We start from the raw sequence: 54,906 nt of genomic DNA, 5'->3' as shown, positions 1-54,906 counted from the left end.
GACCTTTCGTCGCTATCGGCGCGCTGCCCTTTCGCCGGGCCTCGCCATGCCCTATGTGACCGCCGGTCAGGCGAGGGCATCATGGTCACACGGGAAGAAGTCGCACGTGCGCTGGAGAAGGTGCTCCTGCCGGCGAGCGGCCAGTCGCTGACGGCCTCGGGCCGGCTCTCGGACATCGTCGTGGCGGGCGACAAGGTCATGGTCGCCATCGCCATCGATCCCACGGAAGCCCCCGCCATGGAGCCGGTGCGCGCCGCCGCCCAATCCGCGATCGGCGGGATTCCCGGCGTCGCCCAGGCCCTTGTCTCGCTCACGGCCGACCGGCCCCCAGGTGCAGCTGCGACCGCCGCCCGCCCCGCACCGTCCACCCAGCCGCATGTGGCGCCCGGCCGCCCGACCAACGCGCCATCTCCGAAGGCTGCGACCATTCCCGGCGTGAAGCACGTCATCGCCGTGGCCTCCGGCAAGGGCGGCGTCGGCAAGTCCACCACCGCCTGCAACCTCGCCCTGGCGCTGGCCGCCAATGGCCGCAAGGTCGGCATCCTCGACGCCGACATCTACGGCCCGTCGCTGCCGAAGCTGTTCGGCCTGTCCGGCAAGCCGCGCGTCGTCTCCGGCCGCACCCTCGCCCCGCTCGAGAATTTCGGCGTGAAGGTCATGTCCATCGGCTTCATGGTCGAGGAAGAGACCCCGATGATCTGGCGCGGGCCGATGGTGATGAGCGCCATCACCCAGATGCTGCGCGAGGTCGCCTGGGGCGAGCTCGACGTGCTGGTGGTCGACATGCCGCCGGGCACGGGCGATGCGCAGCTCACCATGGCGCAGGCGACGCCGCTGGCCGGCGCGGTCATCGTCTCGACGCCGCAGGACCTCGCACTGATCGATGCGCGGCGCGGCGTCGCCATGTTCAAGAAGACCGAGGTGCCGATCCTCGGCATCGTCGAGAACATGAGCTATTTCATCGCTCCCGACACCGGCCGGCGCTACGACATCTTCGGCCACGGCGGTGCGCGGGCGGAGGCCGAGCGGCTCGGCGTTCCCTTCCTTGGCGAGGTGCCGCTGGACATGGACCTGCGCGCTCGCTCCGATTCCGGCCGGCCGCTGGTCGCGACCGTGCCCGACAGTCCCCACGCCCTCGTCTATCGCGACATCGCGCGGCAGGTCTGGGCGAGCCTCACCGGCACGGGCGACGTCACCATCAAGCCGCCGCCGCGCATCATCATCGAGTGACGGGCTGCGACGCAGCGACGCTTGATCGATTCCAGCCGCGTGCTAGATATCCTGCCGAAACAACAGTTTCGCCAAGTGCGAAGACAAGAACGGGGGACCACCATGAAGGCCATGATCCTTGCTTTCGTTGCCGCTGTGGCCATCGCTGCCGGCGCCGGCTTCGTCCTCAACTCGAACTACCAGATGACCGCCGACGCCCGCTTCGCCACGACCGGCGCGCAGCTGCGCGGCAACGAGGCTGGCTACAACCTCGTCGGCAAGACCTGGGACGGCATGGCCCGTCCGGATGGCGCCAAGCACTGATGTCCGCATCATGAGCGGGGACGGTTCCGGCGGCGCTCCGGACGGCGCGACGCTGGTGGACCTGAAGGGGCTGAAATGCCCCCTTCCCGCCCTCAGGACACGCCGGGCCCTCGCCCGCGCCGAGGTTGGCGATCGTCTGCACGTGGTCTGCACCGATCCGATGGCGGCCATCGACATCCCCCATCTCGTGAACGAGACGGGGCATGTGCTCGAGGCCCAGGCCAAGGTCGCGGAGACCCTGACCTTCACCATTCGCAAGACGGGTTGAACCGTCAGACGGCGCCCTGCAGCACGCCGCGGGCATTGAAGTGGCAGGTGAAGGCCCGCGATCCCAGAGCGCCATGCGCCGCAAGTCCGCGGATCTGGTAGCGTCCGGCCTCCGTCCGCAGCACCCGGTTCTCCAGCACGACGGCGCGACGGCTCACGCCCATCATCTGGGCGGCGTCGGCACGGCACCAGCCGGCCATGGTGTGGCCGCGGCGATGGGAGGCCTCGGCGGCGCCAGGCATGGCGAGGAATAGGGCGAGGCCTGCGGCGGTCACTGCGATGGCTTTCATGGGTTCGTTCCCTGATCGGATGGGCCTGCGGAGAAGGTCCGCGACGCCAACGCATGAGACACCGAAAAGGCTCCGCTGCCGAGCCCTCGTTCGGGCTCCGAGCCCACCAGGACTTTACGCACCGGGCGCCGCGCCCCATCTTGCGCGGGAAAGCGAGACGACCCGATGACCGCCATTGCCGCCGTGATCTACGGCCCCGACGAGGACTGCGACGTCCTGCTCACCGACTTCGCCCATGACCTGGCGCGGGCGGGCGTCGCCGTGGCAGGCCTCGTCCAGGTCAATGCGGGCGCGAGCTGCGCCGAGATCGACATGGAGCTGGAGCTGGTCGGCAGCGGCCGCCGCTTCAATATCTGCCAGGATTTAGGCTCGGGCAGCGTCAACGCCTGCCGGCTCGATCCTGCCGGCCTCGCGGCGGCTGCGGGGGCCCTGCGAGCAGCGCTGGAGCAGCCGGCGAGCCTCGCCATCGTCAACAAGTTCGGCCGGGCGGAAGCCGAGGGCGGTGGCCTCGTCGCCGAGATCGGCGCAGCCGTGGAACAGGGCCTGCCGCTGGTCGTCGGGGTGCCGAAGCGCTTCACCGAGGCCTGGGCGGCCTTCGCCGGCGGGCTCGATGATCGCCTCCCCTGCAGCCGCGCCGCACTCGATGCCTGGTGGGTACGACAGGTGCCGGCGGCGGCGGAGTAGCCTCAGTCTGGCAGGACCTTTCCGGGATTGAGGATGCCCTGCGGGTCGAGGGCGTTCTTGACGAGGTGCATGACGTCGACGGCCTCGCCGTATTCCATCCGCATGTACTTCCGCTTGCCCAAGCCCACGCCGTGCTCGCCGGTGCAGGTGCCGCCGACGCGCACCGCATGGGCGACCATCTTGTCATAGGCCTCCTCGGCCGCGCGGACTTCCTCGGGGCTGTCCGGGTCGATCTGGAAGCCGAAATGGAAATTGCCGTCGCCGACATGGCCGACGAGCGTGGTGTTGAAGGGCTGCTGCCGGGTGTCCTCGCGCACGCCGCGGATGACCTCGGCGAGCGACGAGATGGGCACGCAGACATCGGTGCCGAAGCCCTGCTTGCCGGGATTGGCGGCGCGGATGGCCCAGTGGATGTCGTGGCGCGCCTGCCAGAGGCGATTGCGCTCGTCGGCATCAGCCGACCAGCGCCAGTTGGTGGCGCCCTCGCCCTTGGCGATCTCCTCCACGATGGCCGCCTGTTCCTCGACACCGGCCTGGCTGCCAGCGAACTCGAAGAAGAGGGTCGGCGTCACCGGCAGGGAGAGCTTGGAATAGGCGTTGACGGCCGAGATGGCATTGTCGTCGAGCAGTTCGACGCGCGAGACGGGAATGCCCATCTGGATGGTCTGGATGACCGTGTCGACCGCCGCCTCGACGCTCGGGAAGGCGCAGATCGCCGCCGCCATCACCTCGGGGATGCCGTAGAGCCTGACCGTCACCTCGGTGATGATGCCGAGCGTGCCCTCCGAGCCCACGAAGAGGCCGGTGAGGTCGTAGCCCGCGGCGGATTTGCGCGCCCGCGAACGGGTGCGGATGATCCGCCCGTCCGCCAGCACGACGGTGAGGCTCAGCACGTTCTCGCGCATGGTGCCGTAGCGCACGGCATTGGTGCCGGAGGCGCGGGTCGCGGCCATGCCGCCGATCGAGGCATCGGCGCCGGGATCGATGGGGAAGAACAGCCCGGTGTCGCGCAGATGGGCGTTGAGCTGCTTGCGGGTGACGCCGGCCTGGACGGTGACATCGAGGTCCTGCGACCGGACCTCGAGGATGGCGTTCATCTCGTTCATGTCGATGGAGACGCCGCCTTTCACCGGGATGAGCGCGCCCTCCAGCGACGAGCCGACGCCGTAGGCGATGACCGGCGTGCCATGCGCGGCGCAGAGCTTCACGATGGCCGAGACCTCTTCCGTGCTGTGCGGGCGGCAGACGGCGTCCGGCAGGCGCGGAGCGTGGCGGGATTCGTCACGGCCGTGCTGGGCGCGGTCCGATTCGGAAAGCGACAGGCGGGAGCCAAGCAGGGCGCGCAGGGCCTCGACGAGAGCCGGGTCGATGGCGGGAGCCGCGAAGGGAGCGTTCATGGAAATCGGCCGATTGGGACGGGGCCGTCATCAAGACACCAAGCGGCGGCGCTGCCAATCGGAAAGCTGCAGGGCGCCCCTGCGCCTTGGTCAGACGGCGTGGCGTTCGATGCGCCAGCGAAGGGCCTCGTCCACCTGAACAAGCGAATAGCCGGCGGGGTCGTCGCCGTGATGCCCGGCGGAGGAGGCCGAGGGCGCGCCGGCGAGCGTGATGGCGAAGCCGTCGATGGTGGTGGTCGCCTCGCAGGCCCTGTGCAGGTGGCCGTGAAGCACGAGGGGGCAGCGATGGCGGGCAAGAAGCGCCATCAGCGCCTGCCCGTCGCGCAGGCGCTTCAGCGGCGATAGGCCCGGCGCATGGGGCGGATGATGGACGGCGATGACGGGAAGATGCGCGGTGCGGTCGATGGCCGACAGCATCGCGTCGAGCCGGGACAGCTGGGCAGCGCCAAGCTCCCCTTCGGCCGAGAAGAGCCAGGTCGGGAGCCCCGAGCAAAGGGTGACGAGGGCCACGCGGCCCGTCACCACCAGCCGTGGGAAATGCCCGCGGATATCGGCGTCATTCTGCGGCGCGGCCTCGGGCGCGAGCCAGCCACCGAGGCCATCGCGCAGCCGCGGCACGGCGCGGGCCGTGTAGACGTCGTGATTGCCGGGGGCCCAGGAGAGCCGGCAGGGCGGGCCGAAGGCGGCAAGCGCCTCGGCTGCGGCGCCATATTCGCTGGCAAGGCCGAGCTCGATGAGGTCGCCGGTCAGGGCCACATGGTCGGGGGATGCGGCCCGCACGGCCGCGGCGACCCGCAGGCCCAGGGCGGGATCATGGGCGCCAGGCTTGCGCCGCCAGTTGATCCAGCCCAGCGCCGGCTTCAGCCCCTCCCCGAACGGGAACGGCACCGGCGCGAGATGAAGGTCGGAGACATGGGCGATGCTGGTCACGCCGCTGCCTCGCATGTTCGCCGCCGCCTGTGAAGCGGCGGCGAGCCATGGCTCAGGCGTAGCGGGCCCGCAGCGCCTCGAAGCGCGGGACCTGATCGGCGATCAGCGCCCGCTCCTTGTCGCGGCGGACGAAGATCTTGAACATCGCCTCGCCGGCCTCGTTGAAGAACTGGATCGAGAGCGACCGGCGACCGTGGAACACCCGGTCGACGAAGCAGATCTCGCGGCAGTTCGACGCCTTGATGTGACCGCCGATGGGGCTGTCGCCATGGACGTTGAACCAGCCGTGGCCGGCTGTGCCGGGCACCAGCGCGCCATGGCATTCGAGCACGATGTCCGGCGTGTTGACGATGAAGAGGATCTCGCCCCAGCCCGTCACCTCGGTCCAGATCGCCTCGAAGGCCTCGGCCGGTGCGGCCACGGCCTCGCCGGCGGGGAGCATGGCGAGGACGTCGCGGGCGGCAACACCGTGCTCGCGCGCGACATTCTCGATGACGCCGTCCGGCTTGGCGGCGAGCGCTGCGCGCGCCGCCGACAGCCTGTCCTCGCGAGAGAGGACCTGATGGACCGTCATCGCCTTACTCCGCGGCGACGGACGGCGCGCCGTCGTTGCGCTCGACGATGATGGCCTCGAAGCCCTCGAACTCCGGATGGCCCAGCGAGGTCGGCTTGTTCTGCTGGCCGGCGCGGGCATGCGACTTGCGGAACTGCTCGGACTTGGTCCAGGCCTCGAAATTGGCCTTGGACTGCCAGACCGTGTGGGAGGAATAGAGCGTGTGATCCTCGCGCTCCGGGCCCTTGAGCAGGGCGAATTCCACGAAGCCTTCGAGTTCGCTCAGATAGGACTGACGCGTCCGCCAAATGGTCTCGAAATCGGCTTCGGCGCCCTTGATGACCTTGAAGCGGTTCATGGCGATGTACATGGCGGGTCCTCCTGGCTGGTCGCTTGGACTGGCTGACGTCAATAAAGAGAGTAGTTGATGCCCGTCGTAAAGCTGGCGGGACTTCCGGCCGGGTTCGGCGGGAAGGGCTGGGCACGACGCACCATGGCGAGCGTCGCCTGATCGAGAACGGCCGCCCCGGACGAGGTGGCGATGGACACGGACGACACCGCGCCATTGGCGGTCAGCGTGAAGGAAACGGCGGCGCGGCCGCGGATGCCGGCATCGCGCGCGTGGTCGGGATAGACCTTGAACCGCGCGAGATGGGCGAGGACGCGCTGGCGCCAGGCGGCGACGGCCGCCGTCGTCGCGGCCCCGGTCGTGCCGTTGGCGTCGGATTGCTGGCGGTTGCGCTGGCCGGCGCCATCACCCCGCTCGGCCTGGGCGGCGGCGGAGGCGGCCTGCCGGGCGGCGCGGGCCGGACGGTCCGGCTGCGGCGTTGCCGCGGCCTGGCGGGTCGGACGGGTCTGGTCGCGCGTCACCGGCGCCTCGCGGCGGGTCGGCGGCTGGCGCACGGCCTCGCGGCGGACGGCCGACGGCGGCGTCGCAGGGCGCAGGGCGGGCGCCGGCGGCGGCGGCAGGACCGGCTGCGGCGGCGCTGTCTGGAGTTCGGCAAGCTGGTTCGCCTCGGCGGGCGCCTCCGCCTGGGCGAGAGCGGCCGGCTGGGGCGGCGTCGCGGCCTGTTCCGGCACGGGCGGAGCCGGGGTCTCGACCGGCGGCGGTTCCACCGAGCGCTCGGCGGCCGCCAGGCTCTCCGGCAGGGGCGGCGGTGGCAGCTGGTCGACGAGGCGCTCGGCCATCGTCAGGGGATCGGGCTGCGCGACGGGCGGCTCGTCGGTGGGCACGGGCGACGGATCGAGAGCCGCCATCTCGGGCGGCGTCTCGGCGGGCGGTGCCTCGACCGCCTGGCGCACCTCGCTGGCGATGGCCGGATTGACCGCCTCTTGCCTGCCGCTCGCAGAATCCTGCTGCGATGCGGAGCCGGTATCGGCGGCCACCACCATCTCAACGGCGATGCCCTCCTCGCCGGCCGAGATCGGTGCCGGTGCCTTGAGGCCCAGCCAGACGAAAGCGGCGGCTGCAGCCCCATGCAGGGCGATCGAGGCGATGACCGACAGCGACAGGCGCCGCGCCGGCATGGGACAGGTCGAGACTGCCCGCTCCGGCGCGATGGCGACGGCCGCACCCGCGGCGTGATCGTCCATCGCGGCCGCAGAGATGATGACGGCCGGCGCCGGGACGGCGGCGGCCGGCTCCGGCAACGGGAGGATGACGGGAGGTGCGCCCTCCCCCCGCTGCGCGGCGGCACCCGGGGATGCCGAGCCGGACAGGCCCGTCCGGGTCTGCCCATCGCTACCGACGAGGACGGGCTCGACGCGCGCACGGCCGCGGGACCGGGACGCCATGGGACGCCCGCCCTCCATCCGCCGTGCCGTCGCCGCGCCCGCCATGTCGGCCTCAGAACTTCGCGGAGACGCTGAGCGAGACCGACCGGCCAGGAGCCCGGAAGAGCTCGAGGTTGGCATTGGTCTTGGTCAGGCCTGCCACGTCGATGGCGTTGAAGTAGCGCGCGTTGAAGACGTTGAAGACGCCGGCACGCACGGTGACATTGCGGCTGATCTCATAGGCGCCGAGCACGTCCATCGTGGCATAGGCGCCGGGCTGGAAGATGTTGGCGGCGCTCACCCGCGTCTTGGCGGCGGCGGCGCGGATGCGACCCTCCAGCATCCAGTTCTGCGGGCTGTTGTAGCGCAGGCCGGCGACGCCGGTGACCGGATCGATGCTGTCGATCGGCAGGCCCGTCGTCTGGTCGGTGCCGTTGGCGTAGGCGACCGAGCCATAGGCGGTCCATTCGGGGTTGATGCGGTACTCGCCCTTGGCCTCGAAGCCCCAGATCCGCACGGACTGGAGGTTCTGGTACTGGAACTGGGTCAGGCCCGCCGGCGAGATGCCAACCGTCACCGTGTTGATGAAGTCGTTGTAGAGATTATAGAAACCGCTGACCTGGAAGCTCGAGCCGTCGGCGAAGCGACCACGCAGGCCGGCCTCGAAGCTGTTCACGGTCTCCGGACGCAGGCCGAAATTCGGCAGGATCTCGTAGAACTGGGCGGCATTGGAGAACGCGAAGTTGGCGTTGTCATAGGGCGGCGCGCGGAAGCCGCGGGCATACTGGCCGAAGAGGCGGAAGTTCTCGGTCAGGTCGTAGGTGGCGCCGAGCTTCGGCGAGACGGCGAAGGCCGAGACATTGCCGATCGGGAAGCCGGGATTGGAGTTGTAGAAGGCGGCATCCGGCTTCGGCGACAGGTGGTAGTAGTCGAAGCGCACGGCCGGCGTGATCCGCAGCCGACCCCAGGAGATCGTGTCCTGGATGTAGAAGGCGCCCTGGATCGTCTCGGTGTCGGGGAAGTTCTTGTTCGGGTAGGTCTCACCGCCGATCGGGCCGGTCAGCTGCTGGCCGGTGGTCAGGTCCGTCTCGGTGCGCATGCGCGGGCGGGACGACCGGGTGAAATCGGCGGTAAATCCGTAGACGAAGTGGTGATCGAGACCGCCGAACTGGCGGCGGGCGCCGAACTGGGTATCGATGCCGAAGATCTGCTGGCGGAAGTCGAAATCCGACACGCGCAGGCGGTTGGCCGCGCCATTGCCGGCCGGCACGCGGCGGAACTCGTCGGTGTGCTCCTGGCGATCGAAGTCGGTGGCATAGACCATGACCTTGATCTCGTCGGCGATCGACCAAGACAGCTGCTGCGTCCAGTCGAGGCTGAGGCGGAAGCGCTTGTTGGTATCGTGGGTGATCTGGTCGGCGATCGAGGTGGTGCGGGCCGAGATCAGGTTGGTGCCAACGCCGCGCCACAGCGCCTCGGCGGTCAGGCGCCAGCGGCCGGAATCCGGGGTCTCATAGACCAGCTTCGCCAGGATGTTGTTGGACTGGAAATTCTGCGGATTGGCGCGGCGGGTGGCCGAGTTGATCTGCGTCTCGGTGCCGTCGCGGCGGGTGTACTGGAGGAGGAACTCGAAGGGCCCCTTGCGCGCCGCGCCGGTTAGCGTCTCCGAGAAGGAGCGGTTGACGCTGTTGAACGAGAACCGCGTGCCCGCATACCAGTCGCGGCCGACCTCGCGCAGATAGTCGCCGGGGTCCTTGGTGGTGAAGGAGACGACGCCGCCGATGGCATCCGAGCCGTAGAGGGCCGAGGCCGGGCCGCGGATGACCTCGACGCGCTTCAGGTCCTCGTAGTCGACGATGTCGCGGGTGTAGAGACCCGGGCCGACATTGGAGCCGGGATAGTCCGGGATGCGCGTGCCGTCGATCTCCAGGCGGACGCGGTTGTCGCCGATGCCGCGGATGAAGAAATTGCCGGCGCCGACGCGTGTCGGGGCATTGCTGACGGCAAGGCCGGGCTCGTTGCGCACGAGGTCGCGCGGACCCTGGATGAGGTTGTTCTGGAGCTGCTGCTCGTTGACGACGGTGACCGTGCCGGGCGCGTTGTAGACCGTCGACGGCGTGCGTTCAGCCGAGACGGTGATCTCGTCCTGGGCGGATTGCGTGCGCTGCTCAGCCGGCTGGGACGGAGCCTGAGCGAGGGCCGGCGTGGCGGCGAGGACGAGAGTGGAAACGGACGCGAGAAGCGCCGCGCAGCCGCGACGGGTGAGCATGATCGAACCTGCAAGCCTGAATGACGTGTTGTTGTCGGCTGGCTGGCATCGATGCGCGGGCACCGGGCTGGCTGGCGGTCTGGTCCGGCCGGGTTGACCGGTCGCGGCGCTGTTGACGATGCCTAATTAACCTGACTATCAATGTCAACAATAGTCGGTGTGGAAGCAGTTTTTAATGTTTCCAGACACTTCGGCCTGATTGTTATCATTCCAAACTAGGCTTTTCCCATGATCGCATCCCCCGAGCCGGCGCCCTCTCCTGTGCGCTCCAGCCGCGAGGCCGGCGTTGAAACCCCGGCGACGGTTCCCACCGTGGAGGTCACCGCCATCCTCGGCGCCGGCCGCGAGGCGGTCATCCTGCACAAGGGCGAGCGCTATCGCCTGCGCGTCACCGCCAACGACAAGCTGATCCTGACCAAATGACCCGCGCACCTATCCCGTCGCGGCTGCTGTCGCGCCGCAGCCTCCTCGCGGCCACCGCGGCCCTCCCGCTGGCGCCCGGGGCCCCCCGCGCGGCCGAGCGGCGCATCGTTGCCGCCGGCGGCGTCATCACCGAGATCGTCTATGCCCTTGGCCGCCAGGACCTGCTGGTCGGCGTCGATACCACGAGCCTCTTCCCCGCCGCCGCGCTGAAGGACAAGGCGCAGGTGGGCTATGTCCGCGCCCTGTCACCGGAAGGCGTCCTGTCGCTGAGGCCCACCGATCTCCTTGCCGTCGAAGGCGCGGGGCCGCCGGATGCGCTGAAGCTCATCGCCGAGGCTGGGGTGCGCGTCGAACGCGTCAGTGAGGACACGTCGGAGGCGGGCGTCGCCGGGCGTATCCGCGCCATCGGCCGCTTCGTCGGCGCCGAGGGCGAGGCGAACACCCTCGCTGCGCGCGTCGAGGAGGGATTTGCCGGGCTGAAGCGTCGCCGCGACGCCGTCGCCGCCCGCAAGCGCGTGCTGTTCGTGCTGTCGCTGCAGAACGGCCGCGTCATGGTCGGCGGGGCGAAAAGCAGCGCCGACGCCATCATCCGCTATGCCGGGGCGGTCAATGCGGCGGACAGCGTCGAGGGCTTCAAGCCGCTGACCGACGAGGGCCTCATCGCGGCGGCACCGGACGCGATCCTGATGATGAGCCACAACGACCATGCGGCCTCGCCCGACCAGGTCTTCGGCATCCCCGCGCTCAGCGCCACGCCGGCCGCGAAGACCCGCAGCCTCATCGCCATGGACGGGCTCTACCTGCTCGGCTTCGGCCCGCGCACGCCGGATGCGGCAGCCGACCTGATGACGGCTCTCTACGGCAAGGCGGGCTGACGGTGACGCTCGCCCTGCCCTCCCCGGCGGTCGCCGCGCTCTTCGCCTCGCAGCGGCGGCGAATCGCCGTCGCTGGCGGCGTGATCGCCGTCGGCCTCGCCCTGCTTGCCGTCCTGTCGCTCGGCAGCGGCGCAGTGCGCATCCCGCCGGAGCGCGTGGTGGCCGTCCTCTCCGCCTGGATATCCGGCGACCGGGAGGTGCTCGCCAGCCGCGAGGCGCTAATCATCCTGTCCATCCGCGTGCCGCGCCTCATCCTCGGCGCGCTGATCGGTGCGGCGCTCGCCGTGTCGGGGGCGCTGATGCAGGGCCTGTTCCGCAATCCCCTCGCCGATCCCGGCCTTGTCGGCGTGTCGTCGGGGGCGGCGCTCGCCGCCGGTTTCACCATCGTGCTGGGCGACCGCATCCTCGGCACGGTCTCGGCGCAGCTGCCCTTCATCCTGCTGCCAGTCGGCGCCTTTGTCGGCGGCCTCGCCTCGACGCTGATCCTCTACGCCATCGCCACGCGCCACGGACGCACCTCGGTGGCGGTCATGCTGCTCGCGGGCGTCGCGCTCGGCGCCTTCGCGGGGGCGCTGACCGGCGTCCTCGCCTTTGTCAGCGACGACCGGCAGCTGCGCGACCTCACCTTCTGGTCGCTCGGTTCGCTCTCCGGCGCCAGCTGGACGAAGGTCTGGACCGTGGTGCCTCTGGTCCTTCCCGTCCTGCTCGCCGTGCCGCTTCTCGCCCGCGGGCTCAATGCCCTGCTGCTGGGCGAGGCCGAGGCCTTCCATCTCGGCATACCCGTCCAGGCGCTGAAGCGCGCCGTCATCCTCATGGTCGCGGTGGCGGTGGGCGCGAGCGTCGCCTCGGCCGGCGTCATCGGCTTCGTCGGCATTGTCGTGCCGCACCTGCTGAGGCTGGTCTTCGGCCCCGACCATCGCACGTTGCTGCCCTTCGCGGCGCTGCTCGGCGCGGGCCTCCTCACCGGCGCGGATCTGGCGGCCCGCACCCTCGTCGCCCCGGCGGAGCTGCCCATCGGCATCCTGACCGCCGCCATCGGCGCCCCCTTCTTCCTGTGGCTGCTGCTGAGGCGCGACCGGAGCCTCGACTCATGAGCCCCCTCATCGAAGCGCGCGACCTCACCGCCTCGTTCGGCGGCCGCAAGGTGGTGGACGGCGTCTCCCTCACCCTCGGCGAGGGCGAGATGATCGTCGTGGTGGGGCCAAACGGCGCGGGCAAGACGACACTGACCAAGCTGCTGACCGGCGAGCTCGCGCCCGATTCGGGCGAGGTCCTGATCGGTGGCGAGAGGCTGTCGGCCGTGCCGCCCTGGCAGCTTGCGGCGCGGCGGGCGGTGATGGCGCAGGCGAACCGCCTCGCCTTCCCCTTCACCGTCGCCGAAGTGGTGCGGATCGGCATCGACGGCGTCGGCCGGGCGCTGACGCGGACGGGCCGCGAGGCGATCATCGCCGAGGCGCTCGCGGCGGCCGATATCGGCCATCTCGTCGCCCGCGGCTACCAGATGCTTTCGGGGGGCGAGCAGCAGCGCGTGCAGTTCGCCCGCACCTATGCGCAACTGCGCGCCGGCCGGGTCGCGGCCGAGCGGCAGGTGCTCTTCCTCGACGAGCCGGTGGCGAGCCTCGACCTCGCCCACCAGATCGCGCTGATGGACTGCGCCCAGCGCCTCGCGCGCGAGGGCATCGGCGTCATCGCCGTCCTGCACGACCTCAATCTCGCCGCGACCTTCGCCGACCGGATCCTGGTGATGAGCGCGGGGCGCTGCCACGCCTTCGGACGACCGGCGGATGTGGTCACCCGCGCGACGGTGCGGGACGTGTTCGGGGTCGACCTGTGCCGCGACGCCGCCGCCGGCGGCCTGCCCGTGGTGCTGCCGCAGCACCGGGACGCGGCGCCCCGCTATGCCCCCGCGACAGCCGCGGCGAGCTGACGGCGCAGCCACAGCGTCCGGGCATCGGCATCGTTGCGGCGATGCCAGAAGACGGAGACCGGGAACCGTCGCACCTCCACCGGCGGCGCGGCGGTGACGAGCCCGAAACCGCCGGCGAAGGCCTCCGCCACGCGCGCGGGGAGCGTCACCAGCGCGCCGGACGCGGCGACCGCGGCCAGGGCCGGCAGGAAAGCCGGCAGGGCCAGCATGACGCGCCGGCTCCGCCCCAGCGCCTCCAGATGGTCATCGATGACGCCGCGCATGTCGCCACCGGGTGAGATGAGCACATGGTCGGCGGCGCAATATGCGTCGAGCGAGACATGCGGGGCGTCCGGCAGGGCCTCCGGCCGGCCGGCGACGCGGTAGCCCTCCTCGTAGAGCAGTTCGGCGGACACCATGTCCGGCCGGTCCCAGATGAAGCCGATCGACAGGTCGGCCCGCCCCTCCGCGAGCGCGGCCACCGCCTCGCCGCGGGCGAGCGGCAGGACGGAGAGGCGCAGGCCCGGCGCATCGAGCGCCATCCGGCGGGCCAGCGGCGGCACCACGACGGATTGCGCCGCGTCGAGGGCCGCGATGCGAACGATGCCGGTCGCGGCCGCCGGATCGAAGGCGCGGGCCGATCCGAGGGCGCCACGCAAGGCCTCCACGGCGCCGCGCACGGCAGGTTCCAGCGCCAGGGCAACCGCCGTCGGCTCCATGCCGTGGGGCCGTCGCAGAAAGAGATCGTCGCCGAAAATGGCCCGCAGGCGGCGCAGCGCCTGGCTGACGGCGGACTGCGTCAGCCCGAGTTCGGCCGCGACGCCGGCCGCCTTGCGCAGCCGGAGAAGGCCGAGAAAGACCAGCAGGAGCGTGAGGTCGAGCCGTCTGAGTTCAGTGTTGCTGAAGTCTGCCATGATACCATTTCGATAACGTGAAATGGCCGATCCGCCTATCGTGGCCTCACCGGATCAACGAGGGCAGGCCATGCGCATCGCCATCATCGGCATTGGACGGGTCGGACGCGCCCTGGCGCAGGGCCTCGGCGGCAAGGGTCACGCGGTCACCCTCGGCACGCGCGACACGGCCTCGGAAGAGACGAAAGCCTTCGCGGCAACGGTGGGCGCGACGGTGGCAAGCCCGGTGGATGCCGCGGCTGGTGCGGAGGTCATCATCCTGGCCCTGCCATGGGAGGCCGCGGAAGGTGCGATCCGCGCACTGGGCGGCCTTTCCGGCAAGGTCGTCATCGACTGCATGAACCCGCTCGGCATGGTCGATGGCGCGCTGGGCTTGACCCTTGGCCACACGACAAGCGGCGGGGAGATCGTCGCCGGATGGCTGCCGCAGGCCCGGGTGGTAAAGACGCTCAACCAGGTCGGCGCGGCCATCATGGCGCGCAATGCCCATCTCACCCACCGTCCCGTCCAGTTCGTTGCCGGTGACGATAGCGGCGCCAAGGCCGTCGCCATGGGGCTCCTCGCCGATCTCGGCTTCGAGGCGCTGGATGCCGGCGGCATCGCCAAGGCGCGGATCCTGGAACCCTTCGCCATGGTCTGGATCAACCAGGCCCTGGCGCGGGGCAAGGGACCGGACTGGGCCTTTGCGGCCGTTACAGGGGCCTGACGCACCCGCTCCCCCTCCCCCCCGAAAGGACACGACATGGCCGACATGCTCCATGCCTCCTGCCATTGCGGCAAAATCCGCATCTCCCTGCCGGCGGCGTCCGCTGGCGTTCTCGCCTGCCATTGCGGCGACTGCCAGAAGATGCACGGCAACTTCAACGCCTTCATCGCCGCACCCGTCGGCGACGTGACCATGGAGGGCGCGGATTCCCTGACCTGGTACCAGTCGTCGGAGGCGGCGCGGCGCGCCTTCTGTGCGACCTGCGGCGGGCGCGTGCTGAAGGAGGTCACCGCCGCCGGCCGCTGGCTTATCTCGGCCGGGCTCGTCGACGGGCCGACGGGCAAGCGGATCATCAAGAACCTGTGGGAGCCGTCGAAGCCCGACTGGTACGACCTGCCGGCGACGAGCGCGCCGCCGGCGTGAGCCGGCGATCGTTCAGCGCGGCCGCTCGAGGCCGAGGCGGACGAGGACCGGCTGGTGTTCGGCGCGGGCGGCATAGGCGATGAGGCTGCGGGCGAGGTCCGGCTGCTGCGAGCCCTGCGCGACGCCAGCGGAGAAGATCGTCACCCGCTGGACCGCCTCCGGCAGCGGGCCGACATAATCGACGCCGGGGATCGGCAGGAGTTCGCTGACCTGCTGGAAGCCGATCTCCGCATCGCCCCGGGCAACGACGGTGGCGACCCGCTCGCTCTCGATGCGGCGGCCACGCTCGCGCATGGCGTCGGCAAGGCCGAGGCGCGGGAACAGCTCGTTCGAGAGATAGACGCCCGACGCGCTCGCCGACCAGGCGAAGGACCGCGCCTCCCTCACCGTGCGGGTCAGCGCCTCCACGGTCGAGATGTCAGGCTTCGGCGCGCCGGCGCGTACCACCATGCCGATGATCGAGCGGGCGAGGTCGACCCGCGATCCCGGCGCGACGCGACCATCGCGAACGAGGGCGTCGAGCGCGTCGCCCGCCAGCATCACGACATCGGCCGGCTCGCCGCGGGCGAGACGCGAGGGAATCGAATCGGGCGCGCCCCCCATCGAGGCGCCGCCGACGATGACGATGCGGTGGCCGGTCTCGGCCTCATAGGCCGGGACGATCTGGCGGAAGGCCTCGGCAAAGCCGCCCGAGGTCATGACGCGGATCTCGGCGGCCAAGGTCGCGCTCGCGCCGACCATCGCCGCCATTGCGAGGACGAGACATCCCCAGACCATCCGCCTCATGCGCGCCCCCTGCCCGTTTGTCGTTGGGGCAAAGCCTAGCGGCGGCGATCACGCCATGGAATGTCGTGGAAATGCGAGGTGGGGGTCGGACAAGACCCGCCCGCCCGGGCTCACGCCACCTTGGTGCTGCGGGCGGCGGGCTGCACGGCCAGGGCGCGCGGCTCGATATCGGCCAGGGTCGTTTCCTCAAGCGGCTGGAAGAAGCCGCGATGGGCGCGGAAGATGAGACGCGAGACGGGGTCGCGGCTCTGGTCGGCGGCGAGGAAATTGACCGGGCAGTCCGCCGGCTCGAAGGCGCGGACGATCTCGGCGACCTTCATCTCGTCGGCGGCGCGCACCAGGCGCAGGCCGCCGTAACGGCCGCGCTCGGCCTCAATGAGGCCGGCCCGCGCCAGGGCATGGGCGGTCTTCTGCACGTTGAGGAAGGTGATGCCGGTAATGGCGGCGAGCTCGGCGGCCTTCACCGCCTTCGGCCAGCGGGCCGAAAGCTCGGCCATCAGCCGGATCGCGTCGACGGTGCGTTGGTTCAGCCACATCGGCTCTGTCTAACCCATGGCGACAGAAGGGGAAAGGTCGCGTTGGCCGCGTCTTTTTGCCGTCGCCTCAGCGCAGGAAGCCGTCGAGCACGTCGTCGATGCGGCGGGTCGGGGTGCGCTGGCAGTCGGAGGTCACGCGGGTGAAGACCTGCTCGGCATTCATGTTGCGGAGGATGTCGCGGTTCTTGTGGAAGGCGGAGGCGGAGAGATAGCCGAGCATCCACTGGCGGTATTCGGCGGCGCGCGGCGTCGTGCGCACCTGCAGCCAGGTCGAGCAGGTGTCCGTGCCATGGCCAAGGATGAGAACGGCCCGGGCTTCGCCGGCAACGGCGAGCGAGAGGGCGGCGGCGGCGGCGATGGCGGCAAGACGCATGGCGGTGACCTTTCGGGGCGAGGGTCGAGGCGGACTTGGTCGAGGCGGGCGAGCCTAGAGCCGGTGCGCGGAATCGCAAGCGGGTGAGCCGTGCCGTTGCCTCGATCCGCGAGGTAGGCGGCCGCGGTGGCGGAACGATGACGGCGGCCGGCGGTTGTCCGGACATCAACGCGCCGAGGAGGCTTCCATGATCATGCAGAACGCGCCGGTCGTCTTCGGCACGCCGCAGCCGCCGATGCCGGAGCCCTTCCCTTCGCCCGGCCCGCAGCCGATCCCGCCGCAGCCGGAGCAGCCGGATCCCGGTCCCATGCCGCCCGTGCCGGAAGACCCGATCCAGACGCCCGACACGATGTGATCCCCGGCGATCCGCCTCATTCCGCCGCGACGGGGCGCGCGACAGTGGCGAAGCCGCCGGGTTCCGGGCTCAGGAACTGGCTGGCATTGGCGATGACGTTCTCGGTCGTCTCGCGGATATGGCGCTCGATCAGCTGCCGCGCGGCATTGGCGTCCCGCGCGATGACGGTATCCATCAGCGTGCGGTGCTCGACGTCCTTCGGCCGCCACTTCGCACGGAACTGGCAGGACATGCGCTGGTAGCGATTGGCGCGCTGGAAGAGCTTGTCGCGGAAGTCCAGCAGGGTCGGCGACCGGCAGGCCGCGACGAGGGAATAGTGGAAGCCGCCATGGAGCTGCGACCACTCGTCCGAGAGATAGTAGAGCTCGCCGAGGCGGGCCTTCAGCCGGTCCATGCGGTGGAAGGCGGCGATGATCTCGGCCTCCCAGTCATCGGTGCCATGGATGATCGACCGGCCGATGCATTCCTGGTCGACCAGCACGCGCACGTCGGTCAGGTCCTGCAGGTCCGACAGGTAGAGCGGCGCCACCATGAAGCCGCGCTGGCCCTCGCTGACCACCAGCCCCTCGGCGACGAGCCGTGAGAGAGCCTCCCGCAGCGTCGAAAAGCTGACCGCATAAAGCTCCTTCAGCGGTTCGAAGCGCAGGCGCGTCCCGGGCTTGAGGGTGCAGCTGATGATGTCGTGGCGCATCCGCTGCAGCACATCGGCCGCCCGCGTCTCCTCGGCACCTCTGGGCTCCGCCCGTCCCGCCATGACCTCGCCCTCGTCCGTGCGGCCGGTCAGCGCGGCCCGCATCCCGTCCTGTATCGCAGCTTCGCCCCTGCGACGCAAATTCTGCCGTTTGTCGAAATAGCCGGCATGGAGCTGCCAGCGATCCATCACCTGACTGCCCAAAGGCATGGGATGACGATCAAACCCGCCTCTCATGTGCCACGATAGACCAACTTGATGATTTTCGAAATTTCTTCATGACATCGAAATTCGGTTGATCGCCTCCCCTGCCCTGCGCTAGGACTCGGCCCAACGAGAAGACGGGAGGAGTGGCGATGACGCACCTGGTGCATGCCATCGGGCACATGAAGATCAACACCAGCGTCGCCGATGCGGTGGTGCGGGAGGCGACCGAGATCCTCGGACTGCGCGTCACGCGGAACGGCAACGGACAGACCTGGCTCAGCTCCAATGGCCGCGCCGTCGAACTCGTGCTGGTCCATGCGGGCGAGAACTCCGCCCATACGATCGGCCTCGAGGCGCTGACGGTGGACGCCGTGCGCGCGGCGGAAGCGAAGGTGGCGGAGGCGGGCTGCACCGTGGTCAGCCGCACGCCGAGCCTCGATTGCATGGCGGCGGGCTTCACCTTCTTGACGCCCGAGGGCCTGCGCTTCGAGATCCATACGCCCATCCGCGATGATCTCGCCGGGCGCCGGTTCCCGACCTACGGGGTCAGCGCCAACCGGATGGACCACATCAACCTGCTCACCCCCGACCCGGCGGCGACCCGCCGCCAGCTCGAGATCATCGGGGGGATGCGGCTGTCAGAGCGCCTGGTGAACGACAGCCTGAGCTGGATGTATGGCGGCAACCGCCAGCACCACATCCTTGGCCTCGTGAAGGGCAAGGGGCCGGGCGTGCACCACATCTCGTTCGAGTTCCTCGACGCCAGCCAGTTCATCCGGCTCGGTGACACGCTCGACCGCTTCGACAAGCAGATGCTCTGGGGCCCCGGCCGCCACCGGCCCGGCGACAACGTCTATTCCTATTACATCGACCCGGCGGGAGCGATGATCGAGTGCTCCAGCGGTATGTCGATCATCGCCGACGACGCGACCTTCGAGCCCAACGTCATCACCAATCTCGAACGGCCCGGCAATGTGCGGGCGATGAACGTCTGGGGCACGCCGGCGCCGCTCGAATGGCGCGAGTTCCACTTCCCCTTCACCGCCGTCGCCTGACGCCGACCCTTTCGCTCAAGGACATCCCGCCATGGAAGAGAAGCTCACCTTCATGTCGGACGGCCTCAGGCTGTCCGCGGTCCTGCACGTGCCGGAGGGCCGCAAGCCAGGCCAGAAGCTGCCGGCCTTCATCGTGCTGCACGGTTTCGTCGGCTCGAAGGACGAATCCCACGCCGAGATCCAGGCACGCATGCTGGAGGCCATGGGCTATGTGGCGCTGCGCTTCGACTTCCGCTGCTGCGGCGAGAGCGAGGGCGAGCGCGCCCAGGTGCGCTGCTTCGACCAGGTGGCAGACGCCAAGAACGCGCTGACCTTCCTGCAGGCTCGCGAGGAGGTCGATCCCAAGCAGATCGGCGTGCTCGGCCATAGCTTCGGCGCGGCGGTCGCGGTCTATGCCGCCGGCGTCGACGAGCGCTTCGCCTGCGTCATCTCCTCCTGCGGCTGGGGCCATGGCGAGCGCAAGTTCCGCGGCCAGCACCCGACGCCTGAGGCCTGGGCGAAGTTCACCGGGCTCCTCGAGCAGGGCCGCAAGCACAAGCAGGAAACCGGCAAGAGCATGTGGATCTCGCGCTTCGACGCCGTGCCGATCCCCGAGCACCTGCGCAAGAACCTGTCGCCCAAGGCGATCATGGAGATCCCGGTCGAGACCGCCTGGAGCATGTACAATTTCCGCGCCGAGGACGTGGTCGCCGACATCGCGCCGCGGCCGATCCTGTTCTTCCACACGGCGAATGACTCGATCACCCCGACCGAGCAGTCGATCCGCATGTACGAGAAGGCCGGCCAGCCCGCCGAGCTCTTGCTGGTGACCGGCACATCGCATTTCCCGCTGTCGCCGGCGGATGCGCCACGCACCAAGACCATCCTCAAGGGATGGCTCGACAAGTTCATCCCCAGCCCGCTGGGGCAGTGAGCATGGCGGCGCCCGCAGGACCGCGCCGCGTCGCGGCGGCAACCCTCGAGGCCTATGCGCGCGACCTGCTCGCGGCGGGGGGCTTTGCGCCAGACCATGCGGAGGCGACCGCGCGGATGCTGGTCTGGGCGAACCTGCGGGGCGTCGAATCCCACGGGGTCCTGCGCATCCCCCGCTATGTCGAGATGGTCGAGCAGGGCCTGATCAATCCGGCCGCCGCCATCCGCCAGGTTGCCGGCAAGGGCGCGGTTGCGGTGCTCGATGGCGACAAGGCGCCAGGCGCGGTGGCGATGAACGCGGCGACGACGCGCGCCATCGCCGATGCGCGGGTGCACGGCGTCGGCTGGTGCGTCGTGCGCCGCATCACCCATGCGGGGGCCGTCGGCATCTATGCCGAGGCCATCGCGGCGGCTGGGCTGGTCGGCCTCGTGATGACCGCCTCGAAGCCGCTGATGATCTATCACGGCGCCCGGGCCGAGGGCGTGTCGACCAATCCCATCGCCATTGCCGCGCCGAGCAGCGACCCCGCGCGGCCCCTGCTCTTCGACATGTCCACGGCCTCGGTCGCCGCCGGCAAGATCACCGCGGCCAGGGATGCCGGCCGCGCCATTCCGCTGGGATGGGCGGTCGATGCCGAGGGCCGCGAGACCACCGATCCGGCCGCCGTCAAGGCGGTGCTGCCCATGGCCGGCCCAAAGGGCACCGGCCTGTCGCTGATGATCGAGGTGCTGGCGAGCGTTCTCGTTGGCAACCCGCTTCTCACGGTGGCGCTGCGCGACGGATCGGAGCCCGGCGGCAACGGCATCGCCGTGGCGCTCGATCCGCAAGCCTTCGGCGCCGAGCCCGGGTTCACCGCCGGCGTCTCCGACCTTGCCGCTGTCATCAAGGCCCTGCCGGTTGCGGCAGGCGCCGAGGCCGTGCTGCTGCCCGGCGAACGGGGCGCCGCCGAGCGCGCGCGGCGCCTCGCGCATGGCATCCCGGTCGCGGCCGGCACGCTCTCCCGCCTTGCGGCGCTGGCCACCAAGCATGGGGTGCCGATCCCGCCCGACCTCGCCTGACTGCTGATGCCGCGTGCGGTGACGGTCACCCGCGTGCGGTCCCCAAACACAAGAACAGACCACCGGAGGAACCACCGATGCGCCTGATCGCAACCCTGCTCGCTGCCCTCGCCGCCCTTGCGGCGCCGGCTGCCGCCCAGGACTTCCCGAATCGCCCGATTCGCGTGCTTCACGGCTTCGCCGCCGGCGGCAATGCCGACATCGTCGCCCGCATCATGGCCGAGGAGATGCGCAAGACGCTGGGGCAGAGCCTCATCGTCGAGCCCCGCCCCGGCGCCGGCGGCAACATCGCCTCGCAGGCCACCGCCCGCTCTGACGCGGACGGCTACACGATCGTTCTGCTGACCACGGCCCATGCCATCTCGCCGGCCCTGGTGAAGTCGCTGAACTTCGACCCGGTCGCGGACTTCCAGTTCCTGTCGATGGTGACGGATTTCCCCTTCTTCATCGTCGTCAACGAGGCCTCGCGCTTCCGCACCATCCAGGACCTCGTCGCCGAGGCGAAGGCCAAGCCCGGCACGGTCACCGCCGGCACGGCGGGCGTCGGCACGGGCCACCATATGGGCCTCGAGCTCATGTCGAGCGCCCTCGACGTGAAGTTTGTCCACGTGCCCTATCGCGGCGATTCCGGCGCCATCACCGGCGTCCTCGGGAACAGCGTCGACTTCATCATCGCGCCGGGAGCAGCGGTGCTCTCTTCCATCGAAGGCGGCAAGCTGCGCGCCCTCGCGGTCACCGGCCCCCAGCGCTGGCCGGCGACGCCCGCGGTGCCGACCCTCTCGGAAAGCGTCTCGCCGGGCCTGCAGATGATGGCCTGGATCGGCTTCGCCGCCCCCAAGGACACGCCGCGGCCGGTGGTGGATCGCCTCAACACGGCCATCCGCCAGGCCGTCGACACGCCGGACGTGCGCGCTCGCCTCGCCAGCCTCGGCGGCTATCCCAGCACCAGCACGCCGGAGGAGATGACCCGGCGGGTGGCCGAGCAGATCACGCTGTGGAAGGACGTCGCAGCCAAGGCCGGGATGCAGGCGCAGTAGCGCCTGGCGCAAGGCGCCGACCAAACTCCCGCTTCACATCTGATGTGGCGCGCGCCGATCCGGTGCGCGCCATGTTGCGTCACGCGTTCCGGACATGGCGGCAGGGTGGGAAGCGCACGCACGGCTGGCTGGGGGACCTGGATTCGAACCAAGACTAACGGAGTCAGAGTCCGCTGTTCTACCATTAAACTATCCCCCAGCAGCGCCCTCGGAAGGGCGCGTCGCCGGTGCGAGGCGCCGACATAGTCGATTGGCGCGGAGGGTTCAAGCCCCCTGCCGTCGTCATGTCGTGAAACGGCAAATCGCTTGCGGCGAAGGGCCGCCTTTGCCACATTCAGGGTAACTGAACAGATCAACCGGCTTGCCGTCGAACGCCTCTCGTGTTCCGGCGCCGGTGGGAAAGGTTGCCATGACCCACGAACCGCCGGGCGGTTCGCCGGGAGCATTGGGACCGCGGTCCGGCGGACCGGGTGGCGCGGCCGATGGCCGCGATGCCCACCAGCCCCGGCCGCGGCGACTCTATGCTGCGCTCGATCTCGGCACGAACAATTGCCGTCTCCTCGTGGCCAGGCCCGAGGGTGCGAGCTTCCGCGTCGTCGACGCCTTCTCGCGCATCGTCCGGCTCGGCGAGGGTCTTGCCCAGACCGGCCGCCTCAGCGATGCCGCCATGGACCGCGCGGTCGAGGCCCTCAAGGTGTGCCGCACCAAGCTGCGCGACCGGCAGGTGGCGCGCGCCCGGCTGATCGCGACGGAGGCCTGCCGGCAGGCGGAGAACGGCGAGGCCTTCATTGCCCGCGTGCGCGAGGAAACCGGCCTCGCGCTCGAAATCGTCGATCGCAAGACCGAGGCGCAGCTGGCGGCCCAGGGCTGCGTGCCGCTGGCCGATCCGCGCTCGCGCGGCGTCATCCTCTTCGATATCGGCGGTGGTTCCTCCGAGATCGTCTGGCTGCTGCCGCGGGGCCCGGGGCGCAATGGCGGCCCGCCGACGGCGGAGATCCTCGGCTGGACGTCGCTGCCCGTCGGCGTGGTGACTCTGGCCGAGCGCCATGACGGCAAGCACGTCACGGCGGAGAGCTTCGCCCGCATGGTCGACGAGGTCGCCGGCATGGTGGAGCCCTTCGCCAAGGAGATCGCGGTGGGGGGCCAGATCGAGCACCTCCATATGCTCGGCACCTCCGGCACGGTGACGACGCTGGCCGGCGTCCATCTCGGCCTGCCGAAATATGACCGGCGGCGGGTCGATGGCGCCTGGCTCGGCGCCGGCGAGGTGGATGTGATCCTCGACCAGCTCCTCGCCATGACCTACCAGGACCGCATCGCGCACCCCTGCATCGGCGCCGAGCGGGCCGATCTCGTGCTCGCCGGCTGCGCGATCCTCGAGGGCATGCGGCGGCACTTCCCCTGCCGGCGCCTGCGGGTTGCCGACCGGGGCCTGCGCGAGGGCATCCTCGTCAGCCTCATGCGGCAGGACGGCGTCTGGCGCCGCCCCTTCCACAACCGCCACCACGACCAGCGGCCCCAGGGCCAGGGAGGGCCGCGATGACGGGCAAATCCGGAGGCGGCGGCGGCCGCCAGCTCGCCGTGCGGCTGAAGACCGCGAAGAAGCGGACCACCAGCCAGCAGAAGTGGCTGGAGCGGCAGCTCAACGATCCCTATGTCGCCCGCGCCAAGCGCGAGGGCTGGCGCTCGCGCGCGGCCTTCAAGCTGATCGAGATCGACGACAAGGCGAAGCTCCTGAAATCCGGCCAGCGCATCGTCGACCTCGGCGCCGCGCCCGGCGGCTGGCTGCAGGTGGCGGCCAAGCGCATCGGCCTCGAACAGGGCCGCGGCAAGATCGTCGGCATCGACCTGCTCGACATCGACCCCGTTCCCGGCGTCGCCTTCATGAAGGGCGACTTCACCACCGACGACGCACCGGACCGGCTGAAGGAGATGCTGGGCGGCGAGGCCGACGTGGTGCTCTCGGACATGGCCGCGAACGCCACCGGCCACCGCAAGACCGACCAGATCAAGATCATCTACCTCGCCGAACTTGCCATCCAGTTCGCCCGCGAGGTGCTGGCGCCCGGCGGGCATTTCCTCTGCAAGGTGCTGCAGGGCGGCACGGAGGGCGACCTCCTCTCCGACCTCAAGCGTGACTTCGCCGTGGTGAAGCACATCAAGCCGCAGGCGAGCCGGGCCGATTCCAAGGAGCTCTATGTGCTCGCCATGGGGTTCAGGGGCCGTGAGGCGGTTGCCGGCCCCCCGCCCGACGATAAGCCGTAGGGCGGCTTGGCCGCTTCGCCGAGGCGGGCAAGAGCCGTGGCGATGGCCTCGTCCATGTCGAGACTCGTCCCGGCGCGGTGGGCCATGACCAGGACGAGCTTGGTCAGGAACAAGGTCTCATTGTCGGGACCGGCGCGGTCCAGCGCGTCAGCCAGGTTCTCATAGAGCCGCTCCATGGCCTCGAAGGCGAGCGGCGGCGGCGACATCACCTCGCTCATGCCGCCCTCCCGAGCCCGGCCTCGAGGGTCGCGACCACCTCCGCCGGCACGGCCTGCTTCCAGCGACCGGCGACATGCAGGTCCGGCCGGACGAGATACAGCGTCCCGGGCGCTGCGCCATAGGCGGCGGCAAGACTCCCGTCGGCATCGTCCAGCGACGTGTCCTGCGGCCGCGCGGCCGGCGCACCGACCGTCACGGCGCGGAACAGCGGATCGCGCGCGGCAAGACCATCGAAGAGGTCGCCGAAAGCCTGGGGGGCTCCGAAGGCGAGCGCGGTGAAACCATCGCCCATGGCGTCGGACAGGAAGCCGTTGCCGGTGCGGCGGTTGACGATGACGGCGCCGGCGCCGGGGCCGGTCGCGAAGCCGCCGGCACTCCCGTGGTGGGTCAGCGGACTGTCCGCATAGGTGTAGGGCTGCATCTGCCGCGGATTGGCGAAAGGCCTCGCAAAGTCGTGGTCGACGGCAAGCGACAGGGCAGCCTCGCGCAGCAATCGGTGGCCGCGCGTCGGCGGCGTCATGAAGCGCGTGCTCTTGGTGGCATTGGCGAAGACGTCGAGCGTCGCGCCGCGCCGCTCCGGCGTGTAGCTGTCGAGGAGCCCCTCCCCGGCCCAGCCCTTCAGGACGTAGGCCAGCTTCCAGCCGGCATTGTGGGCGTCGGCAAGGCCATTGTTGAGGCCGCGCACGCCGAAGATCGGCACGATATGGGCGCTGTCGCCGATGAAGATGACGCGGCCATGCCGGTATTCATGGAGCGCCAGGGTGTTGGCCGTGTAGATCGACCACCATTCCAGCTCCCAGGGCCCGCGATGCCCGATATCGGCGAGGATCGCGCCGACGCGGGAGCGGATGGTCGCCTCGCGCACCGCCTCCTCCGGGCTCTCGCCGTCGCGCAGCTGGTAGTCGATGCGCCAGATGTCGTCCGGCTGCTTGTGCATGAGGATGGTGCCGCCGGGATTGGAGGCGGGGTCGAAGAAGGCGCGCCGCTCGGTCGGATAGTCATGGGCCATCTTCACGTCGGCGATGACATAGCGGCCTTCGTAATTGTCGCCGCGCAGGCGAAGGCCGAGATGGCCGCGGATCGGGCTGCGGGCGCCGTCGGCGGCGAGGACGTAAGCTGCCGCGAGGGGATAGGTGCCGTGCGGGGAGGTGACGGTGAGCGTGACGCCATCCGCGCCGGGGGCGCTGGCCACCACCTCGCTCTGCCAGCGGAAGGCGATGAGGCCGGTGCCGAGGCAGGCATCGTACAGGAACTGTTCGGTGTACTGCTGCTGGAGATTGTACATGGGCCGGAACTTCTCGTCGGCCGAATCCGGCATTTCCAGCCGGTAGATCTCATGGCCGCGGAAATAGCTGCGGCCGGTGGTCCAGCCGAGCGATTTCGCGAGGAAGGCGTCCACCGCCCCGACCCGTTCAAAGATATGGAAGCTCGACCGCGCGATGCAGGTGGCACGGCTGCCATCGTTGAAGGTCGGCTTGGCGTCGAGGACGAGGCTGCGGACACCATAGCGCGCCAGCGTCAGCGCGGCGGTGAGGCCAACGGGGCCTGCCCCGACGATGACCACCGGGTGCGTCTCGCGCTCGCCATCAAGCTCCGGCGCCCGTTCGGCGGCGAAATGCGGATAGGTGAAATAGAGGGAGTCGAGTGGCCCCCTGCCCTCGGGTCTCACGTGCGTTGCCTCCCGCCGATGTCATCCCGGCCCTGCCGTCAGGGGACCGGCTGGGGCGACCGGAGTCAAGCGGCTGAAAGGCTCACGCCGCGCTCTCGAAACCGCCGAGGACGGCGGTGAGGTTCGGTCCGAGCTGATCGGAAAGGTAGCCGCCCTCCTGCACGAAGAGCGTCGGCAGGCCCATCCGCGCGATGGCCGCGCCGGCGCGGCGGAAGCCGTCCGCGGTCACCTTGGCGCCGCCGAAAGGATCGTCCGCCGAGGCGTCGAGGCCGAGCGCCACCACCAGCGTGCCCGGCGTGAAGGCGGCGATGGTTTTCGCCGAGGCTTCCACCGCTGCGACATAGGCGTCGTCGCCGGATCCGACGGGGATCGGCAGGTTGAGGTTCGCGCCCTCGCCGGCGCCGAGGCCGCGCTCATGCGCATAGCCCCAGAAGAAGGGGTAGAAGCGCGAGGGATCGGCATGGACCGAGACGGTGAGCACGTCGCCACGGTCGTAGAAGATGTCCTGCGTGCCGTTGCCGTGGTGGATGTCGATATCGAGGATCGCGACGCGGTCGTGGACCGAGCGCAGGTATTGCGCGGCGATGGCGGTATTGTTGAGGAAGCAATGGCCGCCGGCGGCATCGCGATAGGCATGGTGGCCGGGCGGGCGGCAGAGCGCATAGGCGGCGCGCTCGCCCTCGATGACGAGTTCGGCGGCGGTGATGGCGACATCGGTGGCGGAGGAGGCAGCGGCCCAGGTGTCCGGGCCGATGCCGCAGGCCATGTCCTGCATGTACCAGCCGGCGCGGCCAACGATGGAGGCCGGCATGGTGCCACCGCGGCGCACCGGATGGACATTGCCGAGCACCTCGTCGGAGGCGTTGGCGAGCGTTGTCCATTCGACGGCCGCCTCCTCGAGGAAGCGCAGATAGTCGACGGAATGGACGCCGAGGCGCGGCCCCTGGCCGAAGCTCTCGGCCGGGACAAGCTCGTGCCGGCCGGCCTTGAGGCCCGCGGTGAGCCGGTCGGCGCGCTCGGGCCGCTCCTCCCCTTGCGCGAACTGGCCGCGCAGGATGAACCGCTTGGGGTCATGGCCGCGGTGGAGATCAGTGAAGACGGCTTTCATCGGTGAGGCCCCGGATTCGTGTGCCGCCATGATCGGGACGGGAGGCGCGAAGGCAAGGCGGGCGCGGGCCGGGGAGGGTTGCGTGGGGCATGAACGGACCGGTCGCGATCGAGGAAGGCCCCACCCTCACCCTCCTCTCTGGCGAGGGGAGGGAGACCATGATGTCGCGACACGGCCGGAACGGTTGGGCCAGGCCCAGCCCTATCCAGGTTAGGAGTGCCGTCGAAGTCCCCCTCCCCTCGGCAGAGGGGAGGGTAAAGGTGGGGCATTCCGATCAACCTGCCCCTCCCGCTCCGCGATACGCCGTGCGCCGGGGATCACCGCTGCGCCCCCGGCAGTTGTTCCCGCGCCCCTGCCCGCTAGGCTGACCTCCCGAAGGAACCCGCCATGCCGCTCGACCCCGTCCTTGCCGCCCGGATCGTCGCCGCCGTGGATGCCGGATTCGACCGGCAGCTCGCCTTCACCGCCGACCTCGTGCGCTTCGCCTCGACCCGCGGCCGCGAACACGCCTGCCAGGATTTCGTCCTCGCCGAGATGACGCGCCGCGGCTGGGCGACCGAGCGCTTCGCCATGGAGCCCGAGGCCCTGGCGCACCATCCCGGCGGCTCGCCAGTCACTGCCGAGCACTCCGACGCGCCGATCGTCGTCGGCATCCATCGCCCCCGCGACGAGACCGGCCGCACCCTCATCCTGCAGAGCCATGTCGACGTGGTGCCGGCCGGCCCGCGCGAGCTCTGGTCGCGCGACCCCTTCGCGCCGCATGTCGAGGGCGACTGGTTCTATGGCCGCGGCGGCGCCGACATGAAGGCCGGCCATGCCGCGATGTTCGCGGTCTTCGACGCGCTAGCGGCCTGTGGGCTCCAGCCGGCGGCGACGGTCACCGTGCAGTCGGTGGTCGAGGAGGAGTCGACCGGCAACGGCGCGCTCCAGTGCCACCTGCGCGGCTACAAGGCCGATGCGGTGCTGATCCCGGAGCCCGAGGACGAGAAGATCATCCGCGCCAATACGGGCGTCGTCTGGTTCCGCGTCGAGGTGGCGGGCCTTCCTGTCCATGTCAGCGAGGCGGGCAACGGGCAGAACGCCATCGAGGCCACGCACGGGGTGATCCGCGCCTTGCGCGAGCTCGAGGCACGCTGGAACGCGAAGAAGGGCGAGTTCCGCCACTTCGAGGATGTCGACCACCCGATCAACCTCAATATCGGCATGATCGAGGGCGGCGACTGGGCCTCCTCGGTTCCGGCCTGGTGCGCCATCGACTGCCGCATCGCCATCTATCCGGGCGAGCGGCCCGAGACGATGATGCGCGCCATCGAGGACGCGGTCAGCGCCGCCGCCCGGGGCGACCGTTTCCTCGCCAACAACCCGCCGCGCGTCAGCTTCACCGGTTTCACCACCGAGGGCTATGTGCTGGAGCCCGGCTCCGAGGCGGAGGCGGTCCTGGCCCGCGCCCACGAGACGGCGACGGGCGAAAAGCTCCGCGACCTCGTCACCCCCGGCTATCTCGATACCCGCGTCTATGCGCTCTACGACCGGATCCCGGCGCTCTGCTACGGGCCGATCTCCGAGAACATCCACGGCTTCGACGAGCGCTTCTCCATCACCAGCATGCGCCGCATCACCCGCGCCATGGCGCTCTTCGTCGCCGAATGGTGCGGCACCGAACCCCTTTCCGCCTGACCCTCCAGCCTCTGGACAGACCCATGGCCCTCGATCCCACCCTCGCCGACCGCATCGTCAAGGCTGTCGACGACGGCTTCGACGCCCAGCTCGACTATCTCAAGACTTTGGTGCGCTTCCCCTCGCAGCGCGGCGACGAGCATGCGGCGCAGGATTTCGTCTTCCAGGAGTTGAGGAAGCGCGGCTTCGCCATGGAGCGCTTCGCCATGGACGAGGAAGCGATCAAGCGCCATCCGGGCGGCTCGCCCTTCTCGCCGACACATTCCACCGCGCCCATTGTGGTCGGCATCCATCGCCCGAAGGCGGAGACCGGCCGCAGCCTCATCATGCAGGGCCATATCGATATCGTGCCGGTGGGGCCGCTGGAGATGTGGACCCATCCCCCCTACGAGCCGCATATCGACGGCGACTGGTTCTATGGCCGCGGCGCGGGCGACATGAAGGCCGGCCACGGCGCCATGGTCGCCGTCTTCGACGCCCTGAAGCGCGCGGGCGTCCAGCCGGCGGCGACCGTCTATGTCCAATCGGTGGTGGAGGAGGAATCCACCGGCAACGGCGCCCTGCAGTGCCATCTGCGCGGCTACAAGGCCGAGGCCGCCCTCATCCCCGAGCCGAGCCGCGGCCGCATTACCCGCGGCAATGTCGGCGTCGTCTGGTTCCAGTTCACCGTACAGGGCCACCCGGTCCATGTCCGCGAGGCAGGCTCTGGCCAGAACGCCATCGAGGCGGCCTATGGCGTGATGCGCAAGCTGCGGGAACTCGAGGCTTTCTGGAACACCAAGACGCCCGACTATCCGCTGTTCAAGGACGAGCCGCACCCGATCAATCTCAATTTCGGCCTGATCAAGGGCGGCGACTGGGCCTCCTCGGTGCCGGCCTGGTGCACGGTCGACTGCCGCATCTCGATCTTCCCCGGCGAGAAGCCGGAGACGATGATGCGCGCCATCGAGGACACGATCGCCAGGGCCGCGCGCGAGGACCGGTTCCTCGCCAACAACCCGCCGCAGGTGGTCTTCAACGGCTTCACGACGGAGGGCTATATCCTCGCGCCGGGCTCGGAGGCGGAAGCCGTGCTCGGCCGCGCGCATCAGAAGGCATGGGGCGAGCCGCTCGAAGAGGCGGTGACGCCGGCCTATCTCGACGGGCGCGTCTATGCGCTGTTCGACGAGATCCCGACGCTCAATTACGGGCCGACCGCCGAGCGCGTGCACGGCTTCGACGAGCGCTTCTCCATCGAGTCGCTGCGCAAGACCACCAAGTCCATGGCGCTCTTCGTGGCGGAGTGGTGCGGGGTGGAGCCGGTCTGATACACCTCGCGTATGGAGCGCGTGGTCGTCATTGGAAACAGCGGCGGGGGGAAGTCGACACTGGCACGCCGGCTCGCGGCCCGCCTCGCCCTGCCCTGCCACGAGATCGATGCCATCCTCTGGGGGCCAGGCTGGGTTCCGACGCCCGTGGAGGCCTATGAGGCCGAGCACGACCGGCTGATCGCCGGAGACCGGTGGATCATCGAGGGCCTCGGCCGCAGGGAATCCGTGCCCCGGCGGCTCAGACGGGCCACGGACATCGTGCTGATCGACCTCCCGCTCTGGCGCCACTTTCAATTGGCTGCCGAGCGCCAGATCGCCTGGGCGATGGGCAAACTCCCCCATCCGCCGGGCGGCCTCGGCGACATGCCGCCGACCGAATCCCTCTTCCGGACCATCGACGAGGTGGACCGGGAGTGGATGCCAGTGATCCGCGACGAGACCTCCCGCTGCGCGACGGCGGGTGCAACCGTTCATCGCATCCAGTCGCTCGACGCACTCAACGCGTTCTGACGCCAAGGAAAACGTCGCGGCTGGTACGTGCCCTCCGACCTTGACCGCCCCTGCGCCATTGCCGACAGTCCCGCCGCCCTTTCCGGAGTTCCAACCATGGCCACCACCGTCCGCGATGCGCTCGAAGCCTCGCTCGCCCGCATCGACGATCCGCAGTCCGACGGGAGGGTGACCTATACCAAGCTCTATCCCGAGCGGGCGCGGGCCGAGGCCGATGCGGCGGATGCGCGGGCGAAGTCCGGGGTGAAGCTGTCGCCGCTCGATGGCTGGGTCATCTCCATCAAGGACCTCTTCGATGTCGCCGGCGAGGTGACGACCGCCGGCTCCTCGATCCTGCGGTCGCAACCGGCGGCCAAGGTCGACGCCCCGACCATCGCCCGCCTGCGCCAGGCCGGCTGCGTCATCGTCGGCAAGACCAACATGAGCGAGTTTGCCTTTTCAGGCATCGGCATCAACCCGCATTACGGCACGCCGGGGAACGCCGCTGACAAGAGCCGCGTGCCCGGCGGCTCGTCCTCGGGCGCCGGCGTCTCGGTGGCCGAGGGGACGGCGCGCATGGGCCTTGGCACCGACACGGGCGGCTCGATCCGCATCCCCGCGGCGCTGAACGGCTGCGTCGGCTTCAAGCCGACGGCCGGCCGCGTGCCGACGACCGGCGCCTTCCCGCTCTCCTATGCGCTCGACTCGGTCGGGCCGCTCGCCGAGACGGTGGCCGATTGCGCCGCGACCGACGCCGTGCTCGCAGGCGAAGCGCCCTGGACCCTCACCCCTGCCCCGCTCGCCGGGCTGCGTCTCGCCATTCCGCGCGGGCGGCTCTTCGGCCAGATCGAACCGGAGGTGGAGCATGCCTTCGAGGCCGCCGTGAAGCGGCTCACCAAGGCCGGCGCCCGCATCACCGAGGTCTCCATCGAGGACCTGCTGCAGGAGCTCGCCGATGCCATGGCGCGGGCGCCCTTCGTCGCCATGGAAGCGGCCGCGGTCCATGCGGAGTGGATGGAGGAGCGCGCCCGTGACTTCGATCCGCGCGTGCTCGCCCGCATCCGCGTCGGCGCCCAGGCCGTTGCGCCCGACTACATCCGCCTCGTCAACAAGCGCACCGCGCTGATCGCCCGGATGCGCGACCGTCTCGCCGACCTCGACGCGCTGATCCTGCCGACGACGCCCATCCGCGCGCCGAAGATCTCCGAGCTCACCGCCTCGGACGAGAAGTTCTGGACGGCCAACGGGCTGATGCTGCGCAACACCACGGTGGGCAACATCTTCACCTTCACCGGCATCTCCCTGCCCTGCCCCGATGTGAAGGGCCTGCCGGTGGGCTTCATGATGACGGCGCTCGGCGGCGAGGATCACCGGCTGCTGCGCATGGCCGCGGCGGTCGAGGCCCTGTTCCGCGGCTGAGCCCAAAAACGAACGCCCGGGCCGAGGCCCGGGCGTTTCTCATTTCAGGGAATGTCGCGGCGCGTCAGGCGGCCTTGACGTCGGACAGGAAGGCGCCGACCGCCTGGCGCAGGCCGGCAATGTCGGTCTCCAGGCCCTTGGCCACGTCGTTGAGGGCGCCCATGGCCGAGCCGGTGGCGCGCAGGCGCTCCGAGACGGTGCCGATGGACTGGCCGGCCTGCTGGGCGACGGCCGCCGTGCTCTCGACGCTGATGCCGATCTCGCGGGTCGCCATGGCCTGCTGGTCGATGGCGGTGGAGATCGCCTCGCTGGCGCGGCGCATCCGCTCGACGGTCTCGGTGATGCCGCCCATGGAGGCAACCGAGCGGCCGGTCGCCTGCTGGATGGCCGCAACCTGGCCGGCAATGTCCTCGGTGGCGCGAGCGGTCTGCGAAGCGAGCTGCTTCACCTCCTGCGCGACGACCGCGAAGCCCTTGCCGGCCTCGCCGGCGCGCGCCGCCTCGATGGTGGCGTTCAGCGCCAGCAGGTTGGTCTGCTCGGCAATGGCGCGGATGAGCTCGACCACGGCGCCGATCTTCTCGCCCATGGCGGCAAGGCCCGACACGTCGGTGGCCGCCGAGTCGACCGCCTGGGTCGCCTCGGAGGACACTTTCAGGGCCTCCTCGGTCTGGCGGCGGATCTCGACGATGGCGGCATTGAGCTCCTCGGTGGCGCCGGCAATACCGGTGACACGCTGCAGCGTCTCCTCGGTGGCCTGGACCGTGTCGCGGACGCCGGCCTCGGCAGCCTCGCCGGCCTGGCCGACCGTGCCGCTGGCCCCCGTGACCGAGACGGCGCGGGAGGCGACGCGGTCGAGGACCGACCCGATGGCCTTGTCGAACTGGGAGACGGCCTGCTCCATGCTGGCGCGGCGCGTCATCTCGGCAGCGGTGCGCTGATCCTCGGCGGCGCGCATCTGGGCGCGCTCGGCAAGGCTCTGGGCGAGGCCGCCCACGGCGCGGGCGATGAGGCCGATCTCGTCCTGGCGAGCCGCATGGCGCGACATGTCGACCTGACGATCCTCGGCGAGGCCGTCGATGGCGGCGGCCGCCTCGCGGACCGGCTTCAGGAAGTGGGTGAGGAGGAGGAACACGCCCAGCGCCGCGACGACGGCGAGCAGGCCCATGGCGATGATGACGCCCTCGCGCATGTTGGCGGCGGAGGCATCGGCATCGGCCTGGCTGACGCCGGCACCGAGGGCGCCGAGGACGCGGTTGTCGGGGGTGACGATGGGCACGTAGCGGGCGATGCGGGCGATGCCCCCGACGGTGATGTAGTCGGTGAGCACCTCGCCGCGGCCGATGGCCTGGGCGATCGGCGAGGTCGCGGGGATGCGCGAGCCCATGACGCGGTTGCCCTGCTGGTCGCGCACCGAGGAGGAGTAGCGGATCAGGTCGCCGGTGGCGGCGTCACGCTGGAAGAGCGAGGAGCCGTCGGCCGCGTGGTCGACGATGCTGTGGTCGCCCTGGGCCGGCAGGGCCGTGGCGCGGATGCGCAGGACCGGACCTGAATTGTTGCCGGCGCGCTCCATCTTGCCGCCGGGAAGGGCGAGTTCGGCCGCCCGGCTCATATGGATGCTGCGGTCACGGACCTGGCCTTCGACGATCTCGGCCATGCGGGCGTTGATCTGCGTGACGGCGTAGAAGCCAGCCCCGAGTGCGACGACGGAGATCACCAGCGCAGCCAGCGCGGCGACCTTGGCGGCGAGAGGGAGGCGGGAGAGAAACTGCATGCCAGCCCCGATGGTTCGACTTTTCGCGAAAACCATCAGCGGAATGCGGTTAACAAAACGGTACGGGGCGACCACTTCGTGTGAAATTGCGCCCTACGGCAGATCTATTCCGCAAGGGCATGCAACCCCAAGCTGTCAGAGCGGCGCCGTCATCCGCTCCAGCCAGGCCTTGTCGGCACCCGCCAGGCGCGGTCCGAGCTTGCGTCGCACATCGGCGTGGTAGCCGTTGAGCCAGGCTCGTTCCTCCGTCGTCAGGAGGCCTACCGCGATCGCCCGCCGGTCGAAGGGGCAGAAGGTGATGGTCTCGAATTCGAGGAAGCCGGGCATGGCGCTCTCGGTGACCACGACGAGGTTTTCGAGCCGGATGCCATGCGACCCGGTCTCGTAATAGCCGGGCTCGTTGGACAGGATCATGCCGGGCTCCAGCGGCACCTGCGACAGGGGCGAGATGCGGCCGGGCCCCTCGTGGACGCCGAGATAGACGCCGACGCCATGGCCCGTGCCGTGGTCGAAATCGAGGCCCGCCTGCCATAGCGCCCGCCGGGCGAAGCCGTCGATGGCGATGCCACCGGTGCCCTTGGGAAAGCGGGCGGTGGCGACCGCGATATGGCCTTTGAGGACGCGGGTATAGTGTTCCTTGAGCCGCTTCGGCACGGAGCCCACGGCGATGGTGCGGGTGATGTCGGTCGTGCCGTCGAGATATTGCGCGCCGGAATCGATGAGCAGGAAGGTGCCCTTCTCGACAACCTTCTCGGTGTCCGGCGACGAGCGATAATGCACGATGGCGCCGTTGGAGCCTGCGCCGGCAATGGTGGTGAAGCTCGCGCCGCGATGCAGGGGGTCGGCGCCGCGGATCTCCTCGAGCTTCGCCATGACCGCAAGCTCGCCCTGCCCCACCGCCCTGGTGTCGACCCAGCGCAGGAACTTCGCCATCGCCGCGCCGTCGCGCAGATGCGCCTTGCGGGTGCCGGCGAGCTCGACGGCGTTCTTGCGGGCCTTGGGCAGGACGGAGGGGTCCTGACCCTCGACGAGCGTGGCGCCGGCGCTTTTCAGCGTCTCGGCGATCCAGGCTGTGGCCGTCTCCGGCTCGATGGTGACGGCCTTGCCGGCGAGGTCCTTCAGCCCGTCCGCGAAGGCCCCGATGGGCTGCACGGTGACGCCGTTGCCAAGATGGGCGGTGAGGCCACCGGTGAACTTCGCCTCGTCCACGAACCAGGTCGCATGACCGTCGGCGGCGAGGATCACGAAGCTCTGGACCAGCGGCGTCGCCGGCGTATCGCCGCCGCGCACGTTGAGAAGCCAGGCGATGGAATCGAGCTGGTTGAGGACCGCGGCTGCGGCTCCCCGCGCGGCGATGTCGGCGCCGATCCGGGCACGCTTGTCGGCACTGGACTCGCCGGCCAGCTTCACGGGATAGGCATGGATCGCCGCGAAGGGGTCGCCCGGCTGGTCCTTCCAGATGGCATCGATCGGGTTCTCGTCGAGGGCCACCAGCTCCGCACCGACCTTGGCCAGCGCCGTGCGCCAGCGCTCCGCCTCGCGCATCGGCGTGACGCGGGGGTCGAAGCCGACCCGGTCACCCTTGCCGACCTTCTCGGCCAGCCACTCGATCGCCGGCGGCTTCTTGAAGTGGCGACAGGTGATGACGGAGGCGTCTGTCTCGGCGGGCGCCTGCAGCGTGTAGCGGCCGTCGACGAAGAGCGCCGCTTCCTTCTGCAGCACGATGACGAAACCGGCCGAGCCGGTGAAGCCGGTGAGCCATTTCAGCCGCTCGGCGCGGGCGACGATGTATTCGCCCTGGTGCTCATCGGCGCGCGGCACGAGGAAGGCGGCGAGCTTCAGCGCCTTCAGCCGCTTCTGCAGTGCCGGGATGCGGGAGGCATCGCGGGCGAAGGAGGGTTCCGGCACCTTGGCGAGGGCCTCGGCGATGGCGGCGCGCTCGGCAGCCGTCGCTGACGGGCAAGCCGCGGTCATCCAGTCACCCGGGTCCTTGGCGGCCGGCGTGGCGCGCACGCGAGCGAGAACGGGCTTCAGGGCCTTGAGGTCGACGGGCATGGCAAACTCGGGTCAGGCGCGGGCGAGCCGGGCTGCCTCCCCGCCGGCGATGCGTCCGAGCACCACGGCGGTCAGCAGTCCGTTGCCGGAAAGATAGCCGGATGCATCGGGCCCTGACACCCCCACCGCGGCGCCCCCTGCCGCGAAGAGATTGGGCAGAAGCGAGCCATCGGGACGGCGCACGCGGGCGGTGGCATCGACGGCAAGGCCGCCCTGGGTGTGGAACAGCGCGCCGGTGACCTTCACCGCGCAATAGGGCGCCTCAAGATCGACGGCGCCGGTCCAGTCGCGGCCAAAGCCATCGCGGCCTCCACGCCGCTTGAGGTCGGCGACGGATTCGAGAGTCGCGCGAATCACTTGGGGCGGAATGCTGAGGCGGGCTGCCAGTTCATCTGATGATTCAGCTTGAAGGACGGCCCCGCCGGCCTCGGCGCGGCGGAAGTCCTCGAACTGGCGGGCGATGCCGGCGATGCGGGCATCGAAGATGTCGTAGGCGATGCCGCCGGGCTGGCCGAGCACGGCCAGCGCGGCTTCCGAATAGCCGGAGGCCTCGTTCCAGAAGCGCTCGCCGGCCACGTTCACCTGGAAGCCGCCCTCCATGATGACCGCCCAGGAGACGAGGATGCCGTGGGGATGGGCGACGGAGCCGTGGCCCTGGTGGCCGCTCATGTGCCGGAGCTCGGCGCCGAGCGCCCGGCCCCACAGCACCGCGTCGCCCTGGTTGCCGGGATGGCCGAAATAGAGCGCGTCCTTCAGCGCCGGGATGTGCTCTGCGACGAGGTCCTTGTTGCCGCCATAGCCGTTGCAGGCCAGCACCAGCGCGTCGCAGCCGATGCGGTCCTCGCTGCCGTCGGGGCGGGTGACGACGAGGCCGCGGACGCGGCCGTCGGGCGCCGCGACGAGGGCGGTGACGCGCGCCTCGGTGACGATGTCGATCTCCGCCGCCTCGGCCGCCGCGCGCAGCCGGTCGATCAGCTCGGCGCCCGAGCGCGAGGCGAGGCCATGCATCCGGCGGGCGGAATGGCCGGGATAGGAGAAGTCGGCGATGACCGTGAAGGCGAGGCCGTGGCGCTCGGTCAGCCAGTCGATGGCGGGGGCTGCGCCCTCGGTCACCGCCGCGAGGACGGTGGGGTCGGCGTCGCCGTGCGCCTTCTTCTGGATGTCGGCCGCGAAGGCCGCCACGCTGTCGGCGATGCCGGCGGCGCGCTGGGCGGCTGTGCAGGGCGCGGGAATGAGGCCGGCCGAGAGCGCCGTGGAGCCCTGGGGCAGCGCATCGCGCTCGAAGACGATGGGCGCGACGCCGGCTTCCTTCGCGGCGAGGGCGGCGCAGAGGCCCGCCGCCCCGCCGCCGACGATGGCGACCGGGACGGTCAGGTCGAAGGGCAGGTCGTCGATCAGGATGCGGGACATGGCGATGGCACCGATGAAGGGCGTCCTTCGAGGCTCGGGCAAAGCCCTCGCACCTCAGGATGAGGAATGTTGCGTCTGGCAGTCACGATGGCCGAGCCTCGAAGGACGCAGTTGCGCCTTGCCGCGGACCGGCGAGACCTCACCCGCCGATCTCCGCCAGCAGCTCCGCCACCGTCGCGATCCGCGCCACTGGCCGCAGGCCCGCAATGGCCTCTTCATGCACCTTCGGCGAGAAGGCGGCGCAGCCGTCCTCGATCACGGTCACGTGGAAATCGCGGACATGGGCGTCTCGCACCGTCGAGGCGACGCCGCCATTGGTGACGATGCCGCAGGCCAGCAGATGGTCGATGCCGGCCTTCTTCAGCACCCATTCGAGCCGCGACATGTAGAAGGCGGAATAGGCGACCTTCTCCACCTTGATGTCCATCGGCTGGAGCACATCCACCGTGTCGTGCCCCCAGGAGCCCGGCACGAAGTCGCCCTTCCGGAGGAACGGCCGCAGCTTCTTCAGGTGGTCCGAGATGAAGGGCTCGCCGCCCTTGCCCGGCACCAGGGTGAAATGCGTCGAGACGATCCAGCCGCCACCGGTGCGGATCCTGTCGGCCAGTGGCTTCAGCCGGGCGGGCAGCGCCGCGATCTCGGGCGCTGACTGGCCGGCCCGGCCATAGGCGCCGTCGGGATGGAGGAAGTCGTTCTGCAGGTCGCAGATCAGCAGGGCGGTACGGGACAGGTCCATCAGACGCGCTCCAGGACGATGTTGCCGAAGGCATCGACACGGCCGCGCTGGCCGGGCGGCACGAGGATGGTCGCGTCCGGCTGTTCCAGCACGGCCGGGCCCTCGACCACCGCGCCGACCGGCAAGTCGAGGCGGGCGAAGACGGCAGCCTCCTGCCAGCCGCCGAACCAGACCTTGCGGGCGCCGGTGCGGGCGCCCTCGAGCGTGGCGGTGGCCGCAGGCGCGAGCGTCGTCAGGTCGATGGGCGGTCGGCGGCCGATGGCCGTCGTGCGCAGGTTGACGATGCGGATGCCGAGACCCGGCAACAGCCGCGAGAAGGCGCGCGAATAGGCGGCCTCGAAGGCGGCGCGGACGATGGCCTCGGTCACACCCGTCGTGCCGTTCGCCAGCGTGACGGGAAGCGGCACGGCGACCGTGTGCGTCTGGCCGAGATAGTGCATGTCGAGTTCGTAGGTGACGTCGATCCGCCCGACGGTGAGCCCGGCGCCGGCAACCACCGCATGGGCGGCAGCCCCCTCCTCCGCCATGCGGCGGTCCAGGGCGGTCGCGTCGAGGCCGTCGAGGATCAGGTTCAGCGTCTGCACCTGGTCGTGGCGGATGTCCGCCATGACGCAGCCCATGGCCGATGTCACGCCGGGGAAGCGCGGCACGAGGGCCGCCTTCAGACCGATATCGGCGATCATCGCGCCGGCATGGAGCGCGCCGCCGCCGCCGAAGGGCACGAAGGCGAAGCGCGCGGGATCATGGCCGCGCTCCACCGAGACGAGGCGGATGGCGCCGGCCATGCGGGCATCGGCGACGCGCACAACGGCTTCCGCAGCCTCTTCCGGCGACAGGCCGAGGCGATCGCCGACATGCCTGGCCAGCGCCTGCCGCGCCGCCTCGACATCGAGCCGCTTCAGCTTGCCGCCGATGGGACGGTCGGCATTGATGCGGCCGAGGACGATGTTCGCGTCGGTGAGGGTCGGGCGGTCATTGCCCTGGCCATAGGCGACGGGACCGGGGCGCGATCCCGCGCTTTCAGGACCGACCTCGAGGAAGCCGCCGCGGTCGACGCGGGCGATGGACCCGCCGCCGGCGCCGATCGTGGTGATCTCGATCATCGGCGAGCGGATGACCAGGCCGAAATCGATGGTGGTCTGCGCCGCCAGCGCCGCCTCGCCGCCCGCGATCAGCGAGACGTCGAAGGAGGTGCCGCCAAGATCACCGGTGATGATGTCGGGATAGCCGGCCGCGGTGGAGATGGCCGCAGCAGCAATGACGCCGGCAGCCGGTCCCGACAGCGCCGTGCGAACGGGAAGGCGCCGCGCGGTCGCCGTCGACATGACGCCGCCATTCGACTGGACGATGTGGAAGGCGCCGGTGAAGGCCTCGCTGGCGAGCGCTGCCTCGAGCTTGGCGAGGTAGGAGCCGACGACGGGCTGGAGATAGGCGTTGAGCGCCGTGGTCGAGGCCCGCTCGAACTCGCGGATCTCAGGCAGGATCTCCGAGGAGACCGAGACATGGTCGTTTGGCCAGACGGCGCGGGCCGCAGCCGCCGCCGCACGCTCGTTGGCGGGATTGGCATAGGCGTTGATGAAGATGATGGCGAGCGCGGTGGCGCCGGCCTCGACCAGACGCTTGGCGGCAGTAGCCACCTCGGCCGGATCGACGGCCTCTCGCACCGTGCCATCGGCCAGCGTGCGCTCGGTCACCTCGACGCGCAGGTCACGGTCGGCGACGGGGGTGAAGTCGCCCCACAGGCCCCAGGTGTTGGCGCGGTCGCGGCGGCGCATCTCCAGCACGTCGCGGAAGCCCGCCGTGGTGATGACACCGATACGCGCGCCCTTGCGCTCCAGCAGCGCATTGGTGCCGACCGTCGTGCCATGGACGATGGAGCCGAGCGCGGAGAGCGCCCCGAAGGTCTTCAGGCCCTCGAGGAAGCCGACAGCCTCGTCGCCACGGTTCGAGGGGACCTTGGCGGTGCGGAACGTGCCCGCCGCCTCGTCGAGAAAGAACAGGTCGGTGAAGGTGCCGCCGACATCGACGCCAACGAGCGTGGTCATGCCTTGGCTCCCGTGACATAGCCGAGGCGCAGGTCGCGCTCGCGCGCGGCCGGGTCACGGGAGGCGGGATCGCCGAAGCCGCCGCCGCCGGGCGTTTCCAGGCGGACGCGGCCGCCCTGGGGCAGCTTCACGCCGGTGACCTTGGAGGCCATGGGCGGGGTTCCGGTGGTCTTGCCATCGGTCCAGGAGAAGCGGTTGAGGGCCCCTGCCCCGCCGCCATTGACGCCGAAGGGCGCATAGCGGCCGCGCTCGCCAAGGAGGAAGACCTCGGCCCCGCGGTCATCGAGCACCTCGATCTCGTAGATGGCGCCGAGGCCGCCGCGATGGGCCCCCTCGCCGCCGGAATCCGGGCGAAGCGCCCACTGCGTGAACATGACGGGATATGCTGCCTCGAGGATCTCGACCGGCGGCATGGTGGCCGTCGAGATCGGATTGTTGGCGTGGTTGAGGCCGTCGCTCTCGGGATTGCCGCCGAGACCGCCGCCGAAGAAGTTGAACATGACCCAGCGGCTGCCATTGGCGCGGTGGCCGGCCATGGAGAGCGCGTTGATCGTGCCGAAGGGTCCGGCCGTCGCCCGCTCAGGCACCGCCTTGGCAAGCGCGCCGAAGACCACGCCGATGAGGCGCAGGATGGTCTCGGTATAGCCGGCCATGGGCTTGGGGGCCTTGGCGCCCAAGAGGGTAGTGTCAGGGACCACGAAGGTGATGGGCTTGAGGCAGCCGGCATTGGCCGGCACGTCGGTGAAGACGTGCTTCAGCGCCACGTAGCAGGCGGCGATCGTGGTTGGCGTCGAGATGTTGATCGGCCCGGCGCAGGGCGGCGATGAGCGCGAGAAGTCCAGCACCATCGTCTCGCCGGAGATGGTCAGGTCGAGGGCGACGGTGAGCCGCTCGTCGACGATGCCGTCATTGTCGAGATAGTCCTCGAAGGCATAGGTGCCATCGGGCAGCGCCGCGATGGCCTCGCGCATCAGCGCCTCGGCGCGGGCCGAGAAGGCGTCGAAGGCCTCCTCGATGACCGCCTGGCCATAGTCGCCAAGCAGCGCCTGCAGCCGCTTCTCGCCGAGGTCGAGGGCGTTGAGCTGGCCATTGAGGTCACCCCAGTTGGAGTTGGGCAGGCGCGAATTGGCCGCGAGGATGTCGAGCACGTCCTGGCGCGTCTCACCACCGGCGATGAGCTTCACCACGGGGATGAGCACGCCCTCCTGGAAGCTTTCCGTCGCGACCGGATTGTAGCCGCCGGGCACATTGCCTCCGACATCCAGCCAATGGCCGGCGGAGGCGAGCCAGCAGAACAGCGCCCCGTCGCGGAAGACCGGCCGCACCAGGCGGAAGTCGTTCAGGTGCGTACCGCCCGCATAGGGGTCGTTGAAGATGAAGGTGTCGCCTGGCTTGAGGCCCCCTTGCGCCTTCACCTTCTCGATCACCGCCTTCACCGCGAAGGCCATGGCGCCGACGAAGATCGGCAGGCCCTTGGTGCCCTGCACGAGCGTGTCGCCGGTCTCCCGGTGATAGAGGCCGTGGCAGGCGTCGCGCGCCTCGGCGATGATCGGGTTGAAGGCCGAGCGATAGAGCGTCGCGTCCATCTCGTCGGCAATCTGCTCGAGCCGGCCCTTGAGGACCGCGAGCGTGACCGGATCGAGGCTCACGCCTCACCCCCGGTCGTGTCGTAGCGCTTGCCGATGGTGAGCAGGTCGCTGGTGCCGACGATGTCGGCCAGTTCATCGAAGTCGTACATGTCCTCGCGGATCGAGTCGCTCGTCCCTTCCGCGCGCAGCGTGTCGTAGAAGCGGCGGGCGGTCTTGGCCATGGCGCGGACGACGCCGGCGGAGAAGACGACGAGGCTGAAGCCCATGGCCTCGAGGTCGGCGACCGGGGTCATCGGCGTGCGGCCGCCCTCGACCATGTTGGCCATGAGCGGGCGCAGCTTGCCGAGCCGCTGCGGCACGGAGGCGAGTTCCTCGCGGGTGCGCGGCGCCTCGACGAAGATGAGATCGGCGCCAGCCTCCGCATAAAGCTCGGCGCGCTCGAAGGCTCGGTCGAAGCCCTCGACGGCGCCGGCATCGGTGCGGCCGATGACCAGCAGGCCGTTCTGGCGGGCATCCACCGCCGCCTTGATCTTGCCGACCATCTCCTCGGCCGGCACCACGGCCTTGCCGCGCAGGTGGCCGCAGCGCTTGGGGAAGGTCTGGTCCTCGAGCTGGATCGCGGCAGCGCCGGCCCGCTCGAAGTTGCGCACGGTGCGCTGGACATTGAGGGCATTGCCGAAGCCGGTATCGCCGTCGACGATCAGCGGCACCGAGACCTTGTCGGCGATGCGCGTGATGACATCGGTGACGTCATTCATCGTGGTGAGGCCGATGTCCGGCATGCCGAGCCGGGTGTAGGCGATGCCGGCACCGGTCAGGTAGAGCGCCTCGAAGCCGGCGAGGACGGCGATCTGCGCCGTGAGCGGGTCGACCGCACCGGGAGCCAGCAGGACGGGGCGCTGGTCGAGGCGCTGCTTGAGCCGCGCGGCGGGACTGGTGGAACTCATCGGCATGCCTCCTCAGTCGACCACGGCGAGCGCAAGAAGGCGCGCCGGGCCCATGTCGCCGTCGAGGGCCATGGCGGCCGCCCAGAGGGAGCCGGCGCGGGCCTCGCCCCAGACGGGGCCGGTGATCTCGACGAACTTCGCCTCCACGTCGGAGGCCGAATAGGGATTTTCGGTGTCGCCGCGATTGGTCGTGGCGAGGGCGGTGAAGCTGCGGCCATCGGCGAGGCGCAGGGTGACGCGCGCCGGACGGGCGGCGGGGAGCATCGCGGTGAGCGCCGGGTCCTCTGTGACGGTGACGCGGTTGGCGAGCGCCCGGGTGACGCGGTCGCCGCGGGCCTCGTCGCGGAAGGCGGCGATGGTCGCCGCACCGTTGACGAGGGTGGTGGCCAGCGCGAAGGGCAGCGAGAACTTCGCCGCCAGCATAGAGCGCGGCTCGGGATCGTCGAGCTGCGCGGCCCAGACATAGGTCTCGACGTCGATGCCCAGCACGTCGCGCGGATCGACCGGGCCGCTGGCCTCAAGGATCTCGCCCAGCGCATCGAGCGCCGCATGGGTGTAGCGGCAGGCGGCGTGGCGCTTGAAGTAGTTGCGGGCGATCTCCCAGCGGGTGCCGAGGTCCTCGGTCATCGCCTCGGGGCGGAAGTCGGTGGCCGCGACCGTGTCATAGACGGTGGCGACGCCGTCGCGCTCACCCGTGAGGCCCGAGGACATCATCTCCCAGGCCCAGAGACCGAGCTTGTTGGAGAAGCCGGCATAGCTGTTCCGGATCGTTGCCCCTTCCAGCATGGTCTTGCGGCTGGTGGTGAGCCCGAGCGAGGAGGCGATGTTGATGGTCGCGGCGATGTCGGCGGCGTCCGCCTTGTGGAGCTTGGCAACCGCCAGGGCTGCGCCGACCGTGCCCCAGGTGCCATGCGGATGCATGGTGACGACGAGCTTCGAGGCGATGCCGATGCGCGCGCCGATCTCGTAGCCCAGCGCCACCGCGACGATGAGGTCGCGACCGTCGCGGCCGAGGCGGGCAGCCGTGGCGAGGGCGGCGGGCACGACATGGATGCCGGGATGGCCGCGGGCATACTGGTTGCCCTCGTCGAGCTCCAGCATGGTGCCGGCAATGCCGCCCATGAAGGCGGCGTTGGAGGGCGAGAGGCTCAACGCGGCACCGATCACCGGCGTCGGGCCGGTGCCCTCGAGCCGTGCGAGGCGGTCGAGCAGCGCCCGCATTTCCGGCTCCGCCATGCCGGCGGCGATCGCGCCGATGCTGTCGGCAATGACGCGCTTGGTACGCTCGACCACCTCGGCCGGCAGGTCGGCGAAGGTGAGCTTCGCGGCGAAGGCTGCGAAGTCGCCCAGCCAGGGCGACCGGGGCTCGGCGGCAAGCTCGGTGGCGGTCTTCACGCCGGGTGTGACGATGGCCATGGCGTGTTCCTCACATCCCCAGATAGGCCTTGCGGAGCTCGTCGCTCGCTGCGAGGTCGGAGGCCTTGCCCTGGAGGGCGAAGACGCCGTTCTCCAGGATGAAGGCGCGCGAGGCGACCTCCAGCGACTGCACGACGTTCTGCTCGACGAGCATGACGGCGAGGCCGTCGGCATTGATGCGGCGGACGAGGGTGAACATCTCCTCGACCAGCAGCGGCGAGAGGCCGAGCGAGGGCTCGTCGAGGATGAGCAGCTTCGGCTCGGCCATCAGGCCGCGGCCGATGGCCAGCATCTGCTGCTCGCCGCCCGACAGGGTGCCGGCGAGCTGCGAGATGCGCTCCCTGAGACGCGGGAAGGTCGCGAAGACCTTGTCGAGATTGGCCGCGCGCGCCGCCTTGCCCCGCCGGTAGGAGCCGAGCACGAGATTGTCGCGCACGGTCATGTTGGGGAAGATCTTGCGGCCCTCGGGCACATGGACGAGGCCGCGCGAGACGATGTCGCCGGGGGCGTGGTTGGTGACGTCCTCGCCGAGGAAGGAAATGCTGCCGCTCGCGGCCTTCACGACGCCCGAGAGCACCATGTTCAGCGTCGTCTTGCCAACGCCGTTGGAGCCGAGGACGGCGACGATCTCGCCCGGCGCCACGCTCATGGAGAGGCCGCGCAGGATCTCGGTCGCGCCATAGCCGGCGCGCAGGTCCGAGACGGTGAGGATGGGATCAGCCATTCACGGCCCCCTTCTGCAGGCGGCCGGCGGCGCCATGGCCCAGATAGGCCTCGACGACGGCGGGATTGCCGACCACCTCAGCCGGCGTGCCGGCGGCGATCAACCGGCCGTTCGCCAGCACGTGCACATGTTCGCACAGGCTCATCACGGCCTGCATGACATGCTCGATCATCAGGATGGTGACGCCGGCATCGCGGATGGCGCGGATCACCGGGATGATGTCGCGGATCTCCGACGGGTTGAGGCCTGCCAGCACCTCGTCGAGGAGGAGGAGTTGCGGCTCGGTGGCGAGCGCGCGGGCGAGCTCCAGCCGCTTGCGGCCGGCAACCGTGAGGGACGAGGCGGGCCGCTCGAGGTCGGCGAGGCCGACCATCGCCGCCACCGCTTCGGCCTTGCCCATGGCCTCGGCCCGGCCGGCATGGCGCAGATAGGCGCCCACCGCGATGTTCTCGGCGACCGAGAGGCCGGCGAAGGGCTGGACGATCTGGAAGGTGCGGGCGATGCCCATGACCGCGAGGCGCTCGGGCGGCCGGCCCGTGATGTCCTCGCCGCGGAAATGCACGGTTCCCGCGCTCGGCTGCTGGAAGCCGGAGATCAGCGTGAACAGCGTCGTCTTGCCGGCGCCGTTGGGGCCGATCAGCCCGGTGATCGAGCCCTCGGGCACCGAGAGCGTGACGTCGCTGACGGCGACGAGGCCGCCGAAGCGCTTGGTGACGGAGCGGACGTCGAGCATCAGCGCCCTCCCCTCTTGGTGACGAGACCGAGGAGCCCGCGCGGCGCGAAGGCGATGACGACGATCAGCAGCACGCCGTAGACGACGAGGTCGACGCCGGGCACGGCCGAACCGAAGGCGGCATGGATGGCGGTCTTGGCGGCCTCGCCGAGGCCGATCAGGGCCACGGCGCCGATGAGGGGCCCGAGCACCGTGCCAATGCCGCCGACGATCGGGGCGAGCAGAGCCTCGACCGAGATCCAGGCGCCATAGGCGATGTTGGCGTCGATATAGAGGAACTTCTGGGTGTAGAGCGCCCCTGCCGCCGCGGTGATCGCGGCCGAGAGGGTGATCGCCTTGAGCTTCACCTTGAGCGTATCGACGCCGAGCGCCCGGGCGGCATCCTCGTTCTCGCGCACGGCCACCAGCCAGGCGCCGAAGCGCGAACGTTCGAGCGCGCGGTTGAACAGGAGCACGACCGCGACGAAGGCGAGGGCGAGATAGAAGAAGGCTGTCGGCGTTGCGAATTGCATCTGACCGAAGCCGATCTTCAGCGGCACCAGCGTGCCTGCCGCGCCGCCGGTGATCGGGGTGGCGTTGGCGAGGATGCGGAAGACCTCGGCGAAGGCGAGCGTCACCAGCGCGAAATAGGAGCCGCGCAGCCGGGCGCGGAAGGCGAGCGTGCCGATGACCGCGCCGACGAGGCCGCCGAGGATCATAGCCAGCGGCAGCGCCACCCAGGCATTGACGCCGTAGCGCGTCTGAAGGACCGCCTGGACATAGGCGCCGGTGCCGAAGAAGGCGGCGTGGCCGAAGGAGAACTGGCCGCCATAGCCGCCGGCAATGTTCCAGCCCTGGGCGGCAAGGGTGATGATCAGGATGAAGATCATCAGGTTGTAGAAGGTGTTGGGGCCGGCAAAGAGGCCGGCGCCGACCAGCAGCGGGACGGCCAGCGGCAGCGCCGCCAGGGCGACGATGACGATGAGGAGGGAGCGGTAGGCCTTCATGCCTTGGCTCCGAACAGGCCGGTCGGGCGGAACAGCAGGACCAGGATGAAGATGAGGAAGATGCCGATCTGGCCGAGGCTCTCGCCGAGATAGAGGCCGCAGAGGCTCTCCACCACGCCGATGACGAGCCCGCCGAGGAGGGCGCCGGGGATCGACCCCATGCCGCCGAGCACGACGACGGTGAAGGCGACGAGGACGAAGGCGTTGCCGACGCGCGGGTTCACATAGAAGGACGGCATGAGCAGGCAGGCGGCGACCGCCAGCGTCGCGGCGCCCAAACCGAAGGTGACGGCGTAGATGTGGTTCACGTCGATGCCGACCAGCGAGGCGCCGAGCTTCTCGCGGGCGACGGCGCGGATCGCCTTGCCGGTGTCGGTGAGCGCCAGGATCGCCCAGAGCGCGGCTGCGACAAGGATGGCGACGCCGAAGCCGATGACCCGCGGCAGCGACAGCAGCGCGAAGCCGAGGTCCACGACCGAGAAGGAATAGTCGAGGGTCAGCGAGCGCGTGTCGGAGCGGAAGATGGCGAGGAGCAGGTTCTCCAGCACGATGGAGAGGCCGAGCGTCACCAGCAGGATCGCGCCGTCGTCATTGCGGCTCGCCGGCGAGATGACGAAGCGCTGCGTGGCATAGCCGAGGCCGAAGAACAGCGGCGTCAGCGGCAGGATCGCCAGATAGGGATCGATGCCGAAGCCCAGATGCGCCACCAGGACCGCGAACATGGCCAGGGTCAGCATGGCGCCGTGGGCGAAATTGATGATGTGCAAAACGCCGTAGACCAGCGTCAGTCCGAGCGCCACCAGCGCATAGACGGCGCCGGTGAGGAGGCCGTTGAGCACGGCCTCCAGCACGATCTGCGGCGGATAAGATCTGAACACGTCGTGGCCTCTCGGCAAAAGCGGTGCCGCGTGGCCGCTGGAATGCGGCCACGGGCGGAAGCGGGTCGCCGGGCCGCGCGCGGCCCGGGATGAACGATCAGCCGGTGACGGGGAAGACGGGCTTCGCGTCGGCGAAGGCGTCGGGGAAGATCACCTTGATGTCGCCGCCCTGGACCTGGGTGTTGACCGGCGCGGCATTGACGTTCTGGCCGTTCTCGAACTTGGTCGGGCCATAGGGCATGATGTGGTCGGTGAAGGTCGAGGAGGACATGGCCTCGATGATCTTCACGCGGTCGCGCGAACCGGCCCGGTCGATGGCGTCGGCGACGAGTCGCACCGACGAGTAGTTCAGCGGCACATTGTAGAGCCAGAAGCGGCCCATGGCCTCGACCTGCTTGCGCAGCTCGGCGGTCTTCGGCTTGCGCGGGTCGGCCCAGTGGTTGCAGTCCATGACGTTGTTGGCCGCATCCGGGAACTCGCGCACGAAGCGGAAGTTCGAAGCCGCACCGTTGAGCACCGCGTAGATGCCCTTCGGGCGGATGCGCTGCTGCTGCAGGGTGCGGGCGAGCAGCACGAACTCGCCGTAGTAGCTCGACGGGATCACCAGATCCGGGTTCAGCGCGCGGATGCGCAGCGCGACGTTGGACATGTCGCGGGCCGGGGTCGGATGGGCGATGGTCTCGAGGATCTGGAAGCCGAGGGCCGAGAGCCGGTCGTTCATCAGCTTGGCGAGGCCCGAGCCGAACAGGCCGTCCTCATGGACCAGCACGACGGTCTTGGCCGGCTTGCCGGCAGCGTCGTTCAGCTTGACGAGGTTCTCGATGGCGGTGCGCGTCACCGTGCCGAAGCCCGGACCGAAGCGGAAGGTGTTCTTCAGGCCGCGCGAGACGATCTGGTCGGAGACGCCAACGTCCACCGCATAGGCGATGTCGTAGCGCGAGGCGGCCTGCGAGGCGGCGAGGCAAATGGGCGAGGCAAAGCCGCCGACGATGGCGGAGACGCCCTCGGCATGCATCTTCTCGACCTCCTGGGAGCCCGCCTCCGGGCTCGACCGGGCGTCGCCGAAGACCATCTCGATCATCGCGCCGCCGAGCGACCTGATGCCGCCGGACTTGTTGATCTCGTCGATGGCGAGCTGGGCGCCGATGCGGCCGTATTCGCCGTCCTGGGCGAGCGCGCCCGTGACCGGCTGGAGGATGCCGAGCTTCACCGCCGGCGCCTGGGCGCGGACGAGGCCCGGGGCCGCGAGGAGGGCCGCGCCGGCGGCGCCGGTGGCGAGAAGGCTGCGTCGTGTGGGCTCGGTCCAGGCCGTCATTGTCTCTTCTCCGTCTGTTGCTCTCTGGAAGGGGCCGGCTTGTGCCGCCGGCTCTCGTCGTGTGTCGTCAGGGTCCACCCGCCGCCGTGACGGCGGAATGTCAGTCGTTGGCCGCGGCTCCGTTGAGACCGACGCCCATGCGCAGGCGCTCCACCGGCGACCACAGGCGGTCGCCACCGGAATCGATGCGGACGAGGTCCATCTGGAAGGAGTAGCGGTCGGGCCGGTAGAAGGCCGCGAGGTGCTCGATGCCGCGGCGCTTCACGTCGGACACGACGCGGGTCAGGGCCAGCAGCGGCGCGCCGATGTCGATGCCGAGGGCCTCGGCCACGTCCGGACCCGCCAGCGTCGCGGTGATGGTCTGGGTGGCGCGGTCGACCTTGACGCCGGAGCGCTCGATGAGGGTCAGCAGCGGCTGGACCCCGAGCTCGGCCTCCGAATAGGTCGTGCCGATGCGCTGGGGCACATGGGTCACCAGATAGGAGAAGGGCTCGCCGTCGATGATGCGCACGCGCACCGACCGCTGCACCTTCTCGCCGTCGTCGAGCTTCAGGGCCTCGGCCACTTCCGGGGAGGGATCGACATAGCCGAACTGGAGCAGGCGCACGTCGGTGGAGCGGCCCATCTCGACGAGGTGGGCGAGCGCGTTCGACAGATCGGCGACGATCGGGCGCTTGATCATCCGCGCGGTGATGAAGGTGCCGGCGCCGGGACGGCGCGAGATCAGGCCTTCGCGCTCGAGTTCGGCCAGCGCCCGGCGGATGGTGACGCGCGAGACGTCGTGAAGCTCGGCGAGATCGGGTTCGGAGGGCAGCCGGGTGCCCGGTGTCAGTTCGCCGGAGGATATGCGGTCGCGCAGGGTGAGATAGACCCTTCGCGTCTTCGACGTCTCGATCGCTTCAGCCATTCCGTCGCTCCCTCGCAGGCCCGTCGCCACGCGGCGCCGCGGGGGCGCCGGCCTCGTGATGAGTGCAGTGGCAACATGCATTTGTCTTTTGGCCTGTACGATCAATAGGGATAGCAAAAATGCGAGACTTGTCTATCCTATGATACAATGTTTTTGCGTCAAGCATCTTCGGAGCATGCCCTGTGAACAGCCCTGCCAGCCTGTTCGACCGATTGTGGGACCGCCACGTGGTGAAACGCCGCGAAGACGGCCTCTCCCTGCTGTGGATCGACCGACATTTCGTCCATGAAGGCTCCCACCACGCCTTTGGACAGATCGCCGCACGGGGCGCCAAGGTTGCCCGTCCCGACCTCACTTTCGGCGTCGCCGACCATTACGTGCCGACCCGCGGTCGCGGCGGCCCGGTTCCCGATGCCTCCATCGCCCGCATGGTCGACCAGCTCTCGGCCAATACGGCGACCCACGGAATCACCCTGTTCGGCCTCGACGACCCGCGGCAGGGCATCGTCCACGTCACCGGCACGGAGCAGGGCCTGACGCTGCCCGGCCTCACCGTGGTCTGCGGCGACAGCCACACCTCCACACATGGCGCTTTCGGCGCCTATGCCTTCGGGATAGGCGCCTCGGAGGTCGCCCATGTGCTGGCGACCCAGACGCTCTGGCAGAAGAAGCCGAAGCGGATGCGAATCAGCGTCGAGGGCGCGACGGCGCCCGGCATCACCGCCAAGGACATCATGCTGACGATCATCGCGACCATCGGCGCCGATGGCGCCGCGGGCCATGCGATCGAATATGCGGGCTCGGCCATTCGCGCCCTGTCGATGGAGGGGCGCATGACCCTCTGCAACATGTCGATCGAGGCCGGCGGGCGCTGCGGCATGGTCGCACCCGATGCCACGACGGTCGCCTATCTCAAGGGCCGGCCTTTCGCGCCCGCGGGGGATCTCTGGGAGCAGGCGGTGGAGGACTGGGCCGGCCTTGCCAGCGATGCCGACGCCGTCTTCGACCGCGAGGTGGCGCTGGAGGCAGCCTCCATCGCCCCGACCGTGACCTGGGGGGTGAGCCCCGAACAGGCCCTGCCGATCACCGCCGCGGTGCCCGACCCCGAGGCCATGGCCGATCCGGTGAAGGCCGCCGCCGCCCGCGACGCGCTGGCCTATATGGGCCTGACGCCCGGCCAGCCGCTGGCCTCCGTGCCGGTGGACCGCGTCTTCATCGGCTCCTGCACCAATTCCCGCATCGAAGACCTGCGGGCTGCGGCCAAGGTCCTGGCCGGCCACAAGGCCAAGGTGCCGGGCATGGTCTCGCCGGGCTCGTCGCTGGTGAAGCAGCAGGCCGAGGAGGAGGGCCTTGCCCGGATCTTCACGGAAGCCGGGCTCGAATGGGTCGCCTCGGGCTGCTCCATGTGCGTCGGCATGAACGGCGACACGGTGGCGGCGGGCGAGCGCTGCGCCTCCACCACCAACCGCAACTTCAAGGGCCGTCAGGGGCCGGGCGCGCGGACGCACCTCATGTCCCCCGCCATGGTCGCGGCCGCAGCCGTGACGGGAAAGCTCACCGATGTGAGGCAGTTCGCATGACCCCCTTCACCCGCGAGAGCGCCGCGCTGATGCGACTCCCGGTCGCCAATGTCGACACGGACCAGCTCATCCCTGCCCGATTCATGAAGGAGCCGCGCAAGCCCGACGGCTATGGCCGCTTCCTGCTGCGCGACCTCGTGGCGGAGGGAACGGCCCCTGCACCCGCGCCGGGCCAGACGATCCTCGTCGCGCGGCGCAATTTCGGTTGCGGCTCGTCGCGCGAGGCCGCCGTCTATGCCCTCGCCGATTTCGGCTTCCGGGCGGTGATCGCCCCGAGCTTCGGCGACATCTTCGCCTCCAACTGCGTCAAGAATGGCGTGGTGCCGGCGACCGTGAGCGAGGAGGATGCCGAGCGGCTGCTCGCCACCGAAGCCCTGCCGGCGACGGTGGACCTTGAGGCGCAGACCATCGCCTGCGGCAATGTCGTGGTGCCCTTTCGCATCGACCCGGTCTGGCGGACCCAGCTCCTCAATGGCTGGGACGACATCGACCTGACCCTCGCCGAGGCCGACAGCATCGCCGCCTACACCGCGCGCGACGCGGCGGAACGGCCCTGGGCGGCGCCGCGCCGCGGTTGAGCACCTAAACCATCTCGCCCATTGCAAGCTTACAAGCCGATTGCGGTACCATTCTACACCATGTAGGGTTGTGCAACTCTGCTGCTATGGGTTGCTACGATGCCGCTGCCACTTGGTACCGCTTCAAGTATTTTTTCCACGGCAACCGCGGTTACGGATTTTTTCAAGCCTAATCGGTCACCGTATCTGCTTTCGTCATTATTTATTGTTATATGTCTCCTTCTTGCAATAGAGAACCCAAAATTCCCTCCGACAAAGCATTTTATGCTCATCATACCTTCGTTCTTTCTAATAATTATCTTAAACGTACTTTCTTTTTATTTTACTCCAATAATACCTGACAGCGATTCAAAAGAAACAAACGACATAGATGCGCAGCTTAAACTTTCCAGAAGCGCTAGCCTAAGCAGTGGTATTGTCTGCATATACGTCATACTTCGTCTTTCCGATCCTATTGAGCTGCATACCGGGGTGGCCTACTTAGCCTGCCTTATTCATTGCGCAGTATTTCTATCTTACACAATTTTTCGTAATATTCAGGAAGAGAATATGCGAAATATTTCATACTTCCAGATTTCCTTTATGACATCCCTTTTTCTTGTTTGCTTTGTGACGAGCGCCGGTAATTTAAAATCACTGGATGGATCAGTAGTGTTGTCGTGCCGGACTTCTGCTTCATTCCAAGGTGCTGAACGGAACGACGGTGAGTTAAGTGCTAAGTCAGCCCACACAGTTAATTTCTTGCCGTCCAGCTGCAGTGACAACTATGAAGATGCAGTTCGCCGAGAAATCGGAAAAACATTCGCAGACATTTCAGATTTAAAAATAACACGGACCGCCGAATTCGATCCGAATTTTGTTGTATTTATTTTCTTTTCAATTCTTTGGCTTATCAATATTCTGTTCTGGATCAAAATGCTCTCGAAGATCTGGCAGAACAGCACACTTGTTATCGGCGAGACGACTTGAACTTTTCACTAGAATTCATTCGTAGGCCAGCGCGGCCTTGACCGAGGGACGCTCGCCCATCCGCGCGAGGTGCTCGGCGACGCGCGGGAACTGCGCCACGTCGACGCCGTCGCCCTCCAGCCAGCGGGTCACCGTGAAGAGATAGGCGTCGGCGACCGAATAGGCCTCGCCCATGACCCAGGGACCGCGGAAGAAGTCGTTCTCGATGAGGCGGAAGCTCGCCGCCATGGTCTCCGGCACCTTGCGGCGCATGTCGAGGAAGGAGCTCTCCTCGGTCGCCCAGCGATGGCCGCGATGCTTGTGCGCGTGGTTCACGTGCACGGTCGAGGCGAGATAGGCGTTGAAGGCCTGCATCTCGGCGAAAGCAAAGGGATCGCTCAGCGGCGCCAGGTTCTTGTCGGGATGGCTCTGCGCGACGAAGGCGAGGATCGCGACATTCTCGGTGAGCACGCCGCGATCGGTCACGAGGGCCGGCACGCGGCCCTTCGGATTGATGGCGAGATAGGCCGGCTTGGTCTGCTCGCCCGAGGCGAAGTCGACGCGCACCGGCTCATAGGCCGCACCCGCCTCTTCCAGCGCGATGCGCGAGGCAAGCGCGCAGGTCTTGGGGCCGTAGAAGAACTTCCAGGTCATCGTCGTTGCTCCTCAGCCCGCCTTCACCAGCACATGCTTCTTGCGGCCGAAGGACAGCTTCGCGACGCCATCCTTCAGCGCGGCCTCGGTCACCGTCGCCTGGGGATCGGTGACGGTCTCGTCGTTCAGCTTCAGGCCGCCGCCCTGGACCTGCCGGCGCGCCTCGCCGTTGGAGGCGACGAGGCCGGCGCGGACGAACAGCGACAGGACGCCGATGCCGGCGGCAAGCTCGGCGGCGGGCACGGTGACGACGGGGAGGTCATCGCCGAGCGCGCCCTGCTCGAAGGTCTTCTTCGCCGTCTCGGCCGCGGCCTCGGCCGCCTCGCGGCCGCGCACCAGCGCGGTCGCCTCGGTCGCCAGAACCTTCTTTGCCTCGTTGATCTCGGCGCCCTGCAGGGCGGCAAGGCGGGCGATCTCGTCCAGCGGCAGCAGCGTGAAGAGCTTCAGGAAGCGGGCGACGTCGCCGTCCTCGGTGTTCCGCCAGAACTGCCAGTAGTCGTAGTTCGACAGCATGTCTGGGTTGAGCCAGACGGCGCCGGCGGCCGTCTTGCCCATCTTGGCGCCGGAAGAGGTGGTCAGCAGCGGGCAGGTCAGCGCGTAGAGCTGGTGCGTGCCCATGCGGCGGCCGAGGTCGATGCCGGTGACGATGTTGCCCCACTGGTCGGAGCCGCCCATCTGCAGGTTGGAGCCGTAGCGGCGGGCGAGTTCGACGAAGTCGTAGGCCTGCAGGATCATGTAGTTGAACTCGATGAAGGACAGCTCCTGGTCGCGCTCCAGGCGCAGGCGCACCGAGTCCATGGTCAGCATGCGGTTCACCGAGAAGTGCCGGCCGATGTCGCGCAGCATCTCGATGTAGTTGAGCTTCGTCAGCCACTCCGCATTGTCGGGCATGACCGCATCGGTCTTGCCCTCGCCATAGGTGAGGAGCTTCGCGAACACGCCCTTCAGCGCGTCCTTGTTGGCGTTGATGTCCTCGATGGAGAGGATCTTGCGCGTCTCATCACGCCCCGAGGGGTCGCCGACGCGGGTCGTGCCGCCGCCCATCAGGGTGATCGGCTTGCCCGCCCCGGTCTTCTGCATCCAGTGCAGCATCATGATCGACAGGAGGTGGCCGACATGCAGCGAGGGCGCGGTGCAGTCATAGCCCACATAGGCGACGACATCCCCCTTGGCCGCCAGGGCGTCGAGGCCCTGCAGATCGGAACACTGGTGGATGAACCCGCGCTCGGTGAGGATGCGCAGGAAGTCGGACTGAGGGGCGGCCATGGTCTTTCCAAGCTGAGACAGGGGCGCCGGACACTCGCGCCCGGCGGAGGCGCGGTGTAGCAGAGGCGGGCTGCAATTTCATCCGTCGAATCGGCAGGACACCATGCGCGCGATCGGGCTGATGTCGGGAACCTCGATGGACGGCGTCGACGTCGCCCTCCTCGACACCGACGGCGAGACCGTCTCCGCCTTCGGGCCGACGGGCTACCGCGCCTATAGCGAGGACGAGCGGGCGCTGCTCCGCGCCGCCCTCAGGGA

Annotated in this window: 57 protein-coding genes and 1 tRNA gene (2 of these 58 cut by a window edge); 26 read left to right on the top strand and 32 right to left on the bottom strand. The window is 69.4% G+C overall.

The genetic code is table 11. From position 1 onward, the window contains the following. The 4 genes from C8P69_RS01890 to C8P69_RS01875 all read left to right on the top strand — a co-directional run. Nucleotides 1-2, top strand: partial view of a hypothetical protein gene (locus C8P69_RS01890; protein ID WP_108174158.1) — a 2-nt sliver only. The gene continues 460 nt to the left of window position 1, outside the view; only 2 of the gene's 462 nt are visible here; the start codon falls outside the window, past its left edge; the stop codon is cut by the window's left edge — 2 of its three bases fall inside, at nt 1-2. A 79-nt stretch (nt 3-81) separates the two neighbouring features. Beyond that, nucleotides 82-1,230 carry an Mrp/NBP35 family ATP-binding protein gene (locus C8P69_RS01885; RefSeq protein ID WP_108174157.1) on the top strand — a complete coding sequence of 383 codons (1,149 nt, stop codon included), beginning with the start codon at nt 82-84 and terminating at the stop codon, nt 1,228-1,230. Nucleotides 1,231-1,332: 102 nt separating this feature from the next. Beyond that, the gene (locus tag C8P69_RS01880; protein WP_108174156.1) at nt 1,333-1,533 is read left to right on the top strand and encodes a hypothetical protein; all 201 of its coding nucleotides are present in this window, start codon (nt 1,333-1,335) and stop codon (nt 1,531-1,533) included. 10 nt (nt 1,534-1,543) lie between these two features. Further along, nucleotides 1,544-1,801: a sulfurtransferase TusA family protein gene (locus C8P69_RS01875; protein ID WP_108174155.1), complete on the top strand. Its 258-nt coding sequence runs from the start codon at nt 1,544-1,546 to the stop codon at nt 1,799-1,801. Between the two features lie 4 nt (nt 1,802-1,805). Here the strand turns inward: C8P69_RS01875 and C8P69_RS01870 are convergent, their stop codons facing one another. Next, nucleotides 1,806-2,090, bottom strand: a complete 285-nt coding sequence (locus tag C8P69_RS01870; protein ID WP_108174154.1) for a hypothetical protein — start codon at nt 2,088-2,090, stop codon at nt 1,806-1,808. Nucleotides 2,091-2,255: 165 nt separating this feature from the next. Here C8P69_RS01870 and C8P69_RS01865 point away from each other — a divergent pair, with 165 nt between their 5' ends. Continuing rightward, nucleotides 2,256-2,774 carry a DUF2478 domain-containing protein gene (locus tag C8P69_RS01865; protein ID WP_108174153.1) on the top strand — a complete coding sequence of 173 codons (519 nt, stop codon included), beginning with the start codon at nt 2,256-2,258 and terminating at the stop codon, nt 2,772-2,774. Between the two features lie 2 nt (nt 2,775-2,776). On the opposite strand, the gene C8P69_RS01860 is transcribed toward C8P69_RS01865, so the two are convergent. The 6 genes from C8P69_RS01860 to C8P69_RS01835 form a co-directional block, all read right to left on the bottom strand. Beyond that, on the bottom strand, nt 2,777-4,171 hold the full coding sequence (locus C8P69_RS01860) for an FAD-binding oxidoreductase (RefSeq protein WP_108174152.1): 1,395 nt from the start codon (nt 4,169-4,171) through the stop codon (nt 2,777-2,779). 90 nt (nt 4,172-4,261) lie between these two features. Then, entirely contained in the window at nt 4,262-5,101 is an 840-nt protein-coding gene (locus tag C8P69_RS01855) for a metallophosphoesterase family protein (RefSeq protein ID WP_170118091.1), read from the bottom strand. Between the two features lie 52 nt (nt 5,102-5,153). Then, nucleotides 5,154-5,675 carry a heme utilization cystosolic carrier protein HutX gene (hutX, locus tag C8P69_RS01850; protein ID WP_108174150.1) on the bottom strand — a complete coding sequence of 174 codons (522 nt, stop codon included), beginning with the start codon at nt 5,673-5,675 and terminating at the stop codon, nt 5,154-5,156. Between the two features lie 4 nt (nt 5,676-5,679). After that, entirely contained in the window at nt 5,680-6,024 is a 345-nt protein-coding gene (hmuQ, locus tag C8P69_RS01845; protein ID WP_108174149.1) for a heme-degrading protein HmuQ, read from the bottom strand. 38 nt (nt 6,025-6,062) lie between these two features. After that, nucleotides 6,063-7,247 carry an energy transducer TonB gene (locus tag C8P69_RS24390; protein ID WP_146167264.1) on the bottom strand — a complete coding sequence of 395 codons (1,185 nt, stop codon included), beginning with the start codon at nt 7,245-7,247 and terminating at the stop codon, nt 6,063-6,065. Nucleotides 7,248-7,500: 253 nt separating this feature from the next. Continuing rightward, a complete protein-coding gene (locus C8P69_RS01835; protein ID WP_108174147.1) occupies nt 7,501-9,696 on the bottom strand; it encodes a TonB-dependent hemoglobin/transferrin/lactoferrin family receptor in 2,196 nt (731 codons plus the stop codon). A 228-nt stretch (nt 9,697-9,924) separates the two neighbouring features. Here C8P69_RS01835 and hemP point away from each other — a divergent pair, with 228 nt between their 5' ends. Genes hemP through C8P69_RS01815 form a run of 4 tightly spaced genes read left to right on the top strand, consistent with a single transcriptional unit; the run spans nt 9,925 to nt 12,921 of the window. Next, nucleotides 9,925-10,119 carry a hemin uptake protein HemP gene (gene hemP, locus C8P69_RS01830; RefSeq protein ID WP_108174146.1) on the top strand — a complete coding sequence of 65 codons (195 nt, stop codon included), beginning with the start codon at nt 9,925-9,927 and terminating at the stop codon, nt 10,117-10,119. Next, nucleotides 10,116-10,994: a heme/hemin ABC transporter substrate-binding protein gene (locus C8P69_RS01825; protein ID WP_108174145.1), complete on the top strand. Its 879-nt coding sequence runs from the start codon at nt 10,116-10,118 to the stop codon at nt 10,992-10,994. The genes hemP and C8P69_RS01825 overlap by 4 nt, the downstream gene beginning before the upstream one ends. A 2-nt stretch (nt 10,995-10,996) precedes the next feature. Continuing rightward, complete coding sequence (locus C8P69_RS01820) at nt 10,997-12,088, top strand: FecCD family ABC transporter permease (protein WP_425440734.1); 1,092 nt, start codon at nt 10,997-10,999, stop codon at nt 12,086-12,088. Then, nucleotides 12,085-12,921 carry a heme ABC transporter ATP-binding protein gene (locus C8P69_RS01815; protein WP_108174144.1) on the top strand — a complete coding sequence of 279 codons (837 nt, stop codon included), beginning with the start codon at nt 12,085-12,087 and terminating at the stop codon, nt 12,919-12,921. Before C8P69_RS01820 ends, C8P69_RS01815 begins: the two co-directional genes overlap by 4 nt. Here the strand turns inward: C8P69_RS01815 and C8P69_RS01810 are convergent. Further along, complete coding sequence (locus C8P69_RS01810) at nt 12,891-13,814, bottom strand: LysR family transcriptional regulator (protein ID WP_108174143.1); 924 nt, start codon at nt 13,812-13,814, stop codon at nt 12,891-12,893. The genes C8P69_RS01815 and C8P69_RS01810 overlap by 31 nt on opposite strands. Nucleotides 13,815-13,836: 22 nt before the next feature. Between C8P69_RS01810 and C8P69_RS01805 the strand changes: the two genes are divergently transcribed. Then, complete coding sequence (locus tag C8P69_RS01805; RefSeq protein WP_108174142.1) at nt 13,837-14,520, top strand: NADPH-dependent F420 reductase; 684 nt, start codon at nt 13,837-13,839, stop codon at nt 14,518-14,520. Nucleotides 14,521-14,556: 36 nt separating this feature from the next. Continuing rightward, on the top strand, nt 14,557-14,943 hold the full coding sequence (locus C8P69_RS01800; protein ID WP_108174141.1) for a GFA family protein: 387 nt from the start codon (nt 14,557-14,559) through the stop codon (nt 14,941-14,943). A gap of 12 nt (nt 14,944-14,955) precedes the next feature. On the opposite strand, the gene C8P69_RS01795 is transcribed toward C8P69_RS01800, so the two are convergent. The 3 genes from C8P69_RS01795 to C8P69_RS01785 form a co-directional block, all read right to left on the bottom strand. Then, complete coding sequence (locus C8P69_RS01795; RefSeq protein WP_108174140.1) at nt 14,956-15,729, bottom strand: substrate-binding domain-containing protein; 774 nt, start codon at nt 15,727-15,729, stop codon at nt 14,956-14,958. Nucleotides 15,730-15,839: 110 nt separating this feature from the next. After that, nucleotides 15,840-16,265, bottom strand: a complete 426-nt coding sequence (locus C8P69_RS01790; RefSeq protein WP_108174139.1) for an RrF2 family transcriptional regulator — start codon at nt 16,263-16,265, stop codon at nt 15,840-15,842. Nucleotides 16,266-16,332: 67 nt separating this feature from the next. Then, complete coding sequence (locus C8P69_RS01785; RefSeq protein ID WP_108174138.1) at nt 16,333-16,638, bottom strand: hypothetical protein; 306 nt, start codon at nt 16,636-16,638, stop codon at nt 16,333-16,335. A 187-nt stretch (nt 16,639-16,825) separates the two neighbouring features. Here C8P69_RS01785 and C8P69_RS23715 point away from each other — a divergent pair, with 187 nt between their 5' ends. Further along, entirely contained in the window at nt 16,826-16,993 is a 168-nt protein-coding gene (locus C8P69_RS23715) for a hypothetical protein (protein WP_170118090.1), read from the top strand. A gap of 16 nt (nt 16,994-17,009) precedes the next feature. Here C8P69_RS23715 and C8P69_RS01775 read toward each other — a convergent pair whose 3' ends face one another. Then, nucleotides 17,010-17,789 (bottom strand): GntR family transcriptional regulator, encoded by a 780-nt coding sequence (locus tag C8P69_RS01775; protein ID WP_245901830.1) that lies wholly within the window; start codon nt 17,787-17,789, stop codon nt 17,010-17,012. Between the two features lie 251 nt (nt 17,790-18,040). Between C8P69_RS01775 and C8P69_RS01770 the strand changes: the two genes are divergently transcribed. The 4 genes from C8P69_RS01770 (at nt 18,041) to C8P69_RS01755 (ending at nt 21,954) form a co-directional block, all read left to right on the top strand. Next, complete coding sequence (locus C8P69_RS01770; RefSeq protein ID WP_108174136.1) at nt 18,041-18,946, top strand: VOC family protein; 906 nt, start codon at nt 18,041-18,043, stop codon at nt 18,944-18,946. A gap of 31 nt (nt 18,947-18,977) precedes the next feature. Continuing rightward, the gene (locus C8P69_RS01765) at nt 18,978-19,859 is read left to right on the top strand and encodes an alpha/beta hydrolase (RefSeq protein ID WP_108174135.1); all 882 of its coding nucleotides are present in this window, start codon (nt 18,978-18,980) and stop codon (nt 19,857-19,859) included. A gap of 2 nt (nt 19,860-19,861) precedes the next feature. Beyond that, a complete protein-coding gene (locus C8P69_RS01760; RefSeq protein WP_108174134.1) occupies nt 19,862-20,917 on the top strand; it encodes an Ldh family oxidoreductase in 1,056 nt (351 codons plus the stop codon). 77 nt (nt 20,918-20,994) lie between these two features. Continuing rightward, nucleotides 20,995-21,954 (top strand): Bug family tripartite tricarboxylate transporter substrate binding protein, encoded by a 960-nt coding sequence (locus tag C8P69_RS01755; protein ID WP_108174133.1) that lies wholly within the window; start codon nt 20,995-20,997, stop codon nt 21,952-21,954. Between the two features lie 125 nt (nt 21,955-22,079). On the opposite strand, the gene C8P69_RS01750 is transcribed toward C8P69_RS01755, so the two are convergent. Continuing rightward, nucleotides 22,080-22,153 (bottom strand) — tRNA-Gln (locus tag C8P69_RS01750). Between the two features lie 210 nt (nt 22,154-22,363). Here C8P69_RS01750 and C8P69_RS01745 point away from each other — a divergent pair. Both C8P69_RS01745 and C8P69_RS01740 read left to right on the top strand, forming a co-directional pair. Further along, complete coding sequence (locus C8P69_RS01745; protein ID WP_108174132.1) at nt 22,364-23,497, top strand: Ppx/GppA phosphatase family protein; 1,134 nt, start codon at nt 22,364-22,366, stop codon at nt 23,495-23,497. Beyond that, the gene (locus C8P69_RS01740; protein WP_108174131.1) at nt 23,494-24,219 is read left to right on the top strand and encodes an RlmE family RNA methyltransferase; all 726 of its coding nucleotides are present in this window, start codon (nt 23,494-23,496) and stop codon (nt 24,217-24,219) included. The genes C8P69_RS01745 and C8P69_RS01740 overlap by 4 nt, the downstream gene beginning before the upstream one ends. On the opposite strand, the gene C8P69_RS24065 is transcribed toward C8P69_RS01740, so the two are convergent. From C8P69_RS24065 to C8P69_RS01725, 3 genes are all read right to left on the bottom strand, one after another. Continuing rightward, on the bottom strand, nt 24,150-24,437 hold the full coding sequence (locus C8P69_RS24065; RefSeq protein WP_211353791.1) for a hypothetical protein: 288 nt from the start codon (nt 24,435-24,437) through the stop codon (nt 24,150-24,152). The genes C8P69_RS01740 and C8P69_RS24065 overlap by 70 nt on opposite strands. Next, the gene (locus tag C8P69_RS01730; protein ID WP_108174130.1) at nt 24,434-26,107 is read right to left on the bottom strand and encodes an FAD-dependent monooxygenase; all 1,674 of its coding nucleotides are present in this window, start codon (nt 26,105-26,107) and stop codon (nt 24,434-24,436) included. Before C8P69_RS01730 ends, C8P69_RS24065 begins: the two co-directional genes overlap by 4 nt. An 82-nt stretch (nt 26,108-26,189) precedes the next feature. Further along, on the bottom strand, nt 26,190-27,215 hold the full coding sequence (locus C8P69_RS01725) for a histone deacetylase family protein (protein WP_108174129.1): 1,026 nt from the start codon (nt 27,213-27,215) through the stop codon (nt 26,190-26,192). A 387-nt stretch (nt 27,216-27,602) separates the two neighbouring features. Between C8P69_RS01725 and C8P69_RS01720 the strand changes: the two genes are divergently transcribed. The 4 genes from C8P69_RS01720 to C8P69_RS01705 all read left to right on the top strand — a co-directional run bounded on the left by C8P69_RS01720 (nt 27,603) and on the right by C8P69_RS01705 (nt 32,110). Next, nucleotides 27,603-28,892 (top strand): ArgE/DapE family deacylase, encoded by a 1,290-nt coding sequence (locus C8P69_RS01720; protein ID WP_108174128.1) that lies wholly within the window; start codon nt 27,603-27,605, stop codon nt 28,890-28,892. A gap of 23 nt (nt 28,893-28,915) precedes the next feature. After that, entirely contained in the window at nt 28,916-30,199 is a 1,284-nt protein-coding gene (locus tag C8P69_RS01715) for an ArgE/DapE family deacylase (protein WP_108174127.1), read from the top strand. 12 nt (nt 30,200-30,211) lie between these two features. Next, the gene (locus C8P69_RS01710) at nt 30,212-30,712 is read left to right on the top strand and encodes a P-loop NTPase family protein (protein ID WP_108174126.1); all 501 of its coding nucleotides are present in this window, start codon (nt 30,212-30,214) and stop codon (nt 30,710-30,712) included. Nucleotides 30,713-30,808: 96 nt separating this feature from the next. Next, nucleotides 30,809-32,110, top strand: coding sequence for an amidase (locus tag C8P69_RS01705; RefSeq protein WP_108174125.1), 1,302 nt, complete (start codon nt 30,809-30,811; stop codon nt 32,108-32,110). Nucleotides 32,111-32,174: 64 nt separating this feature from the next. Here C8P69_RS01705 and C8P69_RS01700 read toward each other — a convergent pair whose 3' ends face one another. The 14 genes from C8P69_RS01700 to C8P69_RS01635 form a co-directional block, all read right to left on the bottom strand. Continuing rightward, a complete protein-coding gene (locus C8P69_RS01700) occupies nt 32,175-33,881 on the bottom strand; it encodes a methyl-accepting chemotaxis protein (protein WP_170118089.1) in 1,707 nt (568 codons plus the stop codon). Between the two features lie 135 nt (nt 33,882-34,016). Then, entirely contained in the window at nt 34,017-35,936 is a 1,920-nt protein-coding gene (locus C8P69_RS01695) for an aminopeptidase P family protein (RefSeq protein WP_245901829.1), read from the bottom strand. A 12-nt stretch (nt 35,937-35,948) separates the two neighbouring features. Then, on the bottom strand, nt 35,949-37,346 hold the full coding sequence (locus tag C8P69_RS01690; protein ID WP_108174123.1) for an FAD-dependent oxidoreductase: 1,398 nt from the start codon (nt 37,344-37,346) through the stop codon (nt 35,949-35,951). Between the two features lie 139 nt (nt 37,347-37,485). Next, nucleotides 37,486-38,082 (bottom strand): cysteine hydrolase family protein, encoded by a 597-nt coding sequence (locus C8P69_RS01685; protein WP_108174122.1) that lies wholly within the window; start codon nt 38,080-38,082, stop codon nt 37,486-37,488. Beyond that, nucleotides 38,082-40,127, bottom strand: coding sequence for a hydantoinase/oxoprolinase family protein (locus C8P69_RS01680; protein WP_108174121.1), 2,046 nt, complete (start codon nt 40,125-40,127; stop codon nt 38,082-38,084). The genes C8P69_RS01685 and C8P69_RS01680 overlap by 1 nt, the downstream gene beginning before the upstream one ends. After that, nucleotides 40,124-41,776, bottom strand: coding sequence for a hydantoinase B/oxoprolinase family protein (locus C8P69_RS01675; protein WP_108174120.1), 1,653 nt, complete (start codon nt 41,774-41,776; stop codon nt 40,124-40,126). Before C8P69_RS01675 ends, C8P69_RS01680 begins: the two co-directional genes overlap by 4 nt. Continuing rightward, the gene (locus tag C8P69_RS01670; protein ID WP_245901828.1) at nt 41,773-42,663 is read right to left on the bottom strand and encodes an isocitrate lyase/PEP mutase family protein; all 891 of its coding nucleotides are present in this window, start codon (nt 42,661-42,663) and stop codon (nt 41,773-41,775) included. The genes C8P69_RS01675 and C8P69_RS01670 overlap by 4 nt, the downstream gene beginning before the upstream one ends. 12 nt (nt 42,664-42,675) lie before the next feature. After that, a complete protein-coding gene (locus C8P69_RS01665; protein ID WP_108174118.1) occupies nt 42,676-44,079 on the bottom strand; it encodes an MmgE/PrpD family protein in 1,404 nt (467 codons plus the stop codon). A gap of 10 nt (nt 44,080-44,089) precedes the next feature. After that, entirely contained in the window at nt 44,090-44,791 is a 702-nt protein-coding gene (locus C8P69_RS01660; RefSeq protein WP_108174559.1) for an ABC transporter ATP-binding protein, read from the bottom strand. Between the two features lie 4 nt (nt 44,792-44,795). After that, a complete protein-coding gene (locus C8P69_RS01655) occupies nt 44,796-45,536 on the bottom strand; it encodes an ABC transporter ATP-binding protein (RefSeq protein ID WP_108174117.1) in 741 nt (246 codons plus the stop codon). After that, complete coding sequence (locus tag C8P69_RS01650; protein WP_108174116.1) at nt 45,536-46,522, bottom strand: branched-chain amino acid ABC transporter permease; 987 nt, start codon at nt 46,520-46,522, stop codon at nt 45,536-45,538. The genes C8P69_RS01655 and C8P69_RS01650 overlap by 1 nt, the downstream gene beginning before the upstream one ends. Then, entirely contained in the window at nt 46,519-47,400 is an 882-nt protein-coding gene (locus tag C8P69_RS01645; RefSeq protein WP_245901827.1) for a branched-chain amino acid ABC transporter permease, read from the bottom strand. The genes C8P69_RS01650 and C8P69_RS01645 overlap by 4 nt, the downstream gene beginning before the upstream one ends. Nucleotides 47,401-47,497: 97 nt before the next feature. Further along, a complete protein-coding gene (locus tag C8P69_RS01640; protein WP_108174115.1) occupies nt 47,498-48,715 on the bottom strand; it encodes an ABC transporter substrate-binding protein in 1,218 nt (405 codons plus the stop codon). 100 nt (nt 48,716-48,815) lie between these two features. Beyond that, a complete protein-coding gene (locus C8P69_RS01635; RefSeq protein WP_108174114.1) occupies nt 48,816-49,622 on the bottom strand; it encodes a GntR family transcriptional regulator in 807 nt (268 codons plus the stop codon). A 182-nt stretch (nt 49,623-49,804) separates the two neighbouring features. Between C8P69_RS01635 and leuC the strand changes: the two genes are divergently transcribed. The 3 genes from leuC (at nt 49,805) to C8P69_RS23395 (ending at nt 52,749) form a co-directional block, all read left to right on the top strand. Further along, on the top strand, nt 49,805-51,202 hold the full coding sequence (gene leuC / locus C8P69_RS01630; protein ID WP_108174113.1) for a 3-isopropylmalate dehydratase large subunit: 1,398 nt from the start codon (nt 49,805-49,807) through the stop codon (nt 51,200-51,202). Beyond that, nucleotides 51,199-51,780 carry a 3-isopropylmalate dehydratase small subunit gene (gene leuD / locus C8P69_RS01625; RefSeq protein ID WP_108174112.1) on the top strand — a complete coding sequence of 194 codons (582 nt, stop codon included), beginning with the start codon at nt 51,199-51,201 and terminating at the stop codon, nt 51,778-51,780. Before leuC ends, leuD begins: the two co-directional genes overlap by 4 nt. 99 nt (nt 51,781-51,879) lie before the next feature. Then, a complete protein-coding gene (locus C8P69_RS23395; protein ID WP_146167263.1) occupies nt 51,880-52,749 on the top strand; it encodes a hypothetical protein in 870 nt (289 codons plus the stop codon). 15 nt (nt 52,750-52,764) lie between these two features. On the opposite strand, the gene C8P69_RS01620 is transcribed toward C8P69_RS23395, so the two are convergent. Together C8P69_RS01620 and tyrS are read right to left on the bottom strand one after the other, a co-directional pair. Then, nucleotides 52,765-53,382 (bottom strand): glutathione S-transferase family protein, encoded by a 618-nt coding sequence (locus C8P69_RS01620; RefSeq protein ID WP_108174111.1) that lies wholly within the window; start codon nt 53,380-53,382, stop codon nt 52,765-52,767. Nucleotides 53,383-53,394: 12 nt separating this feature from the next. Next, nucleotides 53,395-54,648 (bottom strand): tyrosine--tRNA ligase, encoded by a 1,254-nt coding sequence (gene tyrS, locus C8P69_RS01615; protein ID WP_108174110.1) that lies wholly within the window; start codon nt 54,646-54,648, stop codon nt 53,395-53,397. 103 nt (nt 54,649-54,751) lie between these two features. Between tyrS and C8P69_RS01610 the strand changes: the two genes are divergently transcribed. After that, nucleotides 54,752-54,906, top strand: the start of a protein-coding gene (locus tag C8P69_RS01610; RefSeq protein WP_108174109.1) for an anhydro-N-acetylmuramic acid kinase. It continues 937 nt past the right edge of the window; 155 of the gene's 1,092 nt are visible here — the first part of the coding sequence; it begins with the start codon at nt 54,752-54,754; the stop codon falls past the right edge of the window.

Origin of the sequence: Phreatobacter oligotrophus (assembly GCF_003046185.1) — a bacterium.
GTDB classification, from domain to species: domain Bacteria; phylum Pseudomonadota; class Alphaproteobacteria; order Rhizobiales; family Phreatobacteraceae; genus Phreatobacter; species Phreatobacter oligotrophus.
This window is presented reverse-complemented; position numbering and strand designations above follow the sequence as displayed.

Coding starts and splice junctions, on each gene's coding strand:
- C8P69_RS01770 (WP_108174136.1), top strand. CDS start 18,041: ATGACGCACCTGGTGCATGCCATCGGGCACATGAAGATCAACACCAGC.
- C8P69_RS01695 (WP_245901829.1), bottom strand. CDS start 35,936: ATGCCCGTCGACCTCAAGGCCCTGAAGCCCGTTCTCGCTCGCGTGCGC.
- C8P69_RS01755 (WP_108174133.1), top strand. CDS start 20,995: ATGCGCCTGATCGCAACCCTGCTCGCTGCCCTCGCCGCCCTTGCGGCG.
- C8P69_RS01790 (WP_108174139.1), bottom strand. CDS start 16,265: ATGTGGCTGAACCAACGCACCGTCGACGCGATCCGGCTGATGGCCGAG.
- C8P69_RS01655 (WP_108174117.1), bottom strand. CDS start 45,536: ATGCTCGACGTCCGCTCCGTCACCAAGCGCTTCGGCGGCCTCGTCGCC.
- C8P69_RS01805 (WP_108174142.1), top strand. CDS start 13,837: ATGGCCGATCCGCCTATCGTGGCCTCACCGGATCAACGAGGGCAGGCC.
- C8P69_RS01640 (WP_108174115.1), bottom strand. CDS start 48,715: ATGACGGCCTGGACCGAGCCCACACGACGCAGCCTTCTCGCCACCGGC.
- C8P69_RS01880 (WP_108174156.1), top strand. CDS start 1,333: ATGAAGGCCATGATCCTTGCTTTCGTTGCCGCTGTGGCCATCGCTGCC.
- C8P69_RS01635 (WP_108174114.1), bottom strand. CDS start 49,622: ATGGCTGAAGCGATCGAGACGTCGAAGACGCGAAGGGTCTATCTCACC.
- C8P69_RS24065 (WP_211353791.1), bottom strand. CDS start 24,437: ATGAGCGAGGTGATGTCGCCGCCGCCGCTCGCCTTCGAGGCCATGGAG.
- tyrS (WP_108174110.1), bottom strand. CDS start 54,648: ATGGCCGCCCCTCAGTCCGACTTCCTGCGCATCCTCACCGAGCGCGGG.
- C8P69_RS01740 (WP_108174131.1), top strand. CDS start 23,494: ATGACGGGCAAATCCGGAGGCGGCGGCGGCCGCCAGCTCGCCGTGCGG.
- C8P69_RS01670 (WP_245901828.1), bottom strand. CDS start 42,663: ATGAGTTCCACCAGTCCCGCCGCGCGGCTCAAGCAGCGCCTCGACCAG.
- C8P69_RS01765 (WP_108174135.1), top strand. CDS start 18,978: ATGGAAGAGAAGCTCACCTTCATGTCGGACGGCCTCAGGCTGTCCGCG.
- C8P69_RS01745 (WP_108174132.1), top strand. CDS start 22,364: ATGACCCACGAACCGCCGGGCGGTTCGCCGGGAGCATTGGGACCGCGG.
- C8P69_RS01720 (WP_108174128.1), top strand. CDS start 27,603: ATGCCGCTCGACCCCGTCCTTGCCGCCCGGATCGTCGCCGCCGTGGAT.
- C8P69_RS01685 (WP_108174122.1), bottom strand. CDS start 38,082: ATGGACCTGTCCCGTACCGCCCTGCTGATCTGCGACCTGCAGAACGAC.
- C8P69_RS01810 (WP_108174143.1), bottom strand. CDS start 13,814: ATGGCAGACTTCAGCAACACTGAACTCAGACGGCTCGACCTCACGCTC.
- C8P69_RS01885 (WP_108174157.1), top strand. CDS start 82: ATGGTCACACGGGAAGAAGTCGCACGTGCGCTGGAGAAGGTGCTCCTG.
- C8P69_RS01665 (WP_108174118.1), bottom strand. CDS start 44,079: ATGGCCATCGTCACACCCGGCGTGAAGACCGCCACCGAGCTTGCCGCC.
- C8P69_RS01785 (WP_108174138.1), bottom strand. CDS start 16,638: ATGCGTCTTGCCGCCATCGCCGCCGCCGCCGCCCTCTCGCTCGCCGTT.
- hmuQ (WP_108174149.1), bottom strand. CDS start 6,024: ATGTACATCGCCATGAACCGCTTCAAGGTCATCAAGGGCGCCGAAGCC.
- C8P69_RS01870 (WP_108174154.1), bottom strand. CDS start 2,090: ATGAAAGCCATCGCAGTGACCGCCGCAGGCCTCGCCCTATTCCTCGCC.
- C8P69_RS01715 (WP_108174127.1), top strand. CDS start 28,916: ATGGCCCTCGATCCCACCCTCGCCGACCGCATCGTCAAGGCTGTCGAC.
- hutX (WP_108174150.1), bottom strand. CDS start 5,675: ATGACGGTCCATCAGGTCCTCTCTCGCGAGGACAGGCTGTCGGCGGCG.
- hemP (WP_108174146.1), top strand. CDS start 9,925: ATGATCGCATCCCCCGAGCCGGCGCCCTCTCCTGTGCGCTCCAGCCGC.
- leuD (WP_108174112.1), top strand. CDS start 51,199: ATGACCCCCTTCACCCGCGAGAGCGCCGCGCTGATGCGACTCCCGGTC.
- C8P69_RS01650 (WP_108174116.1), bottom strand. CDS start 46,522: ATGAAGGCCTACCGCTCCCTCCTCATCGTCATCGTCGCCCTGGCGGCG.
- C8P69_RS24390 (WP_146167264.1), bottom strand. CDS start 7,247: ATGGACGATCACGCCGCGGGTGCGGCCGTCGCCATCGCGCCGGAGCGG.
- C8P69_RS01795 (WP_108174140.1), bottom strand. CDS start 15,729: ATGAGGCGGATGGTCTGGGGATGTCTCGTCCTCGCAATGGCGGCGATG.
- C8P69_RS01690 (WP_108174123.1), bottom strand. CDS start 37,346: ATGTCCCGCATCCTGATCGACGACCTGCCCTTCGACCTGACCGTCCCG.
- C8P69_RS01825 (WP_108174145.1), top strand. CDS start 10,116: ATGACCCGCGCACCTATCCCGTCGCGGCTGCTGTCGCGCCGCAGCCTC.
- C8P69_RS01705 (WP_108174125.1), top strand. CDS start 30,809: ATGGCCACCACCGTCCGCGATGCGCTCGAAGCCTCGCTCGCCCGCATC.
- C8P69_RS23395 (WP_146167263.1), top strand. CDS start 51,880: ATGCCGCTGCCACTTGGTACCGCTTCAAGTATTTTTTCCACGGCAACC.
- C8P69_RS01775 (WP_245901830.1), bottom strand. CDS start 17,789: ATGCGGGCCGCGCTGACCGGCCGCACGGACGAGGGCGAGGTCATGGCG.
- C8P69_RS01620 (WP_108174111.1), bottom strand. CDS start 53,382: ATGACCTGGAAGTTCTTCTACGGCCCCAAGACCTGCGCGCTTGCCTCG.
- C8P69_RS01725 (WP_108174129.1), bottom strand. CDS start 27,215: ATGAAAGCCGTCTTCACTGATCTCCACCGCGGCCATGACCCCAAGCGG.
- C8P69_RS01760 (WP_108174134.1), top strand. CDS start 19,862: ATGGCGGCGCCCGCAGGACCGCGCCGCGTCGCGGCGGCAACCCTCGAG.
- C8P69_RS01680 (WP_108174121.1), bottom strand. CDS start 40,127: ATGACCACGCTCGTTGGCGTCGATGTCGGCGGCACCTTCACCGACCTG.
- C8P69_RS01875 (WP_108174155.1), top strand. CDS start 1,544: ATGAGCGGGGACGGTTCCGGCGGCGCTCCGGACGGCGCGACGCTGGTG.
- C8P69_RS01835 (WP_108174147.1), bottom strand. CDS start 9,696: ATGCTCACCCGTCGCGGCTGCGCGGCGCTTCTCGCGTCCGTTTCCACT.
- C8P69_RS01865 (WP_108174153.1), top strand. CDS start 2,256: ATGACCGCCATTGCCGCCGTGATCTACGGCCCCGACGAGGACTGCGAC.
- C8P69_RS01800 (WP_108174141.1), top strand. CDS start 14,557: ATGGCCGACATGCTCCATGCCTCCTGCCATTGCGGCAAAATCCGCATC.
- C8P69_RS01700 (WP_170118089.1), bottom strand. CDS start 33,881: ATGCAGTTTCTCTCCCGCCTCCCTCTCGCCGCCAAGGTCGCCGCGCTG.
- C8P69_RS01860 (WP_108174152.1), bottom strand. CDS start 4,171: ATGAACGCTCCCTTCGCGGCTCCCGCCATCGACCCGGCTCTCGTCGAG.
- C8P69_RS01710 (WP_108174126.1), top strand. CDS start 30,212: ATGGAGCGCGTGGTCGTCATTGGAAACAGCGGCGGGGGGAAGTCGACA.
- C8P69_RS01815 (WP_108174144.1), top strand. CDS start 12,085: ATGAGCCCCCTCATCGAAGCGCGCGACCTCACCGCCTCGTTCGGCGGC.
- C8P69_RS23715 (WP_170118090.1), top strand. CDS start 16,826: ATGATCATGCAGAACGCGCCGGTCGTCTTCGGCACGCCGCAGCCGCCG.